The sequence below is a fragment of the uncultured Nocardioides sp. genome (assembly GCF_947489365.1).
GTDB lineage: Bacteria > Actinomycetota > Actinomycetes > Propionibacteriales > Nocardioidaceae > Nocardioides.
Map to the genome: position 1 here is coordinate 1 of NZ_CANLDB010000012.1, position 56,160 is coordinate 56,160.

48 protein-coding genes and 3 tRNA genes are annotated in these 56,160 nt (G+C 73.4%); 22 read left to right on the forward strand and 29 right to left on the reverse strand.

The window, feature by feature from the left end; genetic code table 11:
- Positions 1-156: 156 nt before the first annotated feature.
- The gene (locus tag Q0858_RS21030) at positions 157-684 is read right to left on the reverse strand and encodes a GNAT family N-acetyltransferase (protein WP_299058326.1); all 528 of its coding nucleotides are present in this window, start codon (positions 682-684) and stop codon (positions 157-159) included.
- A complete protein-coding gene (locus Q0858_RS21035; protein WP_299058327.1) occupies positions 681-2,171 on the reverse strand; it encodes an NAD(P)/FAD-dependent oxidoreductase in 1,491 nt (496 codons plus the stop codon). The genes Q0858_RS21030 and Q0858_RS21035 overlap by 4 nt, the downstream gene beginning before the upstream one ends.
- 207 nt (positions 2,172-2,378) lie before the next feature.
- Here Q0858_RS21035 and Q0858_RS21040 point away from each other — a divergent pair, with 207 nt between their 5' ends.
- Genes Q0858_RS21040 through Q0858_RS21050 form a run of 3 tightly spaced genes read left to right on the forward strand, consistent with a single transcriptional unit; the run spans position 2,379 to position 4,188 of the window.
- Positions 2,379-3,410 carry an ATP-binding protein gene (locus Q0858_RS21040; protein WP_299058328.1) on the forward strand — a complete coding sequence of 344 codons (1,032 nt, stop codon included), beginning with the start codon at positions 2,379-2,381 and terminating at the stop codon, positions 3,408-3,410.
- Positions 3,407-3,826 carry a CrcB family protein gene (locus tag Q0858_RS21045; protein ID WP_299058329.1) on the forward strand — a complete coding sequence of 140 codons (420 nt, stop codon included), beginning with the start codon at positions 3,407-3,409 and terminating at the stop codon, positions 3,824-3,826. The genes Q0858_RS21040 and Q0858_RS21045 overlap by 4 nt, the downstream gene beginning before the upstream one ends.
- On the forward strand, positions 3,823-4,188 hold the full coding sequence (locus Q0858_RS21050; protein WP_299058330.1) for a CrcB family protein: 366 nt from the start codon (positions 3,823-3,825) through the stop codon (positions 4,186-4,188). Before Q0858_RS21045 ends, Q0858_RS21050 begins: the two co-directional genes overlap by 4 nt.
- A gap of 21 nt (positions 4,189-4,209) precedes the next feature.
- On the opposite strand, the gene Q0858_RS21055 is transcribed toward Q0858_RS21050, so the two are convergent.
- Together Q0858_RS21055 and Q0858_RS21060 are read right to left on the reverse strand one after the other, a co-directional pair.
- The gene (locus tag Q0858_RS21055; RefSeq protein ID WP_299058331.1) at positions 4,210-4,563 is read right to left on the reverse strand and encodes a metallopeptidase family protein; all 354 of its coding nucleotides are present in this window, start codon (positions 4,561-4,563) and stop codon (positions 4,210-4,212) included.
- Positions 4,564-4,647: 84 nt separating this feature from the next.
- Positions 4,648-4,724 (reverse strand) — tRNA-Asp (locus Q0858_RS21060).
- Between the two features lie 137 nt (positions 4,725-4,861).
- Here Q0858_RS21060 and Q0858_RS21065 point away from each other — a divergent pair.
- Positions 4,862-5,131, forward strand: a complete 270-nt coding sequence (locus Q0858_RS21065) for a hypothetical protein (RefSeq protein ID WP_299058332.1) — start codon at positions 4,862-4,864, stop codon at positions 5,129-5,131.
- A gap of 32 nt (positions 5,132-5,163) precedes the next feature.
- Here Q0858_RS21065 and Q0858_RS21070 read toward each other — a convergent pair.
- Together Q0858_RS21070 and Q0858_RS21075 are read right to left on the reverse strand one after the other, a co-directional pair.
- Positions 5,164-5,239: transfer RNA gene (locus tag Q0858_RS21070), tRNA-Glu, on the reverse strand.
- Between the two features lie 41 nt (positions 5,240-5,280).
- Positions 5,281-6,192 carry an alpha/beta hydrolase gene (locus Q0858_RS21075; protein WP_299058333.1) on the reverse strand — a complete coding sequence of 304 codons (912 nt, stop codon included), beginning with the start codon at positions 6,190-6,192 and terminating at the stop codon, positions 5,281-5,283.
- A gap of 48 nt (positions 6,193-6,240) precedes the next feature.
- Here Q0858_RS21075 and Q0858_RS21080 point away from each other — a divergent pair, with 48 nt between their 5' ends.
- Complete coding sequence (locus Q0858_RS21080; protein WP_299058334.1) at positions 6,241-6,981, forward strand: DUF2071 domain-containing protein; 741 nt, start codon at positions 6,241-6,243, stop codon at positions 6,979-6,981.
- Positions 6,982-7,167: 186 nt separating this feature from the next.
- A tRNA-Phe gene (locus tag Q0858_RS21085) sits at positions 7,168-7,244 on the forward strand.
- A gap of 126 nt (positions 7,245-7,370) precedes the next feature.
- On the opposite strand, the gene Q0858_RS21090 is transcribed toward Q0858_RS21085, so the two are convergent.
- Complete coding sequence (locus Q0858_RS21090) at positions 7,371-8,573, reverse strand: S8 family peptidase (RefSeq protein ID WP_299058335.1); 1,203 nt, start codon at positions 8,571-8,573, stop codon at positions 7,371-7,373.
- Between the two features lie 303 nt (positions 8,574-8,876).
- On the opposite strand from Q0858_RS21090, the gene Q0858_RS21095 reads away from it, so the two are divergent.
- Both Q0858_RS21095 and Q0858_RS21100 read left to right on the forward strand, forming a co-directional pair.
- Positions 8,877-10,961: a hypothetical protein gene (locus Q0858_RS21095; protein WP_299058336.1), complete on the forward strand. Its 2,085-nt coding sequence runs from the start codon at positions 8,877-8,879 to the stop codon at positions 10,959-10,961.
- On the forward strand, positions 10,958-12,046 hold the full coding sequence (locus Q0858_RS21100; protein ID WP_299058337.1) for a hypothetical protein: 1,089 nt from the start codon (positions 10,958-10,960) through the stop codon (positions 12,044-12,046). The genes Q0858_RS21095 and Q0858_RS21100 overlap by 4 nt, the downstream gene beginning before the upstream one ends.
- Positions 12,047-12,073: 27 nt before the next feature.
- Here Q0858_RS21100 and Q0858_RS21105 read toward each other — a convergent pair whose 3' ends face one another.
- The 12 genes from Q0858_RS21105 to Q0858_RS21160 form a co-directional block, all read right to left on the reverse strand.
- Complete coding sequence (locus Q0858_RS21105; RefSeq protein WP_299058338.1) at positions 12,074-12,664, reverse strand: hypothetical protein; 591 nt, start codon at positions 12,662-12,664, stop codon at positions 12,074-12,076.
- A 102-nt stretch (positions 12,665-12,766) separates the two neighbouring features.
- Entirely contained in the window at positions 12,767-13,771 is a 1,005-nt protein-coding gene (locus Q0858_RS21110) for an aldo/keto reductase (protein ID WP_299058339.1), read from the reverse strand.
- Between the two features lie 20 nt (positions 13,772-13,791).
- A complete protein-coding gene (araA, locus tag Q0858_RS21115) occupies positions 13,792-15,309 on the reverse strand; it encodes an L-arabinose isomerase (RefSeq protein ID WP_299058340.1) in 1,518 nt (505 codons plus the stop codon).
- A 30-nt stretch (positions 15,310-15,339) separates the two neighbouring features.
- Entirely contained in the window at positions 15,340-16,017 is a 678-nt protein-coding gene (locus tag Q0858_RS21120; RefSeq protein ID WP_299058341.1) for an L-ribulose-5-phosphate 4-epimerase, read from the reverse strand.
- 2 nt (positions 16,018-16,019) lie between these two features.
- A complete protein-coding gene (araB, locus tag Q0858_RS21125) occupies positions 16,020-17,741 on the reverse strand; it encodes a ribulokinase (protein WP_299058342.1) in 1,722 nt (573 codons plus the stop codon).
- Positions 17,738-18,796, reverse strand: a complete 1,059-nt coding sequence (locus Q0858_RS21130; RefSeq protein WP_299058343.1) for a LacI family DNA-binding transcriptional regulator — start codon at positions 18,794-18,796, stop codon at positions 17,738-17,740. Before Q0858_RS21130 ends, araB begins: the two co-directional genes overlap by 4 nt.
- On the reverse strand, positions 18,793-20,010 hold the full coding sequence (locus tag Q0858_RS21135) for a sugar ABC transporter permease YjfF (protein WP_299058344.1): 1,218 nt from the start codon (positions 20,008-20,010) through the stop codon (positions 18,793-18,795). The genes Q0858_RS21130 and Q0858_RS21135 overlap by 4 nt, the downstream gene beginning before the upstream one ends.
- Positions 20,007-21,083, reverse strand: a complete 1,077-nt coding sequence (locus Q0858_RS21140) for an ABC transporter permease (protein WP_299058345.1) — start codon at positions 21,081-21,083, stop codon at positions 20,007-20,009. The genes Q0858_RS21135 and Q0858_RS21140 overlap by 4 nt, the downstream gene beginning before the upstream one ends.
- Positions 21,076-22,629 carry a sugar ABC transporter ATP-binding protein gene (locus Q0858_RS21145; protein ID WP_299058346.1) on the reverse strand — a complete coding sequence of 518 codons (1,554 nt, stop codon included), beginning with the start codon at positions 22,627-22,629 and terminating at the stop codon, positions 21,076-21,078. The genes Q0858_RS21140 and Q0858_RS21145 overlap by 8 nt, the downstream gene beginning before the upstream one ends.
- Before the next feature lie 119 nt (positions 22,630-22,748).
- Complete coding sequence (locus Q0858_RS21150; protein WP_299058347.1) at positions 22,749-23,759, reverse strand: ABC transporter substrate-binding protein; 1,011 nt, start codon at positions 23,757-23,759, stop codon at positions 22,749-22,751.
- A gap of 139 nt (positions 23,760-23,898) precedes the next feature.
- The gene (locus Q0858_RS21155; protein ID WP_299058348.1) at positions 23,899-24,912 is read right to left on the reverse strand and encodes an aldose epimerase family protein; all 1,014 of its coding nucleotides are present in this window, start codon (positions 24,910-24,912) and stop codon (positions 23,899-23,901) included.
- Between the two features lie 16 nt (positions 24,913-24,928).
- Positions 24,929-25,990: a LacI family DNA-binding transcriptional regulator gene (locus Q0858_RS21160; RefSeq protein ID WP_299058349.1), complete on the reverse strand. Its 1,062-nt coding sequence runs from the start codon at positions 25,988-25,990 to the stop codon at positions 24,929-24,931.
- A gap of 931 nt (positions 25,991-26,921) precedes the next feature.
- Between Q0858_RS21160 and Q0858_RS21165 the strand changes: the two genes are divergently transcribed.
- Positions 26,922-28,664 carry a hypothetical protein gene (locus Q0858_RS21165; RefSeq protein ID WP_299058350.1) on the forward strand — a complete coding sequence of 581 codons (1,743 nt, stop codon included), beginning with the start codon at positions 26,922-26,924 and terminating at the stop codon, positions 28,662-28,664.
- A 34-nt stretch (positions 28,665-28,698) separates the two neighbouring features.
- Here Q0858_RS21165 and Q0858_RS21170 read toward each other — a convergent pair whose 3' ends face one another.
- Positions 28,699-31,494: a family 43 glycosylhydrolase gene (locus tag Q0858_RS21170; RefSeq protein WP_299058351.1), complete on the reverse strand. Its 2,796-nt coding sequence runs from the start codon at positions 31,492-31,494 to the stop codon at positions 28,699-28,701.
- Between the two features lie 165 nt (positions 31,495-31,659).
- Between Q0858_RS21170 and Q0858_RS21175 the strand changes: the two genes are divergently transcribed.
- Positions 31,660-32,547 carry a hypothetical protein gene (locus Q0858_RS21175; RefSeq protein ID WP_299058352.1) on the forward strand — a complete coding sequence of 296 codons (888 nt, stop codon included), beginning with the start codon at positions 31,660-31,662 and terminating at the stop codon, positions 32,545-32,547.
- 22 nt (positions 32,548-32,569) lie between these two features.
- Here Q0858_RS21175 and Q0858_RS21180 read toward each other — a convergent pair whose 3' ends face one another.
- Positions 32,570-34,303 (reverse strand): CapA family protein, encoded by a 1,734-nt coding sequence (locus tag Q0858_RS21180; protein WP_299058353.1) that lies wholly within the window; start codon positions 34,301-34,303, stop codon positions 32,570-32,572.
- Between the two features lie 148 nt (positions 34,304-34,451).
- Here Q0858_RS21180 and Q0858_RS21185 point away from each other — a divergent pair, with 148 nt between their 5' ends.
- Positions 34,452-35,003, forward strand: a complete 552-nt coding sequence (locus Q0858_RS21185) for a hypothetical protein (protein WP_299058354.1) — start codon at positions 34,452-34,454, stop codon at positions 35,001-35,003.
- A gap of 38 nt (positions 35,004-35,041) precedes the next feature.
- On the forward strand, positions 35,042-35,614 hold the full coding sequence (locus tag Q0858_RS21190; protein WP_299058355.1) for a hypothetical protein: 573 nt from the start codon (positions 35,042-35,044) through the stop codon (positions 35,612-35,614).
- 55 nt (positions 35,615-35,669) lie between these two features.
- Here Q0858_RS21190 and Q0858_RS21195 read toward each other — a convergent pair whose 3' ends face one another.
- The gene (locus Q0858_RS21195) at positions 35,670-36,107 is read right to left on the reverse strand and encodes a DUF4190 domain-containing protein (RefSeq protein ID WP_299058356.1); all 438 of its coding nucleotides are present in this window, start codon (positions 36,105-36,107) and stop codon (positions 35,670-35,672) included.
- A gap of 109 nt (positions 36,108-36,216) precedes the next feature.
- On the opposite strand from Q0858_RS21195, the gene Q0858_RS21200 reads away from it, so the two are divergent.
- The 3 genes from Q0858_RS21200 (at position 36,217) to Q0858_RS21210 (ending at position 40,451) form a co-directional block, all read left to right on the forward strand.
- Positions 36,217-37,428, forward strand: coding sequence for a helix-turn-helix domain-containing protein (locus tag Q0858_RS21200; RefSeq protein ID WP_299058357.1), 1,212 nt, complete (start codon positions 36,217-36,219; stop codon positions 37,426-37,428).
- A gap of 173 nt (positions 37,429-37,601) precedes the next feature.
- Positions 37,602-39,962: a molybdopterin cofactor-binding domain-containing protein gene (locus tag Q0858_RS21205; RefSeq protein WP_299058358.1), complete on the forward strand. Its 2,361-nt coding sequence runs from the start codon at positions 37,602-37,604 to the stop codon at positions 39,960-39,962.
- A 12-nt stretch (positions 39,963-39,974) separates the two neighbouring features.
- Entirely contained in the window at positions 39,975-40,451 is a 477-nt protein-coding gene (locus Q0858_RS21210) for a (2Fe-2S)-binding protein (RefSeq protein ID WP_299058359.1), read from the forward strand.
- A 90-nt stretch (positions 40,452-40,541) separates the two neighbouring features.
- On the opposite strand, the gene Q0858_RS21215 is transcribed toward Q0858_RS21210, so the two are convergent.
- The 3 genes from Q0858_RS21215 to Q0858_RS21225 are packed head-to-tail and all read right to left on the reverse strand — an operon-like array spanning position 40,542 to position 42,553.
- Positions 40,542-41,345, reverse strand: coding sequence for an SDR family oxidoreductase (locus Q0858_RS21215; RefSeq protein ID WP_299058360.1), 804 nt, complete (start codon positions 41,343-41,345; stop codon positions 40,542-40,544).
- 54 nt (positions 41,346-41,399) lie between these two features.
- A complete protein-coding gene (locus Q0858_RS21220) occupies positions 41,400-42,149 on the reverse strand; it encodes an SDR family oxidoreductase (protein WP_299058361.1) in 750 nt (249 codons plus the stop codon).
- Between the two features lie 2 nt (positions 42,150-42,151).
- Positions 42,152-42,553 (reverse strand): hypothetical protein, encoded by a 402-nt coding sequence (locus tag Q0858_RS21225; RefSeq protein WP_299058363.1) that lies wholly within the window; start codon positions 42,551-42,553, stop codon positions 42,152-42,154.
- 62 nt (positions 42,554-42,615) lie between these two features.
- Here Q0858_RS21225 and Q0858_RS21230 point away from each other — a divergent pair, with 62 nt between their 5' ends.
- A complete protein-coding gene (locus Q0858_RS21230) occupies positions 42,616-43,566 on the forward strand; it encodes a lipid kinase (protein ID WP_299058364.1) in 951 nt (316 codons plus the stop codon).
- Between the two features lie 27 nt (positions 43,567-43,593).
- On the forward strand, positions 43,594-44,853 hold the full coding sequence (locus tag Q0858_RS21235) for a hypothetical protein (protein ID WP_299058365.1): 1,260 nt from the start codon (positions 43,594-43,596) through the stop codon (positions 44,851-44,853).
- A 15-nt stretch (positions 44,854-44,868) separates the two neighbouring features.
- Here the strand turns inward: Q0858_RS21235 and Q0858_RS21240 are convergent, their stop codons facing one another.
- Entirely contained in the window at positions 44,869-45,753 is an 885-nt protein-coding gene (locus Q0858_RS21240) for a hypothetical protein (protein ID WP_299058366.1), read from the reverse strand.
- A gap of 116 nt (positions 45,754-45,869) precedes the next feature.
- Here Q0858_RS21240 and Q0858_RS21245 point away from each other — a divergent pair, with 116 nt between their 5' ends.
- From Q0858_RS21245 to Q0858_RS21255, 3 genes are all read left to right on the forward strand, one after another.
- Entirely contained in the window at positions 45,870-46,697 is an 828-nt protein-coding gene (locus Q0858_RS21245) for a DNA-formamidopyrimidine glycosylase family protein (RefSeq protein ID WP_299058367.1), read from the forward strand.
- Between the two features lie 134 nt (positions 46,698-46,831).
- A complete protein-coding gene (locus Q0858_RS21250; protein ID WP_299058368.1) occupies positions 46,832-48,136 on the forward strand; it encodes a hypothetical protein in 1,305 nt (434 codons plus the stop codon).
- Between the two features lie 22 nt (positions 48,137-48,158).
- Positions 48,159-48,878, forward strand: a complete 720-nt coding sequence (locus tag Q0858_RS21255) for a class F sortase (RefSeq protein WP_299058369.1) — start codon at positions 48,159-48,161, stop codon at positions 48,876-48,878.
- Positions 48,879-48,881: 3 nt separating this feature from the next.
- Here Q0858_RS21255 and Q0858_RS21260 read toward each other — a convergent pair whose 3' ends face one another.
- On the reverse strand, positions 48,882-50,249 hold the full coding sequence (locus Q0858_RS21260; protein WP_299058371.1) for an HNH endonuclease signature motif containing protein: 1,368 nt from the start codon (positions 50,247-50,249) through the stop codon (positions 48,882-48,884).
- Positions 50,250-50,347: 98 nt separating this feature from the next.
- Positions 50,348-51,907, reverse strand: coding sequence for a hypothetical protein (locus Q0858_RS21265; RefSeq protein ID WP_299058373.1), 1,560 nt, complete (start codon positions 51,905-51,907; stop codon positions 50,348-50,350).
- Between the two features lie 94 nt (positions 51,908-52,001).
- Between Q0858_RS21265 and Q0858_RS21270 the strand changes: the two genes are divergently transcribed.
- Positions 52,002-52,718, forward strand: a complete 717-nt coding sequence (locus Q0858_RS21270; RefSeq protein ID WP_299058375.1) for a DUF305 domain-containing protein — start codon at positions 52,002-52,004, stop codon at positions 52,716-52,718.
- A gap of 257 nt (positions 52,719-52,975) precedes the next feature.
- Here the strand turns inward: Q0858_RS21270 and Q0858_RS21275 are convergent, their stop codons facing one another.
- Positions 52,976-54,520 (reverse strand): hypothetical protein, encoded by a 1,545-nt coding sequence (locus tag Q0858_RS21275; protein WP_299058377.1) that lies wholly within the window; start codon positions 54,518-54,520, stop codon positions 52,976-52,978.
- A gap of 206 nt (positions 54,521-54,726) precedes the next feature.
- Between Q0858_RS21275 and Q0858_RS21280 the strand changes: the two genes are divergently transcribed.
- Positions 54,727-55,827, forward strand: coding sequence for a Glu/Leu/Phe/Val dehydrogenase dimerization domain-containing protein (locus tag Q0858_RS21280; protein WP_299058379.1), 1,101 nt, complete (start codon positions 54,727-54,729; stop codon positions 55,825-55,827).
- Positions 55,828-56,160 lie beyond the last annotated feature (333 nt).

The window sequence follows — 56,160 nt, forward strand, 5'->3', positions numbered from 1 at the left end:
GAGATCGCGGCACAGGACCCCGAGTCCCTCACCGGGTCTCGTGGCTCCTCGCCAGGGCTCGGAGCACCTCGACCACCAGGTGACGCTCCGCAGCCCGAGGTGGTCGCCGCCGGAGATCGAGGTGCGAGGCCGCCCGCGGCCGAGCCACGAGATCCCTCAGGCAGCGGGGGCGGTGATCCAGTAGCGGCGCTTGATGCCGCGGACGTCCTCGAGGACGCCGCCGTTGCGCTCGATGGTGCAGGCGCTGGCGACGTTGTCGTCGTCGCAGGTCACGAGCACGCGGTCGATGCCGAGCCGGGCGCACATCGGCAGGGCCAGCGCGAGGGCGCGGCCGGCGTGGCCCTCACGACGGCGGGAGGGGCGGACGGCGTACCCCACGTGGCCGCCCTCGGCGAGCAGGAAGTCGTTGAGGCGGTGACGGATCGCGAGGAACCCGAGGACGTCGGTCGAACCGGGCTCCTCGACGATCCACGCGAACGAGCAGGGCACACGGCCCGCCGGCGGCTCCCACGCGGGATCCGCCATCCCCAGGCGCGCGGCGACGTAGGCCCGGAACCCCGCGACGGAGGTGTCCGCGGGCGGGCCGTGGTAGCCGGAGCCGTCCATGTGGGTGGCGCCGAAGTCGGCGACGCACGCCGACCACCCGTCGTACAGCTCCAGGGACGGCGGGACGAGGGCGGTCACCCGGCGCGCTGCTCCAGCGACACGCCGCGCTCCCCGGCGTCGGTGAGCCGGGCCTCCTCGCGGGCCCGCTCCTCGAGCTCCTCGCGCCGCGCCTGCTCCCGGGCGGCCATCTCGTCGCTGGCGACGACGTCCGGGTCGGAGACCAGGTCGGCGGCGCCGCGCTCGAGCTGCTTGAGGGCGTTGCGGGCGAAGATCTGCTGCTCGGTCGACGTCCGCTCCGAGCGGCCACGCCCGAGGAACGAGACGAACCAGTGCAGGACGGCGGTGACGCGGTTCTTGAAGCCCGTGATGTAGACGAGGTGCACGGCCAGCCACATCAGCCAGGCGATGACGCCGGTCAGGCGCAGCTTGCCGACCATCGCGACCGCCCGGAAGCGGCTGATGATGGCCATCGAGCCCTTGTCGAAGTAGTGGAAGGGGTCCTGCGGCGGCTTGTTCTCCAGCCGACCGTCGATCTCCTTCGCGGCGTACTTCGCGCCCTGGATCGCCACCTGCGCCACCCCGGGGAGGTGGTCGAGGGCGATCATGTCGCCGACGACGAACACCTCGGGGTGGCCGGGCAGCGTCAGGTCCGGGTTCACCGAGATCCGGCCGGCGCGGTCGAGCGGGGCGCCGGTCTGCTCCGACAACGTCTTGCCGAGCGGGTTCGCCTGCACGCCGGCGGCCCACATCTTGGTGACCGCGGAGATCCGCTCGGTGCGGCCGGTCTTGTACTTGACCTCGAGCCCGCGCTCGTCGACGTCGGTCACCATCGCGCCGAGCATCACCTCGACGCCGAGCTTCTCCAGCTCACGCTTGCTGCTGGCGCCGAGCCGCTCCCCGAAGGGCGGGAGGACCTGGTCGGCGGCGTCCACGAGCAGGACGCGGGCCTCCCGGGTGTTGATGTAGTGGAAGTCGCGCTTGAGCGTGCGGTGCGCGAGCTCGGCGATCTGGCCGGCCATCTCGACGCCGGTGGGGCCGGCGCCGACGACCACGAAGGTCAGCAGGTGGTCGATGTCCTCGCCACGCTGCGCGCCGAGCTCGGCCAGCTCGAAGGCGCCGAAGATGCGGCCGCGCAGCTCGAGGGCGTCGTCCACGCTCTTCATGCCGGGCGCGAACTCGGCGAAGTGGTCGTTGCCGAAGTACGACTGGCTGGCGCCCGCGGCGACGATGAGCGAGTCGTACTCGGTGACGGTCTGGCGGCGCAGCACGTGGGAGGTGACCCGGCGGCGCTCGAGGTCGATGTCGGTGACCTCGCCGAGCAGGACCCGGGCGTTCTTCTGGCTGCTCAGCACCTCACGGGTGGGCGGGGCGATCTCGCCCTCGGAGAGGATGCCGGTCGCGACCTGGTAGAGCAGCGGCTGGAACAGGTGGTGGGTGGTCTTGGCGACCATGGTCACCTCGACGTCGCTGCGGCGCAGGGCCTTGGTGCCGAACAGTCCTCCGAACCCGGACCCGATCACCACCACGCGGTGGGGCGTCTGGGGTGTGCGGTCGGTGGTCGTCATCTCGCGGCTCCTCGCCGGTCATCGTGGCGGCGGGCTCCCGCCGCTGAGTCCATTGTCGCCCCGCTCCGCCGGGACGTACCAATCCCTGTGCCCCGAAAAGTGCCTCGACGGAGGTGGTTTCGGACACGTCCGGAGCGGGTAGTCGTCGGCCGACGAGCACGCACGCCGGGGCCGGAGGGCCCCGACGTCGCCCCGAGGAGACCCCCGATGACCCTGCCCGGGAGCGCGCTGGCACTGGAGCCTGCGCCGCGCTCGGTCCAGCGCGCCCGGCGGTGGGTGGCCGACGTGTGCCGCTCCCACGGCCGCGAGGACCTCGTCGAGTCGGCGGAGGCCGGTACGTCGGAGCTCGTCACCAACGCGCTCCTCCACGCCCCCGGGCCGATCACCCTGCGCGTCAGCGGCCCCGCCGAGCACCTCCGCATCGAGGTGCACGACGTCTCCTCGGTGCCCCCCCGACCCGCGACCCCGCCGCGCAGGCCCGAGCCCCCGCCCGACCCCGCCGACCCCGCCGACCCCGACGACCTCGACGCCCTGCTGGCCGGGCTCGGTGGCTTCGACGACACCCTCAGCACGGTGGGCCGGGGCCTGCACATCGTCGCCACCAGCGCGGCGGCCTGGGGCGCGGAGGTCCGCGACGACGGCAAGGTGGTGTGGTTCGAGCCCAGCGCCGAGCTGCGCGACGACCTCACGGCGGCCGAGCTCGCGGGCTCGGTCTACGCCACCGGCGAGGTCGGTGCCGGCGCCCACTCCCGCCCCGGCACCGAGCTCGTCGACGTCCGGCTCCTGGGCGTGCCGCCGGACCAGCTCGCGGCGTTCCGTCGCCACCACCTCGAGCTGCGCCGCGAGCTGCGGCTGCTCGCGCTCGCGCACGCCTCCGAGTACCCGCAGGCCGAGCGCCTCTCCGCGCTGTTCGCCGACTTCGAGGTCGACTTCGGCCCGGCCGTCTCGGGGCCGGAGGTGCTGGCCGCGCTCGACGCGGGTGAGCCGTACGCCGACCTGTCGCTGCGGGTCCCGCGCTCCGCGCCCGCCTCGGTCGAGTCGATGCTGCGGCTGCTCGACCTGGCGGACGAGTTCTGCCGTGGCGCCCGGCTGCTGACCCTCGCCCGGACGCCGGAGCAGGCGGCGTTCGCCCGCTGGTTCCTCGGCCAGATGGGCGAGCAGGCCGCGGGCGCGTCACCGACGCCGTGGCACCTCACCCGGCGTTCCGCGCGTTCCGAGGGCCGATACTCGTCGTCGTGACCTCCGACCCCCACGAGCGCGACCGTGCGGCGCCGGTGGCGCTGCTCGTGCTGGTCGTCGCCGCGGGGGGTGCCGTGGGCGCCGTCGCGCGCTGGGCGGCCGTCGGGCTGACGCCGCCGGAGACCGGCTTCGCGTGGACGACGTTCGCCATCAACGTCTCCGGCTCGTTCGCGCTCGCGACCCTCCCCGGCCTGGTCGGTCGGCTCCGGCCGCACGCCCGGGAGCTCACGGTGGCGGCGGTCGGGCCCGGCCTGCTCGGCGGCTGGACCACCCTGTCGGCGTACGCCGAGCAGTCGCGCGCCCTGCTCGCCGACGGCCGGGTCGTCCTCGCCGGCGCCTACCTCACGGGCACCCTCGCCGCCTGCCTGCTCGCGGTCGCGCTGGGCCGGCGGCTCGCTCCCGGACGACCACGGTGAGCGTCGTCGGGACGGCGCTGCTGGTCGCCCTCGGCGGCGGGAGCGGCGCGGCGCTCCGCTTCGTGCTGTCGCGGCGCCTCGACGCCGGGCTGCCCTGGGGGGTGCTCGTCGCGAACGTCGCGGGGTCGGCGCTGCTGGGCGCCTTCTCGGCGCTCGCCCTGGCGGGGGTGCTGTCGTCGACGGGTCTCGCCCTGCTGGGGACGGGGTTCTGCGGCGGCTTCACGACGTACTCGACGTTCGCGGTCGGCACCCACGACCTGGGGTGGCGTCGGGGCGCCGGGTACACGGCGTTGACGGTCGGGCTGTCCCTCACGGCCTGCGCGGCCTGCTTCGTGCTGGTCGCCACTCTCGCCGGGCCGTGACCCCGATGGTCGAGCGGTGACTCAGGCGTAGCCGAGCTCGTGCAAGCGGTCGTCGTCGATGCCGAAGTGGTGGGCGACCTCGTGGACGACGGTCACGCGGACCTCCTCCACGAGCTGCTCCCGGGTGTCGCACATCTCGAGCAGCGGGCGGCGGTAGACGAAGATCCGGTCGGGCAGCTCCATCGGCATCTCCGTGCCGCGCTCCGTGAGCGAGACCCCGTCGTACAGGCCGAGCAGGTCGGGCTCGTCCGCCGGCGGCTCGTCCTCGACGAGCACCACGACGTTGTCGACACGGGCGGCCAGCTCGGCCGGGATCCCGTCCAGCGCGTCGCCCACGAGCGCCTCGAACTCGGCCCGGTCCATCTCCACCGCCATGGCCCCATTCAACCGGGTGGCGCCAGGCGACCCTTGACGCAGCAGGTCCCGGCCACCTGACGGTGACCGGGACCTGGAGGTTCCTGGCGACCTCGACGGGACTCGAACCCGCGACCTCCGCCGTGACAGGGCGGCGCGCTAACCAACTGCGCCACGAGGCCAGGATGTGCTGCGTCGTGCTCGGCCCCCTCGTGTGGGGCCGGATGAACACTAACGCAGACCCCGGGAGTGGCCCAATCGGCCCCCCCGGCCCAACGGTCTGCAACCGAAGGTCAAGGGGACGGGGAACCACAGGGGCATGGGACTCCTCCGACCGATCGTCGTGCTGACGAACCGAGCCGCGCAACGAGCGGTCGGCCACGCCACTGCAGCGGAGAACGCCGACCGTCGCTACCGGGCCGCGGCGCTCGAGGCTGCCGTCCAGGCGGACGACGCCGCGGTCCTCGCCCACCTGGCGGAGCGTCGCAGGGCCTACCGCGAGCTGATAGGGCACCTGCGGGCCGCCCTCGACGCCGCGGACCGGGCCCGGGAGCTCGAGCGGCTGGCTCGCACCGCGGGGACGGGGTGAGCCCCGTCGGCCGGCACCCCGACGGGCCGGAGTGGCACCCCCAACGGGATTCGAACCCGTGCTGCCGCCGTGAAAGGGCGGAGTCCTAGGCCGCTAGACGATGGGGGCCTGCGACCGCGCCAGCATAGGACGCGACCTCCGGTGGGCGGTCAGCTCCCCGCGGCGAGCCAGGGCCGGAGCTCGGCGAGCACCTCGCCGGCCGACTCCTCCTGCAGGGAGTGCTTGCCGGCCAGCGCCCGGCCGGTGACGAGCGCGTCGTCCGCGGCCTTCTCGCGCCACGTCGCCAGCACGTCGTACGTCGACCCGACCAGGCCCCCGTCGCCCCACAGGGCCAGCAGGGGCACGGCGACACGGGCGTCGGCGTCCGCGCGGTCGTGGTCGAGGTCGATCGTCGCCGAGGCGCGGTAGTCCTCGCAGATCGCGTGGATCATCTCCGGCTGCGAGTAGCAGCGCAGGTAGTCGGCGTACAGCCGCGGGTCGGCGGACGCCGGGTCGGACAGCTGCGAGTCGTGGTGCGGGCGCAGGAACGCGTCGGGGTCGGCGCCGATCATCCGCTCGGGCCACGGCTCGGGCTGGATCAGGAAGAACCAGTGGAAGTAGCCGGTCGCGAAGGCCATGTCGGTGCGCTCGTACATCGTCCGCGTCGGCGCGATGTCGATCACCGCGAGGCGGGTGACGGCGTCGGGGTGGTCGAGCGCGGCGCGGTGGCCGACACGGCCGCCGCGGTCGTGGCCGACGAACGCGAACCGCTCGTGGCCGAGCGAGGCCATGAGGGCGACGACGTCGGCGGCCATCGTCCGCTTGCTGTACGTCGCGTGGTCACCACCGCCGCGCGGCTTGGCGGAGTCGCCGTACCCGCGCAGGTCGGGGCAGACCACGGAGTACGACTCCGCCAGCACCGGCGCCACCCGCGACCAGGTGCGGTGGTTCTGCGGGTGCCCGTGCAGCAGCAGCACGGGCGGGCCCTCACCCGCGGTGGCGACCCGCAGCGTCGTGCCGCCGTGCTCGTGCTCCACGGCGACGTCGCGGTGGGTGAAGCCCGGCAGCAGGTCGTCGTCCACACCGCCGACGCTAGGGCATCCGTCGACCGGGCGACGTAGGTTGGCGGGGTGCACGCCGAGCCCGTCACGACGTCCGCCCCCGCCCTCCCCCGGCCGGTGGTGATGAGCCAGGACTGGCGCGACCTCACCTTCCTGCACTGGGCCCTCGACCCGGCCTCCCTGGAACGCTTCATGCCACCCGGCGTGCGGCCCGACGTGTTCGAGGACCGCTCCTACGTCGGCCTCGTGCCGTTCCGGATGGTCGACGCCGGCTTCGCCAACGGCCCCGCGGTCCCCTACTTCGGGACCTTCCTCGAGACCAACGTCCGCCTCTACTCGGTCGGACCCGACGGGCGGCGCGGCGTGGTCTTCCTCAGCCTCGACACCGACCGCCTCGCCGTCGTCGCCGGCGCGCGGGCGGCGCTGCGGCTGCCGTACCGGTGGGCCTCGATGTCGTACCGGGTCGACACCGTCGCCGGGGCCTCCGAGCACACGTACGCCGCGCGCCTGCGGACGCCGTCCCGCGCGACCTCGCGCCTGGTGGTCAGGGTCGGCGCGGAGCGTGAGGCGACCCCGCTCGACGACTTCCTCACCGCCCGCTGGGGACTGCACACCCGCGCGTGGGGCACGACGCTGTACGTGCGCAACGCCCACCCCGCCTGGCCGCTGCACGACGCCGAGCCGGTGATCCTGGACGACGGCCTCATGGCCTCCGTGGGGCTGCCCGGCCTCGCCGACCGGGCCCCCGACCACACCGCGTTCAGCCCGGGCGTGCACACCCGCTTCGGGCGGGCCGCCAGGAGTCGTTGAGGGCCAGCCAGGAGTTGCCCGCGGCGAACAGCGCCGAGGTGACGGCGGCGCGGACCCGGAAGCCGATCCCCTGGGGACACCCACGGACCGCGGCACCATGGTCCGGAGCGCCCGGTCCCCGCCCACGGTGCGTCGCCATCGACGGCCGCCTGTATGCTCACTCCCGATCCGGCCAGCCGGGTCGATGGGCAGGTAGCTCAGTTGGTACGAGCGTCCGCCTGAAAAGTGGAAGGTCGGCGGTTCGACCCCGCCCCTGCCCACCACACCCCGCGGGCCGCGCCGATCCGGCGCGGCCCGTGGTGCGTCCGCCTCGGAGCGCGCGCCGACGCCCCGGCTCCGGTCCACCTGCCGGACCGGAGCCGGGGCGCGGGCCCTCGGCGGACCTCCTCTCAGCGGCTGTGCAGCAACAGGCTCGGCGAGCCCTTCGTGTCGGTGACCACACCGGTCGTCGCGTCACCGGTGATCGCGGCGGTCACGGCCGCCGGGGAGGCGCCGGGAGTGCCCTGGAGGACCTGGGCGGCGACGCCGGCGACGTGCGGGGAGGCCATCGAGGTGCCCGAGATCGTGTTCGTCGAGGTGTCGCTGTCCTTCCAGGTCGAGGTGATGTCCTGGCCGGGCGCGAACACGTCGACGCAGGAGCCCCAGTTGGAGAAGGACGCGCGGGAGTCGGTGCGGGTGCTCGCCGCGACAGTGATCGCCGAGGAGGCACGGGCCGGCGAGGAGGTGCAGGCGTCGGCGTCCTCGTTGCCGGCGGCGACCACGACGGTCACGCCGGCGTCGGTCATCCGCTGCACGGCGGCGTCGGTGGCGGCGTTGGCGCCACCGCCGAGGCTCATGTTGGCGACGGACGGGCCGTCGGCGTTCTGCGCGACCCAGTCCATGCCGGCGACGACGCCGGAGTTGGAGCCGCTGCCGAGGCAGCTGAGCACTTGCACCGGGATGAGGTTCACCTGCTTCGCGATCCCGTACGTCGACCCGCCGACGGTGCCGGCGACGTGGGTGCCGTGCCCGTTGCAGTCGTTGCGGGGGTTGCCGAGCAGCACCGAGGAGTAGCCCTGCTGGACCCGGCCGCCGAAGTCGCGGTGCGTGGCGCGGATGCCGGTGTCGATGACGTAGGCGTCGACGCCCGCGCCGGTCGCGTCGTACGTGTAGGTGCCGGACAGCGGCAGCGCGCGCTGGTCGGACCGGTCGAGGCCCCAGGTGGCGCCCTGCTGGGTGTCGCTGATCGACACGCGGCCGTCCTGCTGGACGAGCGCGACGTCGGGGTCGCGGCGCACGTCGCGCAGCCGGGCCGCCGTCAGCGTCGCGGTGTAGCCGCCGACGGCGGAGTACACGTGCTCGATCGCGCCGGTGAGCCCGTCGACGGCCGAGCGGGCCTCGCTGCGGGCCGCGGGGGCGTCCTCGTCGAGCAGCACGATGTAGCGCGAGGCGATGGCGTCGTCGACCCGCACCAGCGGTGCGAGGTCGGACTGCGCGGCGGCCGCGGCCGCGGCAGGGGCGGCCGCGGTGGACGGAGCGGCGAGGGCGCCGGCGCCGGCCACCGCCGCGAGAGCGGTGGCGCCGGTCAGGATGCGGGCGGCGAAGGTGGTCATGCGGGGAAACCTCCCGGGCCCGGAGGCCCGTGTCGTCTGCGCGGCCGGGGGACCGCGGTCGGTCCCGAGCGGCCGACCGCTCCCACTGTGCCGACGCGACCCGGCCAGGTGAAGACCTCGTCGCGCGCAGGAACATGCGGTGCACGAACGTGCACCCACCAAGCGCCTGCAGGAACCAACGAAACTTTACCCGGGACACGGCCCGAACCCCTGCCGCCACCGACCCGGACGGCCCTACAGTGCTCTCGGCTCGGGACCGATCACCTCGTCGCGCCCTCGGGGCGCTCGGACCAAGGGACCCCCATGCCTTCGCACCACGCACGTCGCGGCCTCGCCGCCACCGCCGTCGCCGCCCTCACCCTGAGCGGGCTCGCGCTCGCCCCGCTCTCCCCCGCGGGCGCCGCCGCGGACCCGGGACTCCGGCTGATGACGCCGTACAACCAGGCGCGGGCGATCTCCTTCGACAGTGAGCGGGTGTTCAGCGGCAACGCTGCGGTGCGGCTCGTCGCCGAGGTCGGAGCGACCGAGGACGCGATCACCTTCGACTGGAACGCCGATCCGGCCGCAGCCCTGGACGCCGACGGGTGGACCACGATCACCGACCCGGTCAGGGTCTCCGGCGGCTTCGCCTCGGTCGACTGGCAGGCCGGCTCCGGCCAGCCGGCCGGCGGCTCACGGATCGCGATCCGCGTGGCGTCGACCCCCTCCGCGGGCGAGCCCACCTACGCCGTCCGCCGCAACGTCCTCGTCGGCGGCGGCGAGCAGCCCGTCACCGCGGTCGACCTCGACGCCGACACCCGGCTCGGCTACTTCATCCAGCGGTACGGCGACGTCGGCCGCACCGGGCGCACGGCCGCGGTCACCGGCGCGACCAGCGCGTCGGAGGGCACCGTGCAGCTCTCCGGGTGGCGCTCGGAGACCGGCCGCTTCGAGGGGATCAGCCGGGCCAAGGTCGTCCGTGACCCCTCCAAGGCCCCCGACGAGCCCGCGGACTACGAGTTCGCGAAGGTGCTCGACCTGACGACGCTGCAGCCCGCCGAGGGCAAGACGGTCGCGCTCGGCGCGGAGCTCGGCAGCGACCACGTCGAGCCCCTCACCCTCTACCGCCAGCAGGCGATGGAGGTGCGTGCCTTCTCGTCCGCGGGCCGTCAGGGCGAGGACGTCGACGTGTCGGTCGAGGTGTACGACCAGGAGAGCCGCCCCGTCGCGGGGGCCGAGGTGTTCCGCGCGGCGAGCGGGTCGACTCCCGCCGCCCGCGTCGGCTTCACCGACACGAACGGTGAGGTCACCGTCCCCCAGCGCGCCGGGAGCCGGCGCACCTACTACGTGAACACCACCGCGAACGACGCGTTCGAGGCCGGCACCGACCCCACCTCCGGGGTGTACCAGGTGCCGCGGTACACCCCGGAGCCCACGTCCGTGGACGCACGGTTGGCCGACGGCAACCTCTTCGACGTCGACGAGTTCTCCCCCGGTGACGTCGCCGTCGAGGTGCTGGACCAGGAGCGGCGCCCCGTGGGCGCGGGTGAGCAGGCGGAGTACCGCGTGACACCCGTGGACTCCTCGCCCGGGGAGTGGCAGACCGGGACCACGGACGACGACGGACGCATCACCGTGGTCTCGGAGGTCGACCCCGAGGCCGGCGAGTGGCGCCTGGAGTACCGCCTCCCCGGCGACGACAGCTCCTCGGAGCAGACCTTCTTCCAGGCCGGCCAGGCCAGGCTCCTGCTCACGCGGGACCAGGAGGCGACGCCCCCCTCCGGCGGGGTGGCCAGCTGGGCGGGCCGGCTGGAGATCGACGGACGGCCCCTCACCGGCCGTCTCGTCGACCTGGACTACCGACGGGGCGTGGAGAACGTCCCCGGACGGGAGGCGGACGCCGGGATCGTCACCGAGGACGGGCTCGCCCTGTCGCACCAGGTGCGCACCGACCTCGACGGCCGCTTCCTCGTCCGGGTCCGGGACCGCGTCGAGCGTGGCGACCCCGCCGAGCTCGGCGGCCGACTCGGTGTCTCCACGGGCGACAACGTGCCCGACGCCGACTCGACCCTGTCCGGCAACGCCGGTGCCCGCGTGGCCCAGCGTGTCGACTTCGGCAGCGGCAAGGGCAGCGTCACCCTCGACCGCTCCGGCGCCGGCAACGGCACGGGCGCCGACGAGGTCACGGTCACCGGCCCGGCCTCGGTCGCCGGCGAGAAGGTGCGCTTCGTGCGGGTCGGCGCGGGCGGCGCCCGCACCGAGGTCGCCGTACGACGGCTCGACGCGCGGGGTGACCGGACGGTGTCGATCGACGACCGCAACGGCACCCGGACCACGACGTACGTCGTCGAGCTGGTCGAGAGCGCGCGGGTCCAGCCCACCGAGACGAGTCCGATCGGCCTCCGGTGAGTCTCGCCGCCCCCGTGGCCGCCCTCGTCGCCGCCCTGTCGCTCGCCGGCCCGGGCGTCGCACCCGCCCACCCGGCCGCGGCCGGCGCCGGGGACCAGCTGCGGCTCATCGCGCCGTACAACGCGGGGCGGGTCGTCTCCTTCCGGCCCGAGGACCCCAGCGACCCCGTCGGCGCCGTCCGGCTGGTGGCCGAGCTCGCCGACCCCGGCGCCACGACCACCTTCGAGTGGAACCCCGACCCCGCCGCGCGCGGCACCGACGACGGGTGGTCCGCGATCAGCGGGCCGGTCACGGTGACGGGCAGGTTCGCGTCGGTCGACTGGTCGTCGCAGGACGCCATCGGAATCCCCGAGCCCGGTGCCGGGGCGGCCGTCCGAGTGGTCTCGACGCCGTCCGCGGGTCCGGCGTCGTCGATGAGGACCACCGTCGTCCGCGCCGCCGGCGATGCCGGCAGCAGCATCTCGGCACGGCCGTCGGTCGAGCTCGAGGTGGGCGGCGAGCTGAGGTACTTCGTCCAGCCCTACGCCGACTCCCGCCGGACCGCCTCGCTCAGCGTCGTGACCGGGCGGACCAGCGCGGAGGGCGGGACCGTCGAGCTGTCCGCCTGGCGCACCCGCAGGCTGGCCTTCGAACGGCTCGGGAGCGCTCAGGTCGTGGACGGGACCGGCACGGAGCCCGGCGGCACGTTCGCCGCCGTGCTGGACCTGACCCCCTTCGCGCCGGCCTACGACAAGAAGGTCGCGATCGGCGCCGAGCTCGGGACCGACCACGTAGCACCCACCGCCCTGAACGAGCACGACCCCGACAGGCTCAGGGGCGAGGTGGTGCCGGGGTCCGCCGGCGAGGACGACGTGGTCGTGCTGATGGTGACCGACTGGGACGGGTTCCCCGTCGCGGGGGCCGAGGTGTTCCGCTCCAGCCTGGGGTCGACGCCGAAGACGCGACTCGGGTACACCGACGCCCGGGGCCGGGTCGTCGCGACCCAGCCCGCGGGGTCGAAGCCCCGGTACTACGTCAACACGGACGACCACGACGGCTTCGTCCAGTCCCTCGACCCGTCCTGGCCGTCACCGCGCCGTCAGTAGACGGCCGGGCGGCAGAGCCCGCGTGCGTCAGTTGTTCGCCAGGCGGGCGGTCCCGAGCCGGGGCCGGTCGCCGACGCGCCCGTCACGGCGCGCGTCGTCGCCGAGGATGGTGCTCGACGGGGTGAGGTAGTTGACGACGCCGCCGAACCGCACCGAGTCCGGGTTGCCCACGCAGGAGCGCGGCACGACCAGGACGTAGCGGTCCTTGGCCGACACGACACGGCCGGCGAGGCCGCGGCAGGTCACCGGCTGGCCCTCACGGCGCAGCGCCGTCGTGGCGTCGCCGCCCCCGACCCGCTCGAGGCTCGCGTAGTACTCGCTCCCGTCGGTGGTGACGAACCGCGCCTGGGCGCTGAGGAAGGACCCGCCCCTGGCCTGGGAGGTGTCGGCCATCGTGAACGTGAAGCGGAGCCGGCCGTCGCCGTGCTCGCCCGTCAGGGACAGCACGTCGGTGCGCCGACGGTCGGCGGCGGTGCCGTTGCCGCCACCGTCCTCGAGGCCGACCACGTCACCGCTCGCGTCCTTCTTCGTCTGGGTGTCGGCGTGGGCGGGGACGGCGGTGAGGCCGAGCGTCGCTGCGGTGATCGTGGCGACGGCGAGGGTTCTGAGTGCACGCATGTGCGCCATTGTGGGGCAGCGCGCACGACACCGGCCCGGGCGTCCAGGACGGGCGTCCGGTCAGCCCACGCCCCGCAGTCGTTCATAGAGCTTCATAGAGGCTCACCAGCGGTCGTGGACCTCCGGGCGGATGCGGGTGTCGTACAGGTCGCGGACGGCGCCGAGGAAGTCCTCACCCAGGGCCGACAGACGGCCGGCGGCGGCGTTGGCACGCGCCTGGTCGGTGTTGCGGGCGCCCGGGATGACGGTGGTGCAGCCCTCCTGCTGCAGGCACCAGGCGATCGCGGCCTGCGCGGGCGTCACCTCGCCCGGGAGGTCGCGCACCAGGGCGACGAACTCCTGCGCGGCGGACGTGCCGACGTCGTACGGCACGCCGGAGAAGGTCTCCCCCACGTCGAAGGCCGACCCGTCGCGGTTGAAGGTGCGGTGGTCGTCGGCGGCGAACGTCGTCGACGCGTCGTACCGGCCCGAGAGCAGGCCGGAGGCCAGCGGCACCCGGGCGATGATCCCGACGCCGGCCTCGACGGCCGCGGGCAGCACCCGCTCGAGGGGCTTGAGCCGGAACGCGTTGAGGATGATCTGCACGCTCGCGACACCCGGCCGGGCGATGGCCGCGAGGGCCTGGTCGCACGTCTCGACGGAGACGCCGTACGACGCGATCGAGCCGTCGGCGACCAGCGCGTCGAGGGCGTCGTACGTCGCGTCGTCGTCGATCGTCGCGCTCGGCGGGCAGTGCAGCTGGACGAGGTCGACGGTGTCCACACCGAGGTTCGTGCGCGAGCGGTCGATCCAGGCGCGGAAGTTGTCGGCGTTGTAGTTCTCCGGCACCTGGTCCTCGCGACGGCCGAACTTCGTGGCCACCACGATCCCGGCGTCCGGGTGGTCGGCGAGGAACCGGCCGACGACGCGCTCGCTGCGGCCGTCGCCGTACACGTCGGCGGTGTCGTAGAACGTGACCCCGGCGTCGAGGGAGGCCTCGAGCACGTCGCGCGCGTCGGACTCGCTGACCTCACCCCAGTCGGCGCCGAGCTGCCAGGTGCCGAGGCCGACGACGGTGACGTCGCGTCCGGTGCGGCCGAGGGTGCGGGTGTCCAGTGTCTCGCTCATGGGTCGATCCTCCCGGACGCTCACAGCCGCGCCGCGAGCCGGTGGTACGCCGCGTTCCAGCGCAGCTCGCGGGCGAAGGAGCGGGGGGTGGTGTCGGCGTCGATGGTGACGACCTCGACGCCGGTCATCTCGCCGAAGTCCTCGAGCACCTCGCGGCCGATCGCGGTGGTGAGCACGGTGTGGTGCGGGGCGCCTGCGAGCAGCCACGACTCCGCGGAGGTCGACAGCGACGGCCGGGGCTCCCAGACCGCGCAGGCGACGGGCAGCCGCGGCAGCTCCTCGTCGGGCTCGACGACGTCGATCTCGTTGACGGTGAGCCGGAAGCGGTCGCCGAGGTCCGAGAGGCCGGCGACGAGGCCCGCGGCCGGGGTGGCGGTGAAGCGGAGGCGCACCGGGTCCTCGCGGCCGCCGATGCCGAGGGGGTGAACCTCCAGGCTCGGGGTGGCCTCGGTGATGGTCGGGCAGACCTCCAGCATGTGGGCGCCGAGGATCTTCTCGGCCCCGGGAACCAGGTGGTACGTGTAGTCCTCCATGAACGACGTCCCGCCGGGGCGGCCCTGGGCCATCGCCTTCATGCCGCGCAGCAGCACCGACGTCTTCCAGTCGCCCTCGCCGCCGAAGCCGTAGCCGTCGGCCATCAGCCGCTGCACGGCCAGGCCGGGGAGCTGGCGCAGGCCGCCGAGGTCCTCGAAGTTCGTGGTGAAGGCGCGGTAGCCGCCGTCGGACAGGAAGGTCCGCAGGCCGAGCTCGATGCGGGCGCCGTACCGGAGGGAGTCGTGACGGTCCCCGCCGGGGAGCAGCTCGGGGGCGACGCGGTAGCGGTCGGCGTACTCCACGACCAGCTTGTCGACGTCGTCCTCGCTCATCGCGTCCACGACCGCGACGAGGTCGTTCACGCCGTGGGTGTTGACCGAGACGCCGAAGCGCAGCTGGGCCTCCACCTTGTCGCCCTCGGTGACCGCGACGTCGCGCATGTTGTCGCCGAAGCGGACCAGGCGCAGGGTGCGCAGCTCGTGGCGGCCCAGCGCGGCGCGGGTCCAGTCCTCGACGCGGCGACGGACGGCGGGGTTGCCGACGTGGCCGGCGACGACCGTGCGCGCCACCCCGACCCGGGACTGAACGTGGGCGAACTCGCGGTCGCCGTGCGCGGCCTGGTTGAGGTTCATGAAGTCCATGTCGATGGTCGACCACGGCAGCTCCATGCCCGCCTGCGTGTGCAGGTGCAGCAGCGGCTTCGCCAGCGCGTCGAGCCCCGCGATCCACATCTTCGCCGGGGAGAACGTGTGCATCCACGTGATCACCCCGACGCACTCGGGCGCGGCGTTGGCCTCGAGCATCTGGCGGTGGATGGCGCCGGCGTCCAGCAGGACCGGCTTCCAGACCACCCGCACGGGCAGGTCGCCCTCCGCGGCGAGGCGCTCGGCGACGCCGCGGGACTGCTCGGCCACCTGGTCCAGGGTCTCCGGGCCGTAGAGGGACTGGCTCCCGGTGAGGAACCACACCTCGGGGGTGGGCTGGTGGGTCGACGTGGAGGTCATGGGGTGCTCCTTGGGGCGGGGACCGGCGCCTCAGCGCTGGCCGTAGACGTTCTGGTAGCGGTCGTGGAGGGAGTCGACCCGGTCGGGGGCGATGGGGATCGGGGTGCCGAGCTGGCGGGCGACGTGGACGGTGCGGGCGACGTCCTCGCACATCACGGCGGCCTTGACCGCGGAGCGCGCGTCCTTGCCGACGGTGAACGGTCCGTGGTTCTGCATGAGCACCGCCCTCGACCGGCTGTGGCGCAGCGTCTCGACGATGCCGCGCCCGATCGAGTCGTCGCCGATGACCGCGAACGGCCCCACGGGGATCTCCCCGCCGAACTCGTCGGCGCCCATGGTCAGCACGCAGGGCACGGCCTCGCCGCGCGCCGCCCAGGCGGTGGCGTACGTCGAGTGCGTGTGGACGACGCCGCCGACCTCGGGCATGTGCCGGTAGACGTAGGCCTGCGCGTCGGTGTCGGAGGAGGGCGCGTGCTCGCCTTCGACCACGCGGCCGTGGAGGTCGCAGACGACCATGTTCTCCGGGGTCAGGTCGTCGTAGGACACCCCGGACGGCTTGATCACCAGCAGGTCGTGGCCGGGCACCCGCGCGGAGACGTTGCCGGCGGTCCAGACGACGAGCTGGTAGCGGGTGAGCTGCTCGTGGAGCGCGCAGACCTCACGGCGCAGGTCGAGCAGGGTGGTGCGGACGTCGTCGGTGACGGTCATGCTCAGCCCTCCCTGGCGGTGCGGCGCTCGGCGGCGGCCCGGCGGATCGCGCCGAGGCGTCGCATCGCCCTGTCGTCGCGGCCCAGCCGGTCGTGGAGGGCGCGGTACTCGGCGTACAGCTCGTCGTAGACCGCCGAGGCGGTCTCGTCGGGGGTGAAGACCCCGCGCCGGACCTTGCCCATCGACTTCGCGGCGGTCGGCACGTCGGCGTGCAGCCCGGCGGCGACGGCGGCGTGGATCGCCGAGCCGAGCGCGGGGCCCTGCTCGGAGGCGGCGACCGACAGCGGCAGCCGGGTGACGTCGGCGTAGACCTGCATCAGCAGCGGGTTCTTCGCCAGCCCACCGGCGACGACGAACTCCTCGACGCCGATCCCGGCCTCGCGGAACGTCTCGACGATGACGCGGGTGCCGAAGGCGGTGGCCTCGAGCAGCGCGCGGTAGACGTCCTCGGGGCGGGTCGCCAGCGTCAGGCCCATGACGAGCCCGGTGAGCTGGTGGTCGACCAGCACCGAGCGGTTGCCCGACAGCCAGTCGAGCGCGACCAGGCCGTGCTCGCCGACCTCCTGGGCGGACGCGAGCCGGGTCAGGTGCTCGTGGAGCCCCTCCCCCGCCGCCTCCGCGGCCGCCGCGTACGACGCGGGGACGGCGTTGTCGACGAACCAGCCGAAGATGTCGCCGACGCCGCTCTGGCCGGCCTCGTAGCCCCAGAGCCCGGCGATGATCCCGCCGTCCACGACCCCGCACATGCCGGGGACCTCGCGGAGCACCTCCGCGCTCATGACGTGGCAGGTCGAGGTGCCCATGATCGCGACCATCTGGCCGGGCGAGACCGCCTGCGCGGCGGGGGCGGTGACGTGGGCGTCGACGTTGCCGACGGCGACCGCGATGCCCTCGCGCAGCCCGGTCCAGGCGGCCGCCTCGGCGGTCAGCCCGCCGGCCCGCTCGCCCAGGGTGCCCACCGGGTGCTCGATCTTGTCGGCCACGAAGGACCCGAACCCGGGCGCGAGCGCCTCGAGGAACTCGGGCGACGGGTGCGCGCCGTCCTGCAGCATGCCCTTGTAGCCGGCGGCGCAGGCGTTGCGCACGTAGGTGCCGCACAGCTGCCAGACGATCCAGTCGGAGGCCTCGACGAACCGGTCGGCGGCGTCGTACGCCTCGCGGTCGGACTCGAACACCTCGAGGCCCTTCGCGAACTGCCACTCCGACGAGACCAGGCCGCCGTACCGGGGCAGCCAGGACTCCCCGCGCTCGGCGGCGAGGGCGTTGATGCGGTCCGCCTGGTCCTGCGCTGCGTGGTGCTTCCACAGCTTGGTGTAGGCGTGCGGGCGGTCGGCCCACCCGTCGACCTCCGACAGCGGGGTGCCGTCGGCGAGGCAGGGCACGACGGTGCTCGCGGTGAAGTCGGTGGCGATCCCGACGACGTCGGCCGGGTCGACGCCGGCGTCGGCGAGGGCGGCGGGGACGGCGACGCGGAGCACGTCGCGGTAGTCGTCGGGCACCTGCAGCGCCCAGTCGGGCGGCAGCCGGCGGTCGCTGCCGGGCAGCCGCTCGTCGACGACGGCGTGGGGGTAGGCGTGCACGCCGGTCCCGAGCTCGGCCCCGTCGGCGACGCGGACGACGACCGCGCGACCCGAGAGGGTCCCGTAGTCGACGCCGACGACGTAGGAGGGGTTCTGCTCGTCAGGCCGGTCGTCGGCCCGGTCGTCGGTGCTGCGCTCGCTCACGGGGTGCTCCTTCTCGGGGCGGCGGTGCTGCGCCGCTCGACCAGGGTCGGGGGGATGGTGCGCGCCGGGCCGTCGGCGGGGTGCGCGCCGCCGATGGCGGCGCCGAGGATCTCGATGGCGCGACGGCCGACGGTGCCGAAGTCCTGCTTCACGGTGGTCAGCGGCGGGATGAGGTACGGCGCCTCGGGGATGTCGTCGAAGCCGACGACGCTGACGTCACCGGGCACCGACACGCCCCCCTCGTGGAGGGCGAGCAGCAGGCCGAGGGCCATGTGGTCGTTGGCGACGACGACGCCGGTGGCGTCACCGCGTGCGAGGACCTCCTGCCCGGCGCGGTAGCCGCTGGCGGGGGTCCAGTCGCCCTCGACGACGCGCGAGGTGCGCAGCCCGGCGTCGTGCATGGTGTCCTGCCACCCGGCCAGGCGGCCGCGGGCCTCGACCCACTCCTGGGGCCCGGCGACGTGGACGACCTCGGTGTGGCCCAGGTCGAGCAGGTGGCGGGTGGCCAGGACGGCGCCGGCGTGCTGGTCGACCCCGACCGTCCAGGGCGTCCGCGCCGGGTCGCCCTCGATGACGACGACCGGCACCCCCTGGGCGGTGGAGCGCGCCGCGGTCTCGAGCGCGTGGTCGTTCGCGGCGATGAGGACGATGCCTTCGACGTGCTGGTCGCGCAGGTGCGCGACGGCGTCCGCGAGCTCGGAGCCGGTGACGCGGGGCAGGTTGACCGAGCTGACGAACATCCCGGCACCACGGCCGGCGGCCTGGACGGACCGGTGGACCGTGCTCGGGCCCCAGAACCCTCCCGCGGTCCCGACGACGCCGATGGTGCCGGAGCGACGGGTCACCAGGGCCCGGGCGGCGTTGTTCGGCCGGTAGCCGAGCTGGGCGATCGCCGCCTCCACCCGGGCGCGGGTCGCGGGACGCAGGTTGTTCTGCCCGTTCACGACGCGCGACACGGTCTGGTGGGAGACGCCCGCGAGCCGGGCCACGTCGGCCATCACCGGCAGCCGGCCCACGACCGACTCGGCGACCGGCGGCGGCGCCAGGTCGGTCACGACTGCCGGCGGGTGAGCACCCGCTGCATCACGACGAACAGCAGCACCAGGGCGCCGATGACGATCTTGGTCCACCAGGAGCTGAGCGTGCCGTCGAAGGAGATGAAGGTCTGGATGGTGCCGAGCACGAGCACGCCGAGCAGCGAGCCGACGACGAGGCCCCGGCCGCCGGCGAGAAGCGTGCCGCCGATGACGACGGCCGCGATGGCGTCGAGCTCCATGCCGACGGCGTGGAGGCTGTAGCCCGACAGCATGTAGAAGGCGAACAGCAGCCCGCCGAGCGAGGCGCAGAACCCGCTGACGGCGTACACCGCGACCTTGACGAACCCGACCCGCAGGCCCATGAGGAGCGCGGACGCCTCGCTGCCGCCGATGGCGTAGACGGTGCGGCCGAAGCGGGTGCGGTGCAGCACGAGGATCGCGACGGCGACGGTGGCGAGCGCGATGACGACGGAGTACGTCGTGGTGAGCTCCGGGTCGCCCATCAGCAGCAGCGTCACCCACATGCCGACGCCCAGGCCGACGAGGACGGGCAGCAGCGCCGAGCGCAGCGCCGCCCGCTTCACGACCGCGGCGACCATGCCCAGGGCGAGCAGCCCGATGACGACGCCGCCCTGCCAGGGCGCGAGCGCGATGGCGATGGGCTCGGAGGCGAGGAAGAAGAACGTGTCGTCGCGGATCGGGATGGACTCGACCGAGATCAGGTAGCAGAGCCCCCGGGCCAGGAACATCCCCGCGAGCGTCGCGATGAACGGCTGCACGTCGAAGAAGTGGATGACCATCCCGGTCAGCAGGCCGAGCACGGTGCCGACGGTCAGCGTCGCCACGATCGCCGCGACCGGCGACCAGCCGTCCTGCAGCGTCCACGCCGCCACCATCGTCGACAGCGCCACCACCGAGCCGACCGAGAGATCGATGCCGCCGGTGAGGATCACGAACGTCATGCCGACGGCGAGGACGACGAGGAACGCGTTGTCGGTGAGCAGGTTGAGGATCACCTGCGAGGAGGTGAACCCCTCGTAGCGCAGCCCGCCGACCTGGAGCATGCCGAGGAACAGCGCGAGCGTCGCCAGGATCGGCAGGAACCGGCCGGACGGCTGGTAGGTGCGCAGCGCGTGCCACCGGCCCCGGGAGGGCCGGCCGGTGCCGCGCGGCCCGGTGCCGCCGGGCGCCGGCGGGGTGGTCGCGGGTGCGGGTCGCAGCTGGGTGCTCATCGGGTGCCTGCCTTCGCGAGCGTCGGGGTCGGGGACTCGGGCGGAGCGGGCGGAGCGGGCGGGGCGGGCGTCGTCCGGCGTCGTCGCAGGACGGCGCGCGCCTTCGGCGACTGCAGGAGGCAGACGACGATGACGACGACGGCCTTGAAGAGGTAGTTGGTCTCGGACGGGATCCCGATGTTGGGGATCGTGGCGGCCAGGGTGGTGATGAGCAGGGCGCCCACGAAGGTGCCGGCCAGCGAGAAGCGGCCGCCGGCGAGCGACGTGCCGCCGATGACGACGGCCAGGATCGCGTCGAGCTCGATCCACAGCCCGGCGTTGTTGGCGTCGGCCGCCGAGGTGTTCGCAGCGATCATCAGGCCGGCGAGGCCGGCGCAGAGGCCGGAGAAGACGTAGACGGTCCAGCGGATGGTGACGGCGCGGACGCCGGCGAGCCTGCTCGCCTCGGGATTGATGCCGACGGCCTCGACGAGCATGCCGAGCGCCGTACGACGCACCAGCAGGGCGGTCAGCCCGAACACGGCCCACGCGACGAGCGCGGCGACCGGCAGCCCGAGCACGAAGCCGACCCCGATGGTGCGGAAGGAGTCGTTGTTGACGGTGGTGATCTGGCCGTCGGTGACCAGCATCGCCAGGCCGCGGCCGGCGACGAGGAGGACCAGGGTCGCGATGATCGGCTGGATCCCCAGCACGGAGACGAGGAAGCCGTTCCACAGCCCGAGCGCGACGCACGTCGCGAGGGCGAGCGCGCAGGCGACGAGCGCGGTGCCGAGCCCCGACTCGTCGGGCGAGGAGACCATGTAGACGCAGGCGACGGCGCCACCGATGGCCGCGACGGCGCCGACCGAGAGGTCGATGCCGCGGGTGGCGATGACCAGGGTCATGCCGAGCGCGATCAGCAGCACCGGGGCGCCGTTGCGGACGATGTCGACGAGGCTGCCGAACAACCGGCCGTCCTGGACGCGGACCTCGAGGAACCCCGGGTTCGCGACGACGTTCACCACCAGCAGCGCGAGCAGGACCAGCAGCGGCCACAGCAGCGTGCTCGAGAACACGCGGGACGCGTCACGCACGGGCGCCCACCTCCTCCGCGCGGGCGTCGCCCGCGATGATCTCCAGGACGTCGCCCACGGCGACGTCGACGTTGGTCCGCTCGTCGATCTTGCGGCGGTCGCGCATCGTCACGACGCGGTCGGACAGGCGGAGCACCTCCTCCAGCTCGGCGGAGATGAAGACCACCCCCAGGCCGCGTCGGGCGAGGTCGGCCACGAGCTGCTGGATCTGCGCCTTGGCGCCCACGTCGATGCCACGGGTGGGCTCGTCGAGGATCAGCAGGTCGGGCTCGGTGATGAGCCAGCGGGCCAGCAGGACCTTCTGCTGGTTGCCGCCGGACAGGTTGCGCATGAGGGCGTCGGGGTCCGCGGGGCGGATGTCGAGCGCCTCGATGTACTCGTCGACCAGCTTCTTCCGGGTCGCCGACGGGATGGGGCGCAGCCACCCGCGGGTGGCCTGCAGCGCGAGCAGCATGTTGTCGGCGACCGAGAGGTCGGCGATCACGCCCTCGGAGCGGCGGTTCTCGGACAGGAAGGCGACCTTGCGGTCGATGGCCTGGCGGGGCGCGCGCAGCTTGGCACGACGTCCGGCCACCTCGAGGGTGCCGGTGTCGGAGGCGTCGGCGCCGAAGAGCAGCCGGGCCAGCTCGGTCCGCCCGGAGCCCAGCAGGCCGGCCAGCCCGACGACCTCGCCGGGCCTCACCTCGAGGTCGGTGGCCAGGAGCGAACCCTTGCGGCCCAGGCCGACGGCCCTGAGCACCGGTGTCTCGTCGACGACGGTCGACCCCTCCTCGCCGAGCTCCCGCTCGAGCTTCTCGAGGACCTCCAGGTCGCGGCCGATCATCAGCTGCACCAGCTCGAGCTGGGTGAGGTCGGCGGTCATCCGCTCCCCCACCAGCCGGCCGTTGCGCAGGATGGTCATGCGGTCGGAGATCTCGAAGATCTGGTCGAGGAAGTGCGAGACGAAGACGATCGCGGTGCCCTCGGAGCGCAGCCGCCGCATGACGGCGAACAGCTTCTCGACCTCGTCGGCGTCGAGGCTGGAGGTCGGCTCGTCGAGGATCAGCACCTTCGCGTCGACGTCCACGGCCCGGGCGATGGCGACGAGCTGCTGGATGGCGATGGGGTGGTCGCCGAGGGTGGACGCCGGGTCGACGTCCAGGCCGAGCCGCTCGAGCGTGGCGCGGGCGCGGCGGTTCATCGCGCGGGTGTTGATCGCGCCGAGGAAGCGGGGCTCGCGGCCGAGCATCATGTTCTCGGCGACCGTGAGGTTCGTGCAGAGGTTGACCTCCTGGTAGACGGTGCTGATGCCCGCCTCCTGGGCCGCCGCCGGCGAGCTGAAGCTCAGCCGACGGCCCTGGACCGTGACGGTCCCGCCGTCCACGGCGTACACGCCGGTGAGGGCCTTGATGAGGGTCGACTTGCCGGCGCCGTTCTCGCCCATGAGGGCGTGGACCTCGCCGGGGAACAGGCGCACGGACACGCCGTCCAGCGCCGTGACGGCGCCGAAGGTGATGCTGATGTCCTGCATCGACACGACCGGCTCCGCCGAGTCCAGGTGGGTCATGTGCTCGCGCTCCTCGTGCTCGGTGCTGCTGTGCTGCGGGGGGTGCTGCGGTGGAACGGCCGCCCCGCCCGGTACGGGGGCCCCGGGCGGGACGGCCGGGTCGGTGCTGAGCGGTCGGCTCAGTACTGACGCTCGTCGATCACCTCGGCGGCCTCCTCCTGCGTGAAGGTGGTCTCCTCGGTCACGACGCGGGGCTCGACCTCCTCGCCGGCGACGACCTGCTCGGCGAGGTCCATCAGCTGGGGCCCGAGCAGCGGGTTGCACTCGACGATGTAGTTGATCTTGCCGTCGACCAGCGCCTGCATGCCGTCCTTGACGGCGTCGACGGTGATGATCTTGATGTCCTCGCCCGGCGTGAGGCCCGCGGCCTCGATGGCCTCGATGGCGCCCAGGCCCATGTCGTCGTTGTGGGCGTAGACGACGTCGATGTCGTCCTCGGAGTTGAGGAAGGACTCCATGACGCGCTTGCCGCCGTCACGGGTGAAGTCGCCGGTCTGCGAGGCGACGACCTCGATGGAGCCGTCGGAGGCGATGGTGTCGGCGAAGCCCTCGGCGCGGTCGATGGCCGGCGCGGCGCCCGTGGTGCCCTCGAGCTGGACGACGTTGATGCTCCCGTCGCCGTTGACGTCGGAGTCCTCGGCGTTCTCGACGAGCCACTCGCCGGCGCGCTCGCCCTCGAGCACGAAGTCGGAGCCGAGGAAGGTCTCGTAGAGGCTGTCGTCCTCGGAGTCGACCGCACGGTCGGTGAGGATGACGGGGATGGAGGCCCGCTTGGCCTCGAGGAGGACGGCGTCCCAGCCGGTCTCGACGACCGGGCTGAAGGCGATGACGTCGACGTCCTGCTGGATGTAGGAGCGGATCGCCTTGATCTGGTTCTCCTGCTTCTGCTGCGCGTCGGAGAACAGCAGCTCGACGCCGGCCTCCTCAGCGCTGTCCTTCACGCTCTGGGTGTTCGCCGTGCGCCAGCCGCTCTCGGCACCCACCTGGGCGAAGCCCATCGTGATGGTGTCGTCGCCGCCACCGCTGCCGCCGGCCGCGTCGTCGGACCCGCTGCTCGTACCGCCGCACGCCGTGAGGGCGAGGCTCCCGACGGCCAGGGCAGCCGCCGCGCTCATGGTCTTCTTCAGCACTGTTCTTCCTCCAGGTGAGACGGGGCGGGGGGCCCCTGTGACTGGCGTCACGTCAGGAGTGTGAACGCTAACATCGAAGCCGGTCAAGGGGCCTCGCGCTCTTGATCAAATCTTGATGTGAGCGCTCACCCGGCCCGGCTCAGCCCAGGGCGCTGAAGTGCCACACGAGGCGGGAGCGCCACGTCCGGCCGGGCTCGAGCACCACGGAGGGCCACTCGGGGTGGTGCGGGGAGTCGGGGAACGACTGGGGCTCGAGCGCGATCCCGTCCCCCTGGCGGTGGGGCACGCCGCCGTGGCCGACGGTCGAGCCGTCGAGGAAGTTGCCGGTGTAGACCTGCAGACCCGCCCGGTCCGTCAGCAGCGTCATGCGGGTCCTGCTGGCGGGGTGGTCGAGGACGGCGACCTCGCGCACGGCGTCCCCACCGTCCCCGTCGAGCACGTAGTTGTGGTCGATGCCCCGCGCGTCGAGCAGCTGCGGGTGGTGCGTGCGCAGCACGGGTCCGAGCAATGGTCCGCCGCGCAGGTCGAACGGCGTGCCGTCGACGGCGGCGTGCTCGCCGAGCGGGATGCCGGTCGCGTCGACCGGCGTCCACCGCTCGGCGTGCACCGTCAGGCGGTGGTCGTCGACCGTCCGCGTCCCGACGCCGGCGAGGTTGAAGTAGGAGTGCTGCGTCAGCCCGACGACGGTGGTCGCGTCCGTCGTGGCGGTCAGCTCGACCTCGACCCGGTCGTCGTCCACGCGGTACGACGCCGTGGCCCGCAGCGTGCCCGGGTAGCCCTGGTCGCCGTCGGGACTGGTGAGGGCGAGGCGGGCGGACCGCTCGTCGTGGTGCTCGACCTCCCACTGGCGGCGGTGGAAGCCGTCGGGTCCGCCGTGCAGGTGGTGGCCCCGGTCGTTGGTCGGCAGGCTCACCGCCCCGCCGGGCAGCGGGAGGTCGCCGTGCGCGATCCGGTTGGCGTAGCGGCCGACCACGGCGCCGTGGAACTCCCCGCCCGCGAGGCGTTCCTCGACGGTGTCGTGGCCGAGGACGACGTCGCGCCGCCGGCCGTCACCGCCGGTCACCTCGAGGCGGTGGACGCACGCCCCGAGCGGCAGCAGGTGGAGCACCGGTCCGGGCTCCGTACCGAGTCTCAGCAGTGTGGTCCCGGTCACGAAGTGAACGTTAACATCAGCCGTCGGTGGCGCCGGGCGGCCCGGTGGTCCCGCGCACCACCACCGCCGGGGCGAGCAGGTCGACGGTCGCGTCGACCTCGCCGGCGAGCGCGCGGAGCGTGACCTCGACGGCCCGGGTGCCGAGGGCGGCGAACTCCTGCCGCACCGTCGTCAGCGGGGGCCAGTAGAAGGCCGCCTCCGGGACGTCGTCGAAGCCGACGACGCTGAGGTCCTCCGGCACCCGGAGACCCTCGGAGTGCAGGGCGTTGAGCAGACCGAGCGCCATCGAGTCGTTGGCGACGAGGACGGCGGTCAGCGACCCGGCGCCGTCCCGCCGGTGCTCGAGCAGGCGCCGCCCCGCGTCGTACCCGCTGCGCGGCGACCAGTCCCCCGCGACCTCCGGGCCGGGCTCCAGACCGCGACGCTCGTGCGCGCGCATCCACCCGCGGCGCCGCTGGGCGGCCTCGATCCAGTCGAGGGGGCCCGTGAGGTGGGCGACGTGCCGGTGACCGAGGTCGAGGAGGTGGTCGGTCGCGGCCTGCGCACCGCCCTCCTGGTCGATGCCGACCGCCATCGGCTCCCCGGGGTCGACGCCCTGGACGAGGACGACCGGGACGTCGAGGTCGAGCTCCTTGGCCCAGGCGTGGGCGCCGCTGTGCGCGACGGCGATGACGATGGCCTCCACGGCCTTGTCGAGGAGCCGGTCGACCGCCGCACGCAGGGCGGCCTCGGTCTGCTCCGGCATGCTCGCCAGCGTCAGCTCGTACCCGGCCTCGTGCAGCGCGTCGGACAGCGCGTCGGAGATCCGGCTCGGCCCGTAGAGCACCAGGTGCGCGGAGATCAGACCCACCCGGCTCGAACGGTTCGTGGCCAGGGCCCGGGCGGCGCTGTTGCGGCGGTACCCCGTCTCCGCGATCGCGGCCAGCACCCGCTCGCGGGTGTCGGGGCGCACCAGGGGCGAGTCGTTCAGCACCCGCGACACGGTCTGGTGCGACACCCCTGCCCTGGCGGCGACGTCCGCCATGCTCGGGGACCGTCCGCCCCGCTTCCGCGCGCTCCCCATGCTCCCCGTGCTCATGGGCGTCACCCTAGGGCGGGCTCCCCTCCCAGCCGGGGCGCCGTGCGCACGGCGGTCGCCGACCTTCCCGACGCACTCCCCCAGCGATCGGCCCTGTCGGGACCCCCACCGGGTTGCCCCGCCACCGGAGGTCGAGGTGCGAGCACGCGGGGAACGAGCGCGCGAGCCACGAGACCCCGCAAGAAGTACGCCGACCCAGACCCCCAGCGGTCGAGCCTGTCGAGACCCCCACCGGGTTGCACCGCCACCGGAGGTCGAGGTGCGAGCACGCGAGGGACGAGCGCGCGAGCCACGAGACCCCGTAAGGAGTACGCCTGCCCGCACCCCCGGTGGTCGAGCTTGTCGAGACTCTCGCCGGGTTTCGAGGTTCCTCGCCTGGGCTCGTCACACCTCAACCACCGGACGGGCCCGGCAGCGCACCGAAGGTCGAGGTGCGAGCACGCGAGGAACGAGCGCGCGAGCCACGAGACCCCCCAGGTCATACCTCGGCCCGCACCACCGGTGGTCGAGCTTGTCGAGACCCTCGCCGGGTTTCGAGGCTCCTCGCCAAGGCTCGTCACACCTCAACCACCGGCCCCATTCGGAGGTCGAGGTGCGAGCACGCGAGGAACGAGCGCGCTCGCCACGAGACCCGGTGAGACGTACGGCGGCCCGTACCCCCGGTGGTCGAGCTTGTCGAGACCTCCACCGGGATTCGAGGTCCCCCGCCAGGGCTCGTCACACCTCAACCACCGAGTGCCCGGCCCCGGTCCGGAGGTCGAGGTGCGAGCACGCGAGGAACGAGCGCGCGAGCCACGAGACCCCGCAAGCAGCACGACGCCCCGCACCGCCGGTGGTCGAGCCTGTCGAGACCCCTCCCACCCGCCAGGCAGGCCGATCCGGGTGTGGACGAAACGTTGCTGTCGAACATGTGTTCGACTACAATCAGGGCATGACCACCCCCACCACCACTGATGCTCCGGGGCACCTGCCCGGCGAGCCGGTGGTGCGCGAGTGGGAGATGTCGCCCACCGACGAGGTCCTGTTCCGTGCCGAGGAGGCCGTCCGGCGGCGTCGGGAGGCCGAGCTCGACGAGCTCCTGGCCTGCCTGACGTGGTGCGACCGGTTCGCCTCCGACCCGCGCGAGGAACCCGGCTACGTCGCCACACCCGGTGAGGTGCTGGGTGGGGAGAAGCTGGTCGCGATCGCCGGCGAGGGGGCGCCGCTGGTGCGGGACCTGTCCCTGCTCGAGCTCGGTGTCGCCCTGTCGCGCCACCCCGTCGGGGTCCGCGCGATGGCCGCGGACGCCCTCGACCTGCGCCACCGGCTGCCCCGCACCTGGCGCCACGTCATGGACGGCCAGGCCGAGACCTGGGTGGCCCGCAAGGTCGCCTCGATCTCCCGCGCCGTGCCTGAGGCGGGGATGCCGGTCGTGGACGCCGCCGTCGCCGAGGCCATCACCGGCGTCTCACCGTCGCGGGTGCTGGAGATCGCCGAGGCCTCCGTGATCCTGGCCGACCCCGACGGACACCGCGCCCGCGCTGCCGCCTCTCGGGCGAAGCGGTACGTCGGCCTCGGCCGCGCCGACGCCACCGGCATGCGCACCCTCATCGCCCGCCTCGCCACCGGCGACGCCGTCTACGTCGCCGCGATGGTCGACCGCGTCGCCGACATCCTGACCGTCCAGCGTGCCGCGACCGGGTTGCCCGAGCAGACCCGCGACTGGCTGCGCGCCGAGGCCATGGGCTGGCTCGCCCGCCCCGCCGAGCTCATGGCGCTCTTGGTCGCGCACGGCGCGGATCCCGCCACCGTCGGCGAGGAGGACAACCCTCACCCGGTCGACGAGGACTGGATCACCCAGGAACGACGGACCGAGACCTCCCGCCGCGGCGGACCCGCACCCGAGACCGAGCCCGACCCGGGTCCCGAGCACGACACCCTCGTCCCCGACGAGGTTCCCGACGACGCTCCGGTGGACATCAGCGCGGAACCCGACCACGACACGGAGGACGAGCCGGCCGAGGCCGCGGTTGCCTCGCCACTGGCCCTGACCGAAGACGTCCTCTCGCGCCTCAACAGCGCCGCCCTCACCCGTCTACGACCCAAGGCCACGCTCTACGTCCACCTCCACGAATCAGCCCTCGACGGCACCACCGGCCGCGCCGGCGTCGCCCGCATCGAGGGCCACGGCCCCCTCGACACCACCCACCTCGCCACCCTGCTGCGGCGTCACGACCTCACCGTCCAGCCCGTCATCGACAACCGCGAGACCCACGCCGTCGACGCCTACGAACACCCCGCCTGGATGCGAGAGCGGATCTTCCTCCGATCACCCGCCGAGGCGTTCCCCCACGCCACCCGCAAGAGCAGACGGCTCGACCTCGACCACCCCGTCCCCTACCAACCGGGCGGGCCACCGGGACAGACCACCACCGACTCCCAACCCCTGTCGAGGACAACGCACCGCGCCCGCACCCACCTCGGCTGGACCATCACGCCCACCCCCGCCGGCACCGTCTGGACCAGCCCCCACGGACTCCACCGCCTCCTCGACACCCACGGCCGCACCCACCACCTCACCGACGGCGAAGCCACACTCCTGATCGACGGCCAGACCACGACCGACGCCCTCATCGACCGCGCCCTGCGCCGCCTGGTCGCCGGGGAGGACGACGACGCCCGACCCGACCGGTGAGGTCGAGCCGGGCGTCGGGGTCCGAGGCTTCGCGTCAGCGCGTCACGCGCACCTGCTCCGTGTCCCGGGAGGACGCCACCAGGCGGCTGCCGCCGTACGACGCCACCACCTCGGTGCGACCGGTCGGGGCCTGGGCCCCCACGGGGACCCGGACGACGGCGACGCCGTCACGCACCCGCACGGTGCGGGCCTTGGCTCCGACGCCGCGGACCCGGACGGTCACGGTCCCGTTCGCCGGGGCGCCGGTCGCCCGGACCCGCGTCCGGACGACGAGCTCGCGTCCCCGACGAACCTGCTCGGGGGCGTTCACCGCGGTGGTCGAGAGGGCCTTGAGCACCCTCACGGTCGCGGAGCCCGACGACGCGGCGAGCTCCTCGGTGCCCTCGTACTCGACCTCGAGGTCGTAGGACCCCGGAGCGCCGAACCGGGCCGGCAGACGCAGCGAGGCGGCGCCGTCCTCCCCGACACGGGCGCGGAGGGTGCGCGAGCCGACGGTGGCGGTGACCCGTCCCTCGGTGGCGCCGTCGACCTGCACGTCGACGGGGGTGGCGGTGCCGTAGCGCATCCGCACGTCCGGCACCTCGACCGAGGTCTCCCCCGGCTCGGTGTCGCCGTCGTCCGCGACGAAGGTCCAGCTCTCGACGTCGAACAGCTGCGGGCGCTCACCCTCCGCCGGCTCGTCCGTGGCGGCGTAGCGGAAGAAGACGTCCTGGGTCCCCGCGAGGGTGCCGGTCAGGTCGACCTCGACGTCGGTCCAGTCCTCACCCTCGCCGGCCGGCACGGTGGCCTGCCCGACGACCGCGCCGGTGTCCGACGCGTCGGGGGACGTGCTGACGGTGATCGTCCCGCCCGCCCTCGGCAGCACCCTGGCGGTCAGCGAGGAGTCGCCGTCCTGACCGAGGTCCGCGCCGGCGAGCGAGGTCCAGTCGCCGTCGTGGACGCTCGTGAGCACCGATCGCGGCGTGCCCTGCTCCCAGTCCGCGGAGCCGTCGAACCCCTGTCGGGTCCCGGCCTGCCAGGCGATCGTCTCGGCAAGCACCGGCTCGGCGTAGACGTCGAGCGGGGCGAGCTGCCCCGGCCCGGCGTAGGTGCCGGTGACGGGCTCGACCGAGCCGTCCTCGGCCAGGTCGACCGAGTCGATGTGAGCGTTGCGGTAGCCCGCCGCGGCGCCGTCCTGGATCGCCACGTCGAGCGTCGCCGCGTGGTAGGTCAGGTACCACTCGTCGTCGAAGGTGAAGAACGCGTGGTGGTTGTTGCCGCCCGTCCCGTTGCCGAAGAACCTGGCCTGGTTCGGGAAGGCGAGCTCGGGCTCGCTCCACGGGCCCAGCGGGCTGTCGGACTCCATGACGACGATGTCGCCGCGGCCGAACTCCCGTCCCTCGGTCGAGTCGAGGTTGTGCTCGAAGTTCGTGCAGTACGTGTAGTAGTAGGTGTCCCCGACCTTGTGGATGCCGGAGTCCTCGAAGATCGCGGGCGCGTCGATGAGCTGGACCTCGTCGGTCTCGCCGTCCTCGTCGTCGTCCGCGAGGCTGACCATGTCGTCGCCGAGCTTCGCCATGCGGGCCGTGTTCGGGAAGTTCGACTCGCCCTGCGGCAGGCCGCCGCCGAAGTAGAGGTACGCCTCGCCGTCGTCGTCCACGAGGACGGCGGGGTCGAACAGCCAGACGGTGTCGTTGGCCTCCGGGTCGGAGTTGTCGCGGACGCCGGGGGTGTCGAAGCCGACCAGCGACCGGTCCAGCGGCGAGGTGAACGGCCCGGTGGGCGACTCGCCCTGCAGCACCCAGATGCCCCCGGCGCTGTTGGCGAAGTAGAGGAAGAACTCGTCCTCGCCGTCACCGTCGACGTCCTTGGCGGCCGCGGCCGGTGCCCACGAGTTGCCCGGCGCACCCTCGGCCTCGGCGGTGATGCCGTCGGGCCCGGCGGCGTTGATGGCGCCGTGGTTGGTCCAGTTCATCATGTCGGCGCTCGACCAGACGTTGATCTGGTTGATGCGGCCGTAGTTGTTGGACTCGCCGTTCTGGAGGTGGTCGACCCACTCCTGCGTGTCGTTCGTCGTGTAGACGTAGACCCGACCGTCGACCTCCATGGCCCAGGGGTCGGCGCCGAAGTTCTGGGTCACCAGCGGGTTGCCGCGCCGCGTCTCCGCGTCGGTCCCGGGGGTCTTCGCGAACGCGCCGAAGCTGCCGGGCGCGGTGTTGTCGTTGCGCTCGAGCGGGTCGGCGACCGGCTCCGGCTCGCTGCCGTCACCGTCGGTGGTCTGCACGAAGGAGACGTCGTCGAGGTAGAAGGACGAGGGGTAGGCGCCCTCGGCCACGCCGAAGTCGTTCTCGACGTAGAACTGGTAGCCCGAGAGGTCACGCCCGCTCGGGACGGTGATCTCGCCGGTCACCTCGGTCCACGCGTCGCGCGTCACCTGGCCGGAGACGAGGTTGACGTACTGCGAGCCGCCCTGGGCCGAGCCGTAGTCGGCGGTGCCGTTGAAGCGGATCGGCGACGTGGCGTCGGCGTCCGCGAACTTCACCTGGAACGAGATCTCGTACGACGCCCCCGCCTCGACGGGCAGCGACACGATCGCGCCGCTGACCGAGCTCGGGCGCCCGGAGACCAGCAGGCTGGACGACCCGGTGGCCGCCTCGTCGGTGGTGCGGGCGACCTGCGCTCCGCCGCGGCCCGCCCAGGGCGACACCGCCTCCTCGAAGTCCCCGTTGACGACGAGGTCGTCGCCCGGGTCCGCCATCGCGGTGAGCGGGGCCGTCGTGACCGCGAGCGTGAGCCCCGCCGCCGTCGCCGTCGTCGCGGCGACCAGCCGCGACCATCTGATGTGACTCATGGTTCTGCCTCTCCGAGATGGTGGCGCCCGTGCCGCCTCGACGGCGACTGTGACGGGGGCCACAGACAGAGTGTTAGCGCTAACAGCGCGGGCGTCAAGGACCTCGCATGCCTGCGTTCCGACGCCTCCCCCCGCGCCGCGTCCCGCGCTGCGAGGATGCCGTGCGTGGTCGACGTCCGCCTGGTGCCCCTGTCCGCGGCCGACCTCGCCGCCTGGCGTGACCAGAGCGAGGCTGCCGGCAGCCCCCTGCCCGTGCCGGAGCCCGGTGACGGGTACGACGCCCGCGAGGTGGTCGTCGACGACGTGGCGGTCGGCGGGGTCGTGCTCACCACCGCGCCCGACGGGCTCCTCGTACGGTGCTCGATCCGGGAGCTGCAGACCACCCTGTCCCCCGACGACGGGCCGCGGTGGGCCGCGGTGGTCGCCGCCCTCGAGGCCTGCGCACGTGAGCTCGGCGCGGACACGATGGTCACCTCGATCGCGCCCGACCTCGTGCCGCCGTTCCGCGACGCGGGATTCGGGGCGACCATGACCACGCACGGCAAGGAGCTCGAGCCGGACTCGCCGCTGGAGCTGCAGGAGGACCAGCGGGTCGCCGTCCGGCCCATGACCCCGGCGGAACGGACCGCGTTCGTGACGGAGGCGCAGGTGTTCCTGCGGTCGGGCATGGACCGCGCCGGGGTGGCGGGCGCCGACGCCACGCTCGCCGGCCTCGACGGCCGGCTCGCCGCCCTGGCCGAGGACCCGCCGCCGACCGACGAGCTCCTGATGGTCGGCACCGTCGACGGCACCCCGGTCGGGCGGGCCTGGGCGACCCTGCGACGCGCCGACGACGGCACCCTCGACTTCCTCGGCAACACCCTGGACCTCTTCCCCGAGCACCGGGGGCAGGGTCTGACGAAGTCGTTCCTCGGCGCGCTGCGTCGCCACGTCCACGAGATCGGCGTGCGCGCCGTGACCCTCAACGTCTACGGCCACGACGCAGGCGCCCGCCGGACCTTCCTCGACAACGGGGCCGGGATCGGCCGGGTCCTGCTCCGCAAGGACCTCTGAGGGTCCTCGCGGGCGGATCGGGCTACGGCACGAAGAAGTGCTGGTAGTCGGCGAACGAGTCGCCCCACTCCCAGCCGACGCGCTCGAACGCGCGGACGACGACGTCGTCGTCACGGACCAGGCCCTTGACGTACGGCGCCCCCGGCGAGCGGTCCGCGTCAGCGAACCGACGCCCCGCCGGCGGGACGATCCCGTCGGGCATCACGTACGGGTTCTGGATCGGGTTCAGGTCGATCGCGCGACCGTAGGCGTGGTCGGACAACGAGTCGGAGCCCGCCACCGTGCGGCAGTTGTACGCCGAGCTGTTGTTGGCCGCCATCGACCGGTCGTCGTCGGCGCCGTACTCGTCGACGAGCCGCATCCGCGCGATCGGCCACCGCGCGCGGTAGAGGTCCCGGAAGACGTCGACCACGTCGTCGGCGACCTCCACCGCGACCACGAGCTCGCCCATCCGCTGCCCGCCCTCGAAGTCCTCGTGGCGGACCCGCACGTAGCGCAGGTCGGCCAGGTCCACCGGGCAGGCCGCCGGGTCGTGGCTGCTCGTCATCCGCGCCCGGACGCCGGCGTCGATCCGCTGCACCCGGGCGGCGTACGCCGGGCGGTCCGCCGGCTGCTCCTCGGGCTGCTCCTCCGGCTCGGCACCGGGTGCCCCGGGGGCGGCCTCGAGGCCGGCGCAGCCACGCCGCGCGGCCCAGGTCTCGAGCGCCGCCTCGCGGGCGCCGCCCGCCAGCGGCTGCGCGGGACCACCCGCGAGCGGGATGCGGGCCGGCAGCCAGTCCTCGTCGACGACCTCGTCGCCCGCCACCCGCAGCCGCAGGACGCCGGACTCGGGGACACGGCCGTGGTACCAGGCGAAGTTGCCGAGCCCGTAGTTCACGTAGGCGCCGTCGAGGACGCCGGAGCCCTGCAGGCGGTGGGCGTGGGAGCCGACGATGACGTCCGCCCCGGCGTCGGCCAGCGTCCGCGCGAGGTAGGCCTGGCGGTCGGTGGGGCAGGTGCTGCTCTCCGCGCCCCAGTGCAGGTAGACGACGACGAGGTCCTGGGTCGCCTCGGCCTCACGGACGGCGCGCACGAGGTTGCGGGGCGGGGTCGCGCGGGCGGAGGCGATGCCCGGCCCGCCCTCGCCGGAGGCCCAGATCGGGTCGGCGCTCTCACGCATGGCGGCGTCGGCCGCGAGCACGGCCACGTCGGTGCCCTTGATGGTCGTCCGGAAGCCGCCGAACGCCTGCGCCCGGTCGTGGCCCACGCCCACCACGGCCACGGGCGCGTCCTCGGCGATCTCGAGGCTCTCGCGGACACCCTCGACCCCGTAGTCGGCGCCGTGGTTGTTGGCGACGGTGACGACGTCGACCCCCGAGCGGGCCAGCAGGTCCAGCGCAGAGGGCGGGCTACGGAACCAGTACCGCAGCGAGGGGTCCTCGAGCTCCTTGTCGGTGGGCGCGCCCCCGCCGGCGGTCAGCGCGCTCTCGAGGTTCACCATCGCCAGGTCCGCCCCGCGCAGGGCCTGCGAGACCCGCCCGAGCGTCGAGGAGCCGTCGGCCGGCCGGTCCGCGAGGCTGCCCTCGAAGTGGACGTCGCCACCGAAGGCCAGGGTCAGCCGCTGTCCCCCGCCGTCCTCGCTGCGGCTGACGGCGTCCTCGTCACGGGCGGCGGCGCGATCGGCGTCGTCAGTGTCGCGGGCGGCGTTCTCCGTGGAGCAGCCGACGAGCAGGAGGGAGGCCAGCAGGACAGCCGCTCCCCGACGCCTTCCCCGCATGTGTGGCCCCCGTCGATCGTCTGTGGACAGGATGCCGGGGCGCACCAAGCAGGGCACTGGTCTAGACCGGTCCTGGCGCCGGTCGGGGCAGCGCCCCATGATGTGCGCGCCGGCGACTGCCGGAGATCGACGAGCGCCAGGAGCACCCATGCGCGTCCGGACCACCCTCGTCACCCTCGCAGCCGTCGCGGCCGTCACGTCGGTGGCCGCTCCGGCCGCCGCCGACGTCGAGGTCGTGGGCGACCCACGCGGCGACACGTCCACCGAGGACCGCGAGGTCAGCCGGGCGACCGACATCGTCCGGGTTCGCGGCGAGCACGCCAACAGCACCGTCCGCTTCCGGCTCCGCGTCGTGGACCTGACACCCGGGTACTTCTTCGCCGACTTCCCGATCTCGACCCCGGACGACTTCGTCGACGCCAGCATCTTCCGCCGGGACGGCCAGGTCGACGTGTCCCTCAGCCCCAACGGCCCCGGGTCGATCGAGTGCGACGGACTGAGGGGCCGGCTCTTCAACCGGTCGGACACCGTCGAGCTCAGGGTCCCGCGGTCGTGCCTCGGCAACCCCCGCTGGATCCGCTTCGGCTCCGGGACCGGCGTCGTGAGGAACGGCTTCCAGGACCGGGACGACGCCCGCCTCGACGGCGGGTTCCCCGCCTTCCCCTCCGCTCTCGGCGAGCAGCGCCTGTTCCGCGACTGACGCAAGCACACACACCCCGCCCACGAGAGGACCACCCCATGCGCATGCGCGCGATCCTGATCACCACCGCACTGCTGGCCACCGCCGCGGCCGCGACAGTGGCGCCGGCCGCCGCCGAGGTCGAGAAGTACGCCGACCCCGTCGGCGACACCCGACAGATCCAGCAGGAGCGTGGACCCCGCCAGGCCGCGGACGTCGTGCGCACCCGGGTCGAGCACGCGCGCACGACCGTCGAGGTACGGCTCGAGCTCGTCGACCTCGGGGGCTCGGTCTACACCGAGCTCCGTCTCCGGACCTCGGATCGCTCCGACTACCTGGTGCGGATGTACCGCAACGGACGCGGCGAGCCCAAGACCCTCGAGCTGGTCGGCGGCACCGGTGAGGTCGCGTGCCCCGGTCTCGTCGGCGCCTTCCGTGACGAGGAGGACGTCACCCGCATCTCGATCCCGCGCCCCTGCCTGGGCGGACCCCGATGGGTCCGCACCGGCGCCTCGGCCGCGGCGTCCGACGAGGGGTTCGGTCGCGTCTTCGCTGACGACAGCCGCCTCGACGGGGACGTGCGGGACGACTACCGGCCCGTCCTGGGCACCGAGCGACTCGCACGGGACTGAGCGGGACCGAGCGGGACTGAGCAGGACCGAGCAGGATCGAGCGGGCGGCGCGTCATCAGCCGCCGAACGAGTCCTCGAGGTCGCGCTGGAGCTGCTGGTCGCACCGGTCGACCTGCTGCTGCTGGCCGCCGGCGTCGGAGATGCACTGCTGGTAGCGCTGCGAGGCCTCGCCGTCGATGATCCGGGCCAGGAACGTGGTCGCCACGACGGCGAGGGCGATCGCCAGCACGATGCCGAGCAGGCCCGTGACGATGCCGCCGACGGCCAGACCGCGGCCGCCGGACTTCCCCTTGCGGGCGCGGACCACGGCCACGATGCCGAGGATGACCGCGGGAAGGCCCAGGAGCACGCCGCCGATCACCGTCCAGCACAGCAGCAGGGCCAGGATCCCCAGGACGAGGGCGGTGACGGCCATGCCCTTCCCGGGCGCGGCGGAGGGGTGCTGCTGGTGGGGGTGGCCGGGCTGCTGGGGCGGCATGTCGTAGGAGCTCACGTGCACACCCTGTCTGGTCCCGGCCTGGTGTACAACGGTGGCCTCGCGTGTGACCTCCGCCACCACGGCTCGTCGGGCCGCGCGGAGACGAACACGGAGGGAGCGGCGGGTGAGGGACACGGTGACCACGGCGGACTGGCGCGCGGAGACGCACGCGTTCCTGCTCGACCACCGCGAGCAGAGGACCCGCGTGCTCGCCGAGCGTCTCGTCGAGACGATCGAGGACGACCACCTCGCCTACCGCCGCGCCGGTGTGGTGTCCCACGCGGACCTGGCCCACTCCTGCCACACGAACGTGGCCGCGATCCTCGACCTCATCGTCGATGCCGTGACCGGCGAGGGCCCGCGGCCCGAGGAGGCCGACGACACGGCCTTCTGGCCCGCCCGCACCACCGGCTCCCTGCGGGCCGAGCAGGGGCAGCCCCTGGACGACGTCCTGCGGTCGTTCCGCGTCGGGGGCCGGCTGATCTGGGACGACCTCCTCGAGACCGGGGCCGAGCGGCTCGACGGCCGGGCCCTGCGCGAGGTCGGTTCGCTGCTGTGGGAGGCGGTGGACGCGACCTCGGCGCGGGTCGCGTCGGCGTACCACCACCGCGACCGGTCCCGCGTGCGCAGCGACGTCGAGCGACGTGCAACCTTGTGGGAGGGCGTGCTGCGGGGCCGGGCCCGTGACCCGGGCTTCGCCGCGGAGGCCTCGGAGGCCCTCGACCTCCCGCCCGGCGGCGAGCTCGTCGTCACCGTGGCCGAGCCGATCGAGCCGCAGGCGGCAGAGCGGGGGGTGGCACCCCACGCCGCCGCCTTCCTCCGTCGCGGCGACGTGACGGTGGGCCTCGTCGCGCTCCGCGAGGACGTCCCGGACGCTGCCCACCGTGCGCTCGCGGCCCTCGCCGGCGGGCCCGAGCAGCGCACCGTCGCCGTCTCCGCCGTCGTGGTGGGCCTCGGCGGGGCCGACGAGGGCTACCGCCAGGCCCGCCTGGCCCTCCGCTCGGCGCCCAGGTCCGGCGGCCTGGTCCGCTACGAGGACGTCCTGCCGGAGGCGCTGCTGCTGTCCTCGCCCGACGTCGCCGACCGCCTGCGCACGAGGTGGATCACCCCGCTGCACGACCTGGGCGAGGAGGGCCGGATGCTGCTGGCCACCCTCGAGGCGTGGGTGGCCGCCGGCGGGTCGGCGAGCCGGGCGGCCCCCTTGGTGCCGTGCCACCGGAACACGGTGCTGAACCGGCTGCGGCGGGTCACCCAGGTGACCGGACTGCCGCTCGACGACGACACGCCCCCGGTCGACCTCGACCTCGCGCTCCGCGCCCGTCGCCTGCGGAGGTAGGAGTACCCCCTCCTCTCAGTGAACGATTGTGCAGATCGCACAAGCCTTCGACCAGGGCCTGGATCCCTCGTCATGGTCAGTGCTTGTGACCGCTGCCACAGTCGAACCGATGACGCTGGCGCGTCCCTCCCCCGGGGTCCCCTCCGGAGCGCCGGCGTGGACTCGGAGTGAGCATGACGAACAGCTTCCGACACGAACCGGACGGCCCGGACACCGCCGACGCGGCCGGTCTCCAGCGGCGCACCTTCATGGGATGGGTCCTCGCGGGCGCCACCCTCACCGTCGCCGCCGACCTGGGCCTCGCCCAGAAGGCCGAGGCCGTCGTCCCCTCGGGCCCGCAGGTCGCCGACCTGTACGACCTCGAGGACGCCCAGACGGACTCCGCGCTGCCGACCTCGCAGCTGATCACCATCGTGATCAACGAGGACGGGACCGCGTCCTTCGAGATGCCCCGCACGGAGGTGGGCCAGGGCATCATCACCTCGACGTCGATGATCATCGCCGAGGAGCTCGACCTCCCGATCGACAAGGTCAAGGTCACCATGGCGAAGGCGCGCCAGGAGCTCGCCTTCAACCAGCTCACCGCCGGATCGAACACCACCTTCTCGACGTACACACCCTTCCGCGTGGCCGCGGCCATCGCGCGTCAGCAGCTGCTCGAGGCCGCTGCGATCCTCCTCGGCACGCAGGCCGACCGCCTCATCACCACCGGGGGCGTCGTCCGCGACACCCTCGGCAACGAGATCACGTACGGCGACCTCGCGATCGAGGCCGCCAAGCAGGTCGTCGAGGCCGTCGAGGTCGTGCTGCGCGGGGAGGAGAAGTTCCGGGTCATCGGCAAGCCCCAGAACCGGCTCGACTCCCGCGACGCGGTGACCGGCAAGAAGAAGTTCACCACCGACCTGCAGATCAAGAACGCCCTGCCGACGATGGTGTGCCGTCCGCCGACGCACCTCGGCAAGCCGGTGAAGCTGCTCAACACCTCCGCCATCTCCAGGATGCCCGGCGTCACCCACGTCGCGCAGATCCCCACCGGCATCGCCGTGCGTGCCAAGACCTTCGGCCAGTGCATCGACGCCGTCCGGGCGATGAAGGTGCAGTGGGAGGACGGCAGCGCCGCGAACGAGTCCGACGACACGATCCTCGAGGAGCTCCGCGCCGCCGAGATCCCGATGCTCGTGCCCGAGGTCCCCGGCCTGGCGAAGACGATCGAGACCGACTGCGTCTTCGCGTTCAAGTCGAGCGCCGCCCTCGAGCCCTACGCCGCGATCGCCGACGTGCGGTCCGACAAGGCCACGATCTGGGCCGGCATCAAGTCGCCGATCTTCGCCCAGAACCAGGTCGCCGCCATCACAGGCCTGCCGCCCACCGCGGTGACGGTCAACGTCATCACCGGTGGTGGCTCCTTCGGGCACAAGCTGTTCGCCGACCACATCAAGGAGGCCACCGAGGCGTCCAAGGCGATGGGCGTGCCCGTCAAGCTGATGTGGCACCGCGCCGACGAGCCCCGTCAGGGCCGCCTGCACCCGATGGCGACGTCACGGGTGCGCGCGACGATCCTCGCCGGCGAGGTCCTCTCGTTCGAGCAGCGCCACACCAGCGTGCTGACCGACTTCGAGCACGGCTTCGGCGAGATCCTCACCAACGTCGCCGACGAGCTGCCCTCGCAGCTGGGCAACTACACGCTCAGCCAGAGCGTGTTCGCGCTGACGCAGCAGATGCCCTACAACTTCGGCGTCCTCGACCAGCTCCTCAACGAGACCGTCGCCCCCGGTGACGCGCTCAGCGAGCGCTTCTCGACCGGCAGCATGCGCAACATCTACTCGCCCGACGTCTGCACGGCGGCGGAGCTGACCGTCGACAAGCTGGCGAAGGCCGCGAAGATGGACCCGGTCAAGTTCCGCCTGAAGTACCTCAAGGACCCCCGGGTCAAGGCGGTGCTGCGGAAGGTCGCCGAGGAGGGCAACTTCGGTCGGAAGATGGCCCCGAACACCGCCCAGGGCGTGGCCATCCACAAGGAGTACAAGGGCTGCACGGCCGTGCTGGTGGAGATCGACAACCGGCCCGCCACCGTCAACCGCGACCTCGGTCCCGAGACCGTCACCGGTCCCCGGGTCACCAAGGTGGTCCTCGCCATCGACGCTGGCCTCGTCATCAACCCGCGGGGCCTCGAGGCCCAGATGCAGGGCGGGATCATGGACGGCATCGCGCTGACCCTGACCAGCAGCAACCACTTCGAGAACGGTCGCTTCCTCGAGGCGAGCTGGGACAACTACTTCTACACACGGCAGTGGAACGTCCCGTTCGACGTCGAGGTGCACATCATGGACACCGACTCGAAGACCCCGGGTGGTGGTGGTGAGGCCGCCGTCGGCAGCACGGCCGCCGCCGTCGCGTGCGCGTACGCCCGCGCGACCGGCACGAACCCGACGTACTTCCCGATCCAGCACGAGAAGCCGCTGGCCTTCAAGCCGAAGAGCTTCGTCCCGCCCGTCCCGCCGTCGCCGACCAACGGCCTGAGCCGGACCTACTGAGGAGCCTGACCCATGCCGAAGCAGACATTCATCCTCAACGGGAAGACCACCACCGTCAACGTCGCGGACGACGTCCGCGTCCTCTGGGTGCTCCGGGACGTCCTGGGCGTCACCGGGCCGAAGTACGGGTGCGGCATCAACGTGTGCAAGGCCTGCACGTCGCACATCAACGGCAAGGCGTTCAACCCGTGCTCCGTGCGGGTCGGCGACCTCAAGCCGAAGGACCGCGTCACCACCATCGAGGGGCTCGCGAAGACCGCCCCCGGTGACCTGCACCCGATGCAGCAGGCGTGGATCGACCTGGACGTCGCCCAGTGCGGCTACTGCCAGCCCGGCCAGATCATGGCCGCGGTCGCGCTCGTGAAGAAGGTGCGCCGCGAGGGCCGGGAGATCGAGGAGTCCGACCTCGACAGCATCCGCAACATCTGCCGGTGCGGGACCTACGTCCGCATCCGGGAGGCCATCCAGCAGGGCGCGTCGCAGATGTAGCTCGTCCCATCCCCTCGCGACGGCGGGTCGGTGCCTCGGCACCGGCCCGCCGTCGTGCGTCGGGGGCCGCTCGGGACGGCTCCGGCCTGCTCAGGCGTGCGCGAGCTTCTTGTTGACCAGGCGGGTCAGCCACGCCGGGGAGAACCGCGAGCCCAGGAAGAGCGCCTTGGTCTGGAACCCGACGGGGAAGTGGACCTGGTGCATCGCGGCGCGGGCGCGCGGCGGCTCGACGGCGAGCAGGACGGCGTCCGCGATGTCCTGGGCGGTGAGGCGGATCCCGAGCGAGCCCGTGCTGCCGGTGCTCCAGCCCTCGGTCATCGCGGTCTGCACGAACAGCGGCCACAGGGCGCGGACGCGGATGCCCTGCGGGCCCCACTCGAGGTCGAGGGCCTCCGTCAGGCCGCGGACGTAGAACTTCGTCGCGGAGTAGTTCGCGAGCTCGGGTTGGCCGTAGATCGCGGACGCCGACGCCATGTTCACCGCGACGGCGTCGCCGTGCTCGCTCGCCGTACGACGCAGGTGCGGGTAGCCGGCGTGGAGGCCGTGCATGACGCCCTTGACGTTGATGTCGACCTCCGTGGCGTGCGCGGAGGTGTCGCGGTCGGTGAACATGCCGGCGAGCAGGATCCCGGCGTTGTTGACCAGGGCGTCGAGCCGGCCGGTCGCCTCGACGAGCTCGCCGAGCCGCGTCTCAAACTCGGCGGCGTCGGTGACGTCGAGCCGACCGGTGCGCACCTCACCGGGGAGGGCGGAGGCCTCCTCGGTGAGGTCGGCCAGGCCGGCCTCGTCGATGTCGTAGGCGCCCACCGTCCAGCCCCGCGTCGCGAACGTGAGCGCCGTGGCGCGTCCGATGCCTGCCGCCGCGCCGGTGACGGCCACCACCCGGGTCTCCATGGCGGCCATTCCTACCAGTCGGTGAACACCTGTGCCCACCGCGTGGGACGAGCGTCACGGCATGCTGGCGCCGCCGGTGACGGGCAGGACCGTCCCGGTGACGAACCCCGCCTCCGCGGAGGCGAGCCAGACGACCGCCGAGGCGACCTCCCCGGGGGTGCCCTGGCGGCCGAGCGGCACGGTGGCGGCGTACGCCGCGAGGTCGGCCGGGTCGGCGTCCGCGTGGCGCTCGACGGGCACCCAGCCGGGCGCGACGGTGTTGACCGTGATCCCGTGCGGACCCAGGTCCTTCGCCGAGACCCGCGCGAGGGCGTGCTGGGCGCCCTTCGCGGCGACGTACGCCGCGGCACCGGCGGGCGCGGACCACGCGACCTCGGACCCGACGTGCACGATGCGGCCACCGCCGCGGGCGACCATGCCGGGGACGACCGAGGCCATGAGCAGCACCGGGCTGCGGACGAAGAAGTCCAGCATCGGCTCCACCTGGGCGAGGTCGAGCCCGACGGTCGGGGTCCGCGGCTGCGGACCCGTCGCGTTGACCACGAGCACGCCGACGGGCCCCAGCGCCGCCTCGGCGGCGTCGACGGCCCGGCGGACGCCGGCCTCGGTGGTGACGTCGCCGCCGACCGCCTCGGCGGTGCCGCCGGCGGCGCGGATCGCCTCGACCACCCGCTGCGCCGCCTCGCGGCCCTCGCGGTAGCCGACGGCCACCGGGTGGCCGGCCGCGGCGAGCCCGGTCGCGATCGCGGCGCCGAGCCCGCGGGAGGCGCCCGTGACCAGCGCGCTGCCGGCGACGGCGGTCACGCTCAGGCCCCCGGGAGGTGGCGGACGGCGGGCTCGGCGACGACCGGCAGGCGGGGCACCCCGCCGAGGCACTTGCGGTAGCGCACGTGGAGGCCGTGCGACTCCAGCGCCGACCACAGCGCGGCGTGCGCGGCCCACGGCAGCGGCTCCTCACCGGTGCGCCAGCTCTCGCCGAAGGCGACCCACACCGGCGTCCACGTCGCGGCGTCGTCCCAGGCGCCGCGGCGGGCCTCGACCATGCGACGCCGCATCTGGAACGCGGCCCGCGGGCCGTCGGTGTGCACGGGCGCGGTCGCGACGGGCCAGACCCACAGGTCGAGCGAGGCGAGGTCCGCGGACACGTCGGCGAGCACAGCCGGGTCCACCAGCACCGTCGCGACGTTCTCGTGTGGTCTGCGCCTCACGGCGGGCACGCTACGCCCCGACGTTCAGGTCCGCTTCAGGCCGGGTCCGTAGCGTCGGCGCCGTGAGACCCGAGACCTCCCGCGCCGTCCTCGTCGTCAACGGCGCGTCCCGCCGCGGCGCCGCGGCCGCCGCCACGGCCGAGCGGCTGATGCGCGCTCAGGGCTGGCGCGAGCTCGAGGTGCACCGCCTCGAGGGGGGCGCGGACCTGCCGGCCACCCTCGGCGCCGCGGTCGCGACCGCCCCGGACCTGCTCGTGGTCGGGGGTGGCGACGGCTCTCTCAGCTGCGGCGCCGGCGCGGTGGCGGGCACCGAGGTGGTGCTCGGCGTACTGCCCCTCGGCACCGCCAACGACTTCGCCCGGACCCTCCAGGTGCCCGGTGACGTGCCCGGCGCCGTCGCCACCCTCACCGCCGGCCACGTCGTCGACATCGACCTCGGCCGGGTCGGCCTGAACCCGTACCTGAACGTCGCCTCGATCGGCCTGTCCGTCGGCGTCACGGAGAAGCTGAGCCCGCGCCTGAAGAAGCGCCTCGGTCCGCTGGCCTACCCGGTGGCCACGCTGGCGGCGTACCGCGCGCACCAGCCCTTCACGGCCCGGCTGGAGTTCCCCGACGGCGACCACCCGACCCTCGAGCTCGAGGACCTGCTGCAGGTCGCGGTGGGCAACGGCCGCCACTACGGCGGCGGCAACGCCGTCTCGCCGACCGCCTCGCTCGACGACCACCTGCTTGACGTCTACGCGATCGTCCGCGGCCGGCTGCGCGACCACGTCTCGATCGCGCGGCTGCTCAAGGACGGGTCCTTCGTGGACCACGAGAAGGTGCACCACGTCGCGACCCGGCGGGTGCGCGTGGTGACCGAGCCCGACCTCGGCGTGAACCTCGACGGCGAGATCGCCGCCCGCACCCCGGCCGACTTCACCGTCGAGCGCAACGCCGTGCACGTCGTCGTCCCCGTGCACTCGGCGGCCGCCGTCCTCGACGGCCCCGGCCCCTCCGCGGCGAGCGCCTGACCGATCCCACGGCCTAGCCTCGGGAGGGTGAGCCCGCTCCCCCGCTTCGTCGAGGTCGCCCGCCGTCGGCCGGTGGCGCTGGTGCAGCCGGGCACGACGATCGGACCCGACGGCCCGGTCGCGCCGTACGTCGCCGCGCGGGGTCCCGCGCCCGCCCTCACCTCGTCGGCGGTGACGCTGCGCCCGGTGCGCCTCGGACGCCGGGTCGGCCTCGAGGCGACGTACGGCGGACAGACCCGGCGGCTGCTGAGCGCCCGCCACGGCTGGGTGCGCGACGTCGACGAGCTCGGCGTCACCGTCACCGGGCCGGTCGCGACCGCCTGGTCACGACAGGGCACCACCTGGACCGCGCGGGCGCGGACCGCGCTCGGGCTGGGCGGGTGGTGGCGCGGCCTCCGCCCGGACGGCGACGTCGCCGCGAGCGGCGCCTTCGGGCAGCTCGGGCTGCGGGACCTGCGCCTGGTCACCCACGCCGACGGGGCGGCGTACACCGAGGGCGGGTCGGTGCTCCTCACCGCCTCCAGCGCCGGGCCGGGTGGCTTCCGGACCGGGCACACCTCCGTGTGGTCGCTCGACCCCACCTCGCTCGCGCTGGCCCACCGCGCCGACCTGTTCTTCCGCCGCGACGACGTCGTGGCCGGCGGCGTCCACGGCGACCACGCGACCCACCTCGTCCGCGACGGCGGGGCGTGGATGGTGGCGACGAGCACGTGGGGCACGTTCGACGAGGTACGGCGCCCGCAGGTCGGCGTACGGCTCGGCCTCAGCTGGGCCGACCTCACCCGCGGACAGCACGTCCTCGACACCCGGCCCCTCGCGCTGCCCGTCGACGGGCTGGCGTCGGTCGGCACCTGGGACCCCCAGCTCGTGCACGACGGCACGCGGTGGCTGGTCGCGTTCGTGTCCGCGCGGAGGTTCTTCTCCTTCCACCCCGCCCTCGCCGCCGGGCGCGACCTCGACGACCTCGCTCCGCTCGGCGCCGCGTCCGACCGCGTCTCCTGCGAGGGGCCGGTGCTGACCCGCCTTGACGGGGACTGGCGCCTGCTCGCCTCGGACAGCCGTGACGAGGCCGCCCCCCGGCGCGCGGGCTACCCCGTCTTCGACCTGGCCATGACCGAGGTCGGGCGCCTCGACGCGACGTACCCGACGAACGTGCCGTGGCCGACGCTGCTCGGCGTCGACGACGGCTGGCTGATGGTCGGCTTCGACGGGACGCCGTACGGCGGGGGGCTGGCGGGCTACGGCACGCACGGCGACGTCGTGCTCCAGCGCAGCCTGCCCGGCTGACGGCGCGATCGACCGTCAGGCCCCGACGAGCTCCGCGAACTGCTCGATCGCCTCGGGGCCGCTGGCCGTGTCGGTCGGGTCGGGCGCGAGCGGCGGGCCGACCGGTTCGCCGATGTCGGTGAGCAGGACCTCGTAACCGCCGCTGACCCCGGGGGCCGACTCGACGCCGAGGCTGTAGGACCGGATGACGTCGTCGGGGCCGACGGCGACCTCCAGCGCGAGGTCGGCCCGCCGTGCCGGCCCCGTCAGGGAGAGCGCCTCGGTGAAGACCGCCGCGTCCTCGCCCGCCGCGGCCACCGCGTCGGCGTACGGGACGGTGAGGGTGAGGACCCGGCACTCCACCCCGTCGTACGTCGTCGGCTCGCCCTCCGCCACCGCAGCCGGGTCGTCGCCCGCCGCGCGCAGCGCGAGGGTGGAGCCCAGGAGCTGCAGCTGCCCGAAGGTCCCGGACGACACCAGGTCGTCGACGTCGCCCTGCAGCCAGGTCGCCCCGTCGGCGAAGGCCGAGCCGTCTGGACCCTCGTTCTTGATCCAGGCGCGGGTGCCGTCGGCGACCACCCCGACCCGGGTGGTGTCGTTGACGTCGCGGTCGAGGTCGAAGAGCCCCTGCTCGTAGTCGACCGAGCCCTCGGTCGAGACCGAGGAGGCCGCGCCCTGCACCTCGAGGTCCGCCTGCGACTCGATCGTGAGGCTCGTCTGGCCGAGGGTGACCTCGGTGGCGTCGAGGACGACCTGCGCCGGGTCGCGGTCCGGGTCCGGGCTCGCCGACTGCCCGGTCCCGCCCGGCGCGGGCTCCGCGGCCTCCGGGGCCGCGGTCTGCGCCGACCCGCCGACGAGCCCGCAGCCACCGAGCAGCAGCACGGCGGCGCTCGTGGCGAGGAGGGTGCGGTGCGGGGACACGGGCGCTGCTCCTGCGGGTCGGGTGGGGCGGGTGTGACCTCCGAGTCTGACCGATCCGGCGCGATCCGGTGGCCGAATCCGACCGACCGCTACCCCCGGGCGGGCAGGATGTCGGGATGCCCGAGCTGCCCGAGGTCGAGTCGGCCCGCCTGGTCGTGGAGCGCTCGGCGCTGCGCCGCACGATCGCGGACGTCGACGACAACGACACCTACGAGTGCCGGCCGCACGCGCCCGGCGAGATCCGCGACGCGCTCGTGGGACGACAGCTCGTCGACGCCCACCGTCGGGGCAAGTCGATGTGGTGCGAGACCTCCGACGACGGACCGCGCCTGGGGATCCACCTCGGCATGAGTGGCCGCATCCTCGTCTCGCCCCCGACCCGCGACGACGAGGACGGTGAGGAGGACGAGGGTGGCGACTACCAGGGCTCCGGGCCCGCCCGGGGCTCCGGGACGCGCAAGCCGGAGTGGTACCGCTTCACCCTCCGCTTCGAGGACGGCGGTGCGCTGCGCCTCTTCGACAAGCGCCGGCTCGGCCGCGTCCGGCTGGACCCCGACATCGAGGCGCTCGGCCCGGACGCCGGGGAGATCGGCCGCGACGAGTTCCGCGAGCGGGTCGGGCGGGGTACGGCGCCGCTCAAGGCCCGGCTGCTCGACCAGGGCACGGTCGCCGGGATCGGCAACCTCCTCGCCGACGAGGTGCTCTGGCAGAGCCACCTCTCGCCACAGCGTCCGTCCGGCGAGCTCACCACCGACGAGCTGGACGAGCTCCGGCGCGAGCTCCGCAAGGCCATCCGGTCGGCCCTGAGGAAGGGCGGCGTCCACACCGGGGAGGTCATCGCGCACCGCGGCACCGGGCGTCACTGCCCCCGGTGCGGGACCGAGATGACCCGCGCCACCGTCGGCGGACGGACCACCTGGTGGTGCCCCGAGGAGCAGGTGTAGCCGTTCATTGGCGGGCCCACCTGCCACGACCTGCACAAACAGTTGTCTGAACACCTGTTCGCCGACTGTCTCGTGCCCGTAACATTCCCCCGGATCTCCCGTTGGTGACAGCGGGATCGAACAAGGAGAACCAGGTGCGAGCACTGCGTACGACCACCCGTCTGACGGCCACGCTGACCGCAGCGGGTGTCATGGCGCTGGCGGCCGGCCCCGCCATGGCCGCCGACACGACCGTCGTCGCGCAGTCGGAGGCCGAGGCGATCTACCTCGCCATCGGCGGCCAGGCCCTCACCGACCAGCTCGGCGGGCAGTTCCGCGCCGAGCGCACCGAGTCCGGCGAGACCACCGAGGGCAACAACCAGCCTCAGGCCAGCCTCATCACCGGGCAGGACAGCCTGTCCGCGGGCACCCTCGCCCAGGACGCGAAGACCGGCATCGCCGGCGATCAGGGAGTCTCCGAGGCCTGCTCCGGCGTCGCCGGCGCCGGCTCCTCCTTCGTCGGTGTCGGCGAGGACGGCCGCTGCCTGACCCCCGGCCGACGCGCCGAGATCAAGCTGACGCCCGACGGGCTGAACCTCGACGACCTCTTCGACGTCGAGGTGGTCGAGGGCACCGGTTCGCTGGACGACCTCCTCGGTCAGCTCCCGGGCGGCGCCCAGGCCATCCAGGACGCCCTGGACCAGCTCAACGCCGGACTGCAGGACGCGCTCGAGCCGCTCGGCAACGCGGGCGTCGTGGCGGGCTTCAGCGCGATCACGAGCGAGTGCACCGCCGGCCCCGGCGAGGTCGCCACCGGCGACGCGAACCTGGCCGACGTGGACGTCACCCTCAACTTCCCGGAGGCATCGGGCCAGGACCCGATCCCGCTCCTGGAGCTCGAGAGCGACCCGGCCCCGAACACGAAGCTCGTCACCCAGCTCGACGAGGTGCTCGACGAGATCTTCATGTCCCTCATCGGCAACCTCGACCGCGACGAGCTCGGCGGCCTCACCGGTCCGCTGAACGAGATCCGCGAGGCGATCAAGGACCAGATCCTCGCCCAGATCGCTGAAAACGCCGGCCCGCTAGAGGAGAACCTCCTCGACGGCACGCTGAACAAGCAGACCCGCGCCCCCGGCGAGATCGAGGTCACCGCGATCGACCTCGCCGTCCTACCGGTTCTCGAGGGCCAGGCCGGATTCAACGCCGTCGACCTCCGTCTGGCCCGCTCCCAGTGCGGCCCCGGCGCCGCCCTGCCGCCGCCGAGCATCGACAACCCGACCGACCCGACCAGCCCCGACGTGCCCCGGTTCGTCCCGGCCGGCGCGGGCGGCGCGCTGGGCGGCTCCGCCGCGGTCGGTGCGGACGCCAGCGTCCCCGCTGCCCTGGCGCTGCTCGCGCTGACCACCTTCGGCACCGCGGTGGGGTTCTCGACCTCCCGCTCCCGCGCCGGGGTCTGAGCACGGAACCGACGACCCGCTGATGGCTGACCCCACCGAGGAGCCCGCCCAGGGATCCGGCGACGGGTCCAGCCGTCTCGCCTCGGCCGCCGGGGCCGCCCTGCTGGTGCTGCTCGTCGGCGTCGGTGGCTGGGTCGTCTACGGACCGGACGACGAGCCGACCGAGCCCGTGGCTCAGCCCGAGCCGGCGGCGTCGTCGTCCGCCCCGCCCCAGCAGACGGAGCGCGGGCAGCGGCTGAAGCCCACCCCGGAGCCGGACGTCACCTACGAGCGCATGGACCCGGCCAGCCCGGTCCGGCTCAGCGTCCCGTCGGTGGGCATCGAGGCGCCGGTCGTGTCGATCCCGCTGCAGGAGGGCTCGGTCCTCGACCCGCCTGCTGACCCGTCGACGCTCGGGTGGTGGGACGACAGCGCCCGCCCGGGTGACCGGAAGGGCCAGACGGTCATCACGGGGCACACGGTGTCGACCGGCGGCGGCGCGATGGACCCGATGGTCGACGTCGAGCCCGGCGGCACCGTCGACGTCGAGACCGACGAGGGCACCATGCGCTACCGGATCACCGAGAAGGAAGTGGTGACCCGGCCCGACCTCGCCGAGCGCGCGGAGGAGATCTTCGGGCAGGACGTGACGAAGGGCCGTCTGGTCATCGTTACCTGCACGAACTGGAACGGGGCGGTCTGGGAGGACAACCTCGTCGTCTACGGCACACCGCTCGGTGAGCCGAGCGAAGCGGGCGCCTGAGCCTCAGCCGGTGTCGGCGAGCTCGACCTGTTCCCGGCTGGTCCCCCCGCCCGGTGCGGTGTCGACGAGGTAGGTCTGCCCCCAGGGGTCGTGCCAGCGGAACAGCCCGGCGTCGAGGACCTCGTAGCGCCAGCGGCCGTGGGTCTTGAGCCGGTGGTGGAAGCGGCACAGCGGGGCGAGGTTCGCCGCGCAGGTCGTGCCGCCCGCGGCGTAGGCGCGGACGTGGTCGAGGTCGCAGGACGTGGCGGGGCGGGTGCAGTGGGGGAAGACACAGTGGCGGTCCCGCAGCCGCACCAGCCGCTCGAGGTGCGCCGGGACGGCGTAGCCGTCGATCTCGACCTGCCCGGCGAGGTCGATCACCGGCTGCACCGTCACGGAGGCGGCGGCGTTGCACCACGTCCGGACCTGCTCGGCGAAGGTCAGCACCTCACCGGTCCCCCGGTGTCGCACGCTGACCAGCTCGTTGCCGCCCGTGCCGCCCGCGCAGACCGCGGCCCGGGACAGGTGGACGACGATCTCCACCCGCCGCGTCGGCCTCGCCGTACGCGGCTCGCCGTCCGGGGTGTCGTCGTCCTCGAAGTCCAGGCCGAGCCGGCGCCGCGCGAGCTCACCCAGCGCGTGGGCGCGGCGTACGCCGAGGCCCTGGGTCGAGCCGAACGCGAGCTGCTGGGCGGCGTGCTGGGCCAGGGCGGTCTCGAGGTCGATGCCGTCGGCGACGTCGAGGGTGGCGGAGACCTCGACGACCACCTGGCCGGTCCCGTCGACGGTCGCGGTGGTGGTCGGGGCGTCGAGGCCGACCCAGACACCGCGGGGGTCGGTCGTCTCGTCGCAGCCGGCCCGGTCGGCGGCCTCGGGGTCGAACCTAGTCACGGCGTCGGTGACGGCCCGCTCCAGCGCGGCCGGGCCGATCTTGTGGGCCACGTGGGACACGTGCCGGTCGACCCAGTCCGCACCGGCGGGCGGCAGGCCCGTGGTGGCCGCGGCGACCCGTCGTGCGCGCCACGCGGGCAGCTCCCCCGCCATCACCCGCGCGTAGGTGCGCGGCAGCCGGTGGGCGAGCTCCATCGCCTCGCGAAGGTAGGAGCGCCCGGCGTCGGTCGACACACCCATCGTCGCGGCCAGGTCGGCCACGCAGAACTCCGTGACGAACGGCGAGCCCGGACCCGCCGGCCGGAACGCCCCCTCGGCGCCCCGGACGCCCCGCGCGAGGGCGCCGGACGCCAGCGACTCCGCCGGGTGCATGGCCGCCCAGTCGACCGCGAGCGCCAGCACCCGCGCCGCCGCGGCGTCCTCCGCGCGACGCACCGCCCGCAGCTCCGCCACCAGCGCGGCGGGGTCCTGCGGGTGCGGGTCGGTCGAGGCGTCGTCCATGGTGCAAACGCTAGGGGCGACCACCGACAGTGGACCGGCACAGAACGCCTCGGCCCCCGGTCCTGGGGACCGGGGGCCGAGGCGTGTGCGGGTGAGGCTCAGTACGAGGTCTGGGCCTGCGGGTTGTTCGTGCCCGCGCGGACCTTCTTGGCGTCACGGAGCAGCGGCAGGTTCACGTTCAGGACGTCGAAGCCCTTGGCGATGTCGTTGCTGAACACCTTGCCGTTGTGCCAGTACGCCGACCACGAGCCACCGAGGCTGCCCGTGGGGAACGGGCCGGTGCCGGCCGGGTCGAGCGGGCCGCGGTCGAACCAGGCCAGCTCCACCGGCTTCCCCGACTTGGTGAAGTCGAAGACCGAGATGCCGCCCTGGTACCAGGCCTGCACCATGATGTCGCGACCCTCGACGGGGATCAGCGAGCCGTTGTGGGCGACGCAGTTCTCCTCGTTCGTCTGGGTGCGGGGCATCTTGTAGTAGCTCTTGAAGACGAGCTGGCCGTCCTTGTTGACGTTGTAGATGCCGTTCGCACCGCGGGTGCTGCCCGTCTCCTCGTTGCAGGTCGGGGCGACGCCGCCGCCGAGCTCGTCGGTGAAGACGACCTTCGTGCCGGCGTTGTTCCAGGTGGCGGAGTGCCAGAAGGCGAAGTTCTCCGTGTCGGTGACCTGCTCGGTGACCACCGGGTTCTCGCGGTCCGAGATGTCCATCAGGATGCCGTCACCCATGCAGGCGCCGGCGGCGATGTCCTTGCTCGGGTACGTCGTGATGTCGTGGCAACCGGTCGTGTTGGAGGAGCCGTTGCCGCCGGGGTTGCCGCCCTCCGGGAACAGGACGGGGGTCGAGACGACCTCGGAGTCCTTCGCCTGGCCGAGCGGGATCTTGACGACGCTGATCTTGTCGTGGGGCGGCTGGCAGTTCACGTTCGCGTCGCTCGGGGAGTACGACGAGACGTAGGAGTACAGCGTCCTGCCGTCCTTCGTCGGCGCCAGCGAGTTCGTGTGCGAGCCGCAGTCCGTGCGCACCGAGGCGACGTACTTGGGGTTCGCCGGGTCCTTGATGTTGAAGATCCGCAGGCCCTCCCACGCGGTGGGGACCGACGTGCTCGAGGGCTGGCTGTTGCACGTCGAGTCCGAGCGCGGCGAGTCGACGCTGTAGACCAGGATGTTCTTGTAGACCGACACGTCACCCTGGCCGCCGGGGCAGACCAGCTGGGTGGTGGGCTGCGGGTCGGACGGGTTGCTGATGTCGTAGACCATGAAGCCCTGGAAGTTGCCCGCGAAGGCGTAGTCGCCCTTGAACGCCAGGTCGGAGTTGGCGTAGTCGAGCTGACCGGCCCCGGGGGTGCCCGGAGGCGGCGAGAACGGGCCAGACTTCGGCCGGTTGGCGATGAGCGCCATGTTCTTGGACGCGATGCGGTCCGGCTGGTCGTTCTGCGCGGCGGAGTCGTCGATGTCGCCGTACTTCTCGTCCAGGGTGGCGCAACCGCGCGCGAACAGCTCGACCGCGGACTCCTGGGCGGCCTTGGCCGCCTGGCAGGTGGGGTCGTTCTCCGCCGAGGACGCCGCCGTCGCGGTCGTGCTGGCGGCGAGGGCCGGGGCCAAGGAGGCCACGAGGGCCGTGGCGAGGACCGCGGCACCGCGCCGGGCTCCTCTGCGTGTCAATCCGAGTCTAGGGGTCACAGGTGTCCTTCGGGGGTGTCAGGAACTGCCGACGAGGTCGCCGTGGCCGACGACTGTGACGTAGGTTATGGGAACGATGGACTCGATATCAGCCCCCTTTTCTCGTGTCACCGTCGTCCTCTGCCTCGCGGCCACTCTCGGGCTCAGCGGCTGCGGAGGCGCCGGGGACTCCACCGACGCCTCGCCGTCGGGCGCCAGCTCATCCGCCTCCCCCGACGGCGGCGACGGGAGCGGCGTCCGCGTGATCCGCCCCGGCGAGCCGGGTGAGGAGCCTTCGGAGGGCCCCTCCGAGCTGGACCCGGGCGACTACAACGAGGCCGACGTCGAGTTCATGTCGATGATGATCCCGCACCACCGGCAGGCGCTGGTCATCTCCGACCTCGCAGCCTCGCGGGCCGAGGCCAAGGGCGTACGACGCATCGCCTCGCGCATCCGGGACGCCCAGGCGCCCGAGATCCAGGCGATGGCTCGCTGGCTCGAGACCCGCGGCGAGGACGTCCCGCAGCCCGAGGACGACAGCGTCGACATGGCCGAGGAGATGAGCGAGATGGGCATGGGTGACATGGGCATGCTCGGCGCCGACGAGCTCCTCGAGCTGGTCGAGGCGGACGGCGAGGAGTTCGACCGCCTCTTCCTCGACGCGATGATCGGCCACCACCAGGGCGCCGTGGACATGACCGACCAGCTCCAGACCGAGGGGTCCGACATCCAGGCCCTCGAGATGGCCGCCGACATCAACATCGGCCAGACCGCCGAGATCGGCCGCATGCAGGACGTCGAGGACACGCTCTGAGCTAGGCGTCCCTCCGGGGACCGGGGCGCGAGGCACTGCCGCGAAGCCCGGAGATCGAGGTGCGAGGCCGGCCACGGCCGAGCCACGAGATCCGGTGACACGACCGCCGACCCCTCACCGGGTCTCGACGACGCGCGCTCGCCAGGGATCGCGTGCTGCTCGACCACCGGGGGCCGCCGGCCCGCGGGGTCGCGGACGCACGAGGGCCCCGCACCGGGATCGGTGCGGGGCCCTCGTCGCGTCGGGCTACCGGGTGATCAGTAGCTCTTCTGCATCTGCGGGTTGTTGGTGCCCTGCCGGACCTTGCGGGCCGGGTCGACCGCGGAGGCGCTGATGTTGAAGACGTTCAGGCCCTTGCCGAGGTCGTTGGAGAAGACGTGCCCGTTGTGCCAGTACGAGGACCAGTTGCCGCCGCCCTCGGTGCTGCCCTGGGGCTCGGGGCCACGGTCGAACCACGCGATCTCACGGGGCTTCTCCGAGTTCGTGAAGTCGAAGACGGAGATACCGCCCATGTACCAGGCCTGGACCATGATGTCCTTGCCCGGCACCGGGATGAGCGAGCCGTTGTGGGCCACGCAGTTCTCGCTGTTGGTCTGCGTGCGCGGGATCTTGTAGTAGCTCGCGAACTCCAGCTGGCCGTCGACGACGTCGTAGATGCCGTTGGCGCCGCGTTTCGAACCGACGTCCGGGTTGCAGGTGGCCGCGCCGCCGCCGCCGAGCTCGTCGGTGAAGACGACCTTGGTGCCGTCATTGTTCCAGGTGGCGGAGTGCCAGAAGGCGAAGTTCTCGCGGTCCTGGACCCGCTCGGTGACGACCGGCGCCTTGCGCTTCGAGATGTCCATCAGGATGCCGTCGCCCATGCAGGCGCCCGCGGCGATGTCCTTCTCGGCGTACGTGGTGATGTCGTGGCAGCCGGTGGTGGGGGCCAGCTCACGGCCGCCGCCCGGGTTGCCGCCGTCCGGGAAGAGCACCGGGGTGGAGACGACCGCGGCGTTCTGCGGGGCCTCCATGTCGATCTCGACGACGCTGATCTTGTCGTGGGGCTCGGGGCAGTTCACGTTCGTGGCGCTCGGGAAGTACGACGACACGTAGGCGTAGAGGCGCTTGCCGTTGTCGCTCGGGGCGAGCGAGTGGGTGTGCGAGCCGCAGGCGGTCTTGACGGCCGCGACGTACTCCGGGTTCGCCGGTTGCGAGATGTCGTAGACGCGGACGCCCTCCCACGCGGCGGGGTTCGCCGTCGTCGAGGCCTCGGAGTCGCACGAGGCGGAGGTCCGGGGCTGGTCCACGCTCACGACGAGGAGGTTCTTGTAGACCGACACGTCACCCTGGGAGCCGGGGCACAGCACCTCGGCGACCCGCTGCGGGTCGCCCGGGTTCTTGGCGTCGAAGACGGTGAAGCCGCCGTAGTTGCCGGCGAAGACGTACTTGCCCTTGAACGCCAGGTCGGAGTGGGTGAACGTCGAGAACGTGGAGGACTTCGCGCGGCGCGCGAGGAGCTGCATGTTCTTGGAGCGGACGTCGCCCGGGTCGTCGAGGCGCGCGGACGAGTCGTCCATCGCGCCGTACTCCTCGTCGAGCTGCTGGCAGCCGGCGGCGAAGAGCTCCGCCTGGTCCTTCAGGCCCTGCAGGCGGGCCGAGTCGCAACGGGGGTCGGACTCGTAGCTGATCGTCTCGACGCCCGATTCGGCGGCGTTCGACGAGAACACGAGCAACGGACTGAGCAGGGCGGCCAGGCCGGCGGCGGCGGTGACCGCGACCTTCCTGGACAGGTGGCGCCTGCGGGCGCGAGGGGTCGATGCCACGGTGGTGTGCCTTCCGAGATGAAGCCCCGGGCGCCGAGTCGCGCCGCGAGATGGTGACAGTCCTACCCCAACCCGCGGACACCGCGCCAGGGGTGCGTGTGACATCGGCGTTAATCTGACGCCGACGTCGACCGCACACCCCCGCGGTCGCGACCCACCCGTGCCGCACACCCCCGCGGCGCCCCGAGAAGAAGGCCGGACCCCTCATGAGCACACCCGCCGACGCGCCGTACGACGTCCTCGCCGCTGCCGCCGACCACGAGCAGGTCGTCGTCTGCTCCGACCGCGACTCCGGCCTGCAGGCCGTGATCGCCATCCACTCCACCGCCCTCGGCCCGGCGCTGGGCGGCACCCGCTTCCACCCGTACGCGACCGGAGCGGACGCCGTCGCCGACGCCCTCGCCCTGTCGCGCGGCATGTCCTACAAGGCGTCGCTCGCCGGCCTCGACCTCGGCGGCGGCAAGGCCGTCATCGTCGGCGACCCGCTGCGGGACAAGTCGGAGGCGCTGCTGCGGGCCTACGGCCGCTTCGTGCAGTCGCTCAACGGCCGCTACTACACGGCCTGCGACGTCGGGACCTACAGCGCGGACATGGACCTCATCGCCCGCGAGAGCCGCTTCGTCACCGGCCGCACCGTCGCCCACGGCGGGGCGGGCGACTCCTCGGTGCTCACGGCGTACGGCGTCTTCCAGGGCATGCGCGCCGCCGCCGAGCGGGTCTGGGGCGCCCCCACCCTCGAGGGCCGCACCGTCGGCGTCGCCGGCGTCGGCAAGGTCGGACGGCACCTCGTCCGGCACCTCCTGGACGACGGCGCCCGCGTCGTCGTCACCGACGTCCACGCCCCCGCCGTGTCGGCGCTGCTCGCCGAGCACCCGGACAGCCGCGGGATCACCGTCGTCGACGACACCGCCGCGCTGGTCGCGAGCACCCTCGACGTCTACGCCCCCTGCGCCCTCGGCGGCGCGCTGACTGACGAGGTCGTCGCCACGCTGTCGGCCCGGATCGTCTGCGGCGCCGCCAACAACCAGCTGGCGCACCCGGGCGTGGAGAAGGCGCTGGTCGACGCCGGCATCCTCTACGCCCCGGACTACTGCGTGAACTCCGGCGGTCTCATCCAGGTCGCCGACGAGCTCGAGGGCTTCTCGTTCGACCGCGCCCAGCAGCGCGCCTCGGGCATCTTCGACACCACCCGCGAGGTGCTGCGCCGCTCCGCCGAGGACGGCGTCCCGCCCGGCGCGGCCGCCGACCGGCTCGCCGAGCAGCGCATGCGCGAGGTCGGCCGCCTCCGCGGCACCTGGCTGCCGTAACCCGCAGGCCCCGCGCTGGTCGAGCAGCACGCGAGCCCTCGGCGAGCGCGCGTCGTCGAGACCCGGTGACGCACGGTGGTCGAGCAGCACGCGAGCCCTCGGCGAGCGCGCGTCGTCGAGACCCGGTGACGCACGGTGGTCGAGCAGCACGCGAGCCCTCGGCGAGCGCGCGTCGTCGAGACCCGGTGACGCACGGTGGTCGAGCAGCACGCGAGCCCTCGGCGAGCGCGCGTCGTCGAGACCCGGTGACGCACGGTGGTCGAGCAGCACGCGAGCCCTCGGCGAGCGCGCGTCGTCGAGACCCGGTGACGCACGGTGGTCGAGCAGCACGCG

Bases quoted from the DNA above. Each gene is read 5' to 3' on its own strand.
- Q0858_RS21035 (WP_299058327.1), bottom strand. From the start codon at position 2,171: ATGACGACCACCGACCGCACACCCCAGACGCCCCACCGCGTGGTGGTG.
- Q0858_RS21040 (WP_299058328.1), top strand. From the start codon at position 2,379: ATGACCCTGCCCGGGAGCGCGCTGGCACTGGAGCCTGCGCCGCGCTCG.
- Q0858_RS21055 (WP_299058331.1), bottom strand. From the start codon at position 4,563: ATGGCGGTGGAGATGGACCGGGCCGAGTTCGAGGCGCTCGTGGGCGAC.
- Q0858_RS21065 (WP_299058332.1), top strand. From the start codon at position 4,862: ATGGGACTCCTCCGACCGATCGTCGTGCTGACGAACCGAGCCGCGCAA.
- Q0858_RS21090 (WP_299058335.1), bottom strand. From the start codon at position 8,573: ATGACCACCTTCGCCGCCCGCATCCTGACCGGCGCCACCGCTCTCGCG.
- Q0858_RS21095 (WP_299058336.1), top strand. From the start codon at position 8,877: ATGCCTTCGCACCACGCACGTCGCGGCCTCGCCGCCACCGCCGTCGCC.
- Q0858_RS21105 (WP_299058338.1), bottom strand. From the start codon at position 12,664: ATGCGTGCACTCAGAACCCTCGCCGTCGCCACGATCACCGCAGCGACG.
- Q0858_RS21110 (WP_299058339.1), bottom strand. From the start codon at position 13,771: ATGAGCGAGACACTGGACACCCGCACCCTCGGCCGCACCGGACGCGAC.
- araA (WP_299058340.1), bottom strand. From the start codon at position 15,309: ATGACCTCCACGTCGACCCACCAGCCCACCCCCGAGGTGTGGTTCCTC.
- Q0858_RS21120 (WP_299058341.1), bottom strand. From the start codon at position 16,017: ATGACCGTCACCGACGACGTCCGCACCACCCTGCTCGACCTGCGCCGT.
- Q0858_RS21135 (WP_299058344.1), bottom strand. From the start codon at position 20,010: ATGAGCACCCAGCTGCGACCCGCACCCGCGACCACCCCGCCGGCGCCC.
- Q0858_RS21145 (WP_299058346.1), bottom strand. From the start codon at position 22,629: ATGACCCACCTGGACTCGGCGGAGCCGGTCGTGTCGATGCAGGACATC.
- Q0858_RS21160 (WP_299058349.1), bottom strand. From the start codon at position 25,990: ATGAGCACGGGGAGCATGGGGAGCGCGCGGAAGCGGGGCGGACGGTCC.
- Q0858_RS21165 (WP_299058350.1), top strand. From the start codon at position 26,922: ATGACCACCCCCACCACCACTGATGCTCCGGGGCACCTGCCCGGCGAG.
- Q0858_RS21170 (WP_299058351.1), bottom strand. From the start codon at position 31,494: ATGAGTCACATCAGATGGTCGCGGCTGGTCGCCGCGACGACGGCGACG.
- Q0858_RS21180 (WP_299058353.1), bottom strand. From the start codon at position 34,303: ATGCGGGGAAGGCGTCGGGGAGCGGCTGTCCTGCTGGCCTCCCTCCTG.
- Q0858_RS21185 (WP_299058354.1), top strand. From the start codon at position 34,452: ATGCGCGTCCGGACCACCCTCGTCACCCTCGCAGCCGTCGCGGCCGTC.
- Q0858_RS21190 (WP_299058355.1), top strand. From the start codon at position 35,042: ATGCGCATGCGCGCGATCCTGATCACCACCGCACTGCTGGCCACCGCC.
- Q0858_RS21205 (WP_299058358.1), top strand. From the start codon at position 37,602: ATGACGAACAGCTTCCGACACGAACCGGACGGCCCGGACACCGCCGAC.
- Q0858_RS21210 (WP_299058359.1), top strand. From the start codon at position 39,975: ATGCCGAAGCAGACATTCATCCTCAACGGGAAGACCACCACCGTCAAC.
- Q0858_RS21215 (WP_299058360.1), bottom strand. From the start codon at position 41,345: ATGGAGACCCGGGTGGTGGCCGTCACCGGCGCGGCGGCAGGCATCGGA.
- Q0858_RS21245 (WP_299058367.1), top strand. From the start codon at position 45,870: ATGCCCGAGCTGCCCGAGGTCGAGTCGGCCCGCCTGGTCGTGGAGCGC.
- Q0858_RS21255 (WP_299058369.1), top strand. From the start codon at position 48,159: ATGGCTGACCCCACCGAGGAGCCCGCCCAGGGATCCGGCGACGGGTCC.
- Q0858_RS21260 (WP_299058371.1), bottom strand. From the start codon at position 50,249: ATGGACGACGCCTCGACCGACCCGCACCCGCAGGACCCCGCCGCGCTG.
- Q0858_RS21270 (WP_299058375.1), top strand. From the start codon at position 52,002: ATGGACTCGATATCAGCCCCCTTTTCTCGTGTCACCGTCGTCCTCTGC.
- Q0858_RS21280 (WP_299058379.1), top strand. From the start codon at position 54,727: ATGAGCACACCCGCCGACGCGCCGTACGACGTCCTCGCCGCTGCCGCC.